Below are 57,671 nucleotides of genomic sequence, written 5' to 3' on the forward strand. Positions count from 1 at the left end.
TTGGAGCTCATTCAATTTTATCTCCAACTCTCGTTTAAGAAGATGAAGCGTATGATCTGTTGATCTTCTCAATACTTCTGAAACGCCCAGGAATACAGGTTTATGATCAATAATTACACAACCTAGAGGAGATAATGAGTTTTCACACTGAGTAAATGCATATAATGCATCTATAGTTCTGTCCGGCGAAATATTGTTAGGTAAATGTATCAAGATCTCTACTTGAGCTGCAGTATTATCTTCAATCTTTTTGATCTTGATCTTACCTTTTTCATTCGCCTTCAGAATAGAATCGATCAAACTTCCGGTATTGGTTCCGTAGGGAACTTCATTTATTACCAGAGTATTCTTATCTAACTGATTGATACGTGCACGAATTCTTACGCGTCCTCCACGTTTCCCATCATTATAATTGGAAATATCTACTATACCTCCCGTTGGGAAGTCTGGAAATAATTTGAAGGTTTTACCACGAAGATGTTTGATCGAGGCATCAATAAGTTCATTAAAATTATGTGGTAAAAATCTCGTACTTAAACCTACGGCAATACCTTCTGCACCCTGGGCAAGCAACATTGGAAATTTTACCGGAAGGTTTACCGGTTCTTGCTTCCTACCATCGTATGACAACTGCCATTCAGTTAATTTCGGGCTGAAAAGTACTTCCAGAGCGAATTTTGATAGTCTCGCTTCAATATACCTTGGGGCGGCAGCTCGGTCTCCAGTTAAAATGTTACCCCAGTTTCCCTGAGTGTCAATTAGAATATCCTTTTGTCCTATTTGTACCATGGCATCTCCAATACTGGCATCACCGTGGGGATGATATTGCATGGTGTGACCAACAATGTTCGCTACTTTATTGTAACGGCCATCGTCAAGGTCCTTCATTGAATGCATTATTCGACGTTGAACCGGCTTAAAGCCATCTTCTATTGCCGGTACAGCTCGTTCCAGGATTACATATGATGCATAATCCAGAAACCAGTCTTTGTACATTCCGGTTACCTTTATTAATTCTTCCTTACTTTCAAATTGCTCTTGCTGAGCTCCATCAAGGTTTTCTTCCATTAGGCAGTCACTTTGGGGGTGTTTTCAAGAATTTTATTAAGTGAATCCACTAAGCCCCTTTTCTTTTTTCGGTTTAAAAATGTGGTATTAAAAGTATATTTCCGGTATCCTTTTTTTCTTCTTGAGTTAATATAGATCGTAAGGGCAGAATAGATGCCAACATCGTAAAATTTGAACTTCCCTAATTTTCTCTTCGGAAATTCAGCCTTCTTCACGCGATATTCCATAAATTTTGAAAGAAATACTCCATTATTTTTAAAGTTCAAAGTTTCTCCATCGCTGTCAAAATCGAACGCCTGTCCAATCCGGTGAACGTATAAACCTAAAAGCAAGGTGGCGATATTGGGCAGAAAATGACTGAAGGTTATTTCCTGTTCAGAATCTGAAGCCATGATCTCTATATTTACGAATAGATTCGTAACGAATACCGCAACAAGAACGATATAGATCGATGGGATTATCTTGACCTCACTTTTATTGGTAAATCTCATACGCCAAGTTCATTGACCAGGTCAAGTTCAAATTTGAGATTATCAATAATAAATTCCTGTCTGTCTGGTGTGTTCTTGCCCATATAGAAGCTAAGCATTTCCTCTATAGATTTGTCTTTATCCAGCATTACAGGATCCAAACGAATATCTTCTCCTATAAAATGCACAAATTCATCCGGCGAGATCTCACCTAATCCCTTAAATCGGGTAATTTCAGGTTTACCTTTCAATTTCTCCATTGCCTGCTTTCGCTCCATCTCACTATAACAGTAAATAGTCTCCTTTTTATTTCTTACTCGAAATAACGGGGTCTGTAAAATATAGAGATGATTTTCCTTAATTAGTTCCGGGAAAAACTGAAGGAAAAATGTGATAAGCAGCAACCTGATGTGCATTCCATCAACATCGGCATCTGTAGCAATAACAATATTATTATAACGCAGATCTTCCAGAGAATCTTCGATATTTAATGCTGCTTGCAGCAGATTGAATTCCTCATTTTCGTATACGATCTTTTTTGTTAGTCCGTAGCTATTCAAAGGTTTACCCTTCAAACTAAACACTGCCTGGGTAACTACATCCCTGCTCTTTGTGATAGAACCGGATGCTGAATCTCCCTCTGTTATAAACAATGTTGTTTCAAGACATCGTTGATGTTTACTGTCGCCAAGATGTACGCGGCAATCCCTTAATTTCTTATTATGCAGACTGGCTTTTTTAGCTCTGTCTTTCGCTAACTTCCTGATTCCGGAAAGATCCTTACGCTCGCGTTCTGCCTGAAGAATTTTTCGTTGAAGATTTTCAGCCGTTTCCGGGTTTTTATGGAGATAATTATCAAGATTTCTTTTAATAAAATCATTGATATAAGTTCTTACCGTGGGAAGTTCTCCTCCCATGTCTGTAGAACCTAATTTTGTTTTCGTCTGACTCTCAAACACCGGTTCCATCACTTTTATACTGATGGCAGTTACGATAGATTTACGAATATCGCTGGCTTCATAATTCTTGCCATAAAATTCACGAACGGTTTTAACGATCGCTTCCCTGTATGCGGCAAGGTGTGTTCCTCCCTGTGAAGTATTCTGCCCATTTACGAAACTGTGGTACTCCTCGCTATATTGCGTTCTACTATGAGTGATCGCTGCTTCTATATCATCTCCACGCAGGTGTACAATTGGATACAGCATATCTTCTTCACTAATACTGTCCCCCAGGAGATCTTTTAACCCATTTTCAGAATAAAATTTCTCACCATTAAAAACTATGGTTAAACCTGGATTCAGGTAAACATAGTTCTTCAACATTTTCTCTATATACTCATTTCTGAATTTATAATTCTTGAATATCAGCTCATCTGGAATGAAGGTGATCTTAGTTCCTCGCCTTCTTGAAGTTTCCTCAAGATGCTCTTCATCCTGAAGTTCTCCCTTTGCAAACTCGGCAGCATGGCTTTTGCCATCACGCGAAGATTCTACTCTAAAATAGGAAGACAAAGCATTTACTGCTTTCGTACCTACACCATTTAGACCTACAGACTTTTTGAAAGCTCTGCTATCATATTTACCACCGGTATTCATTTTGGACACTACATCCACAACCTTACCTAAAGGAATCCCTCTACCAAAATCACGAACGATTACCCGTTGATTTTGCACAGAAATTTCGATGGTCTTTCCAGCACCCATCACGAATTCATCGATGCTGTTATCGATAACCTCTTTTAATAAAATATAAATACCATCGTCCTGGCTGGATCCATCTCCAAGTTTCCCGATGTACATACCAGGTCGCATACGAATATGCTCCTTCCAGTCTAAAGACCGAATATTATCTTCGGTATATTTAGTATTGTCGCTCATATAGATTCATGGAGTTTCGGTCTAAATATAAGGTAATAGCCGAAAAACTGAAACAGTTCCAGAGGAAAGTAATTAACAAAGATTTTAGATACGATGTTAATTAAAAGAATGAACTTAAAATGAAGTGTTATTGGTTATATTTTCAAATCTTGAAACTAGACGTTGAATCTAAAATGCATTACATCGCCATCCTTAACGATATAATCTTTGCCTTCTACACGCATTTTACCAGCTTCCTTTACTTTTGCTTCACTTCCAAAACTTACATATTCGTCATAGGCTATAACCTCAGCACGAATAAAACCTTTTTCGAAGTCGGTGTGAATCACACCTGCAGCCTGTGGGGCTGAAGATCCAACAGGAATGGTCCATGCTCTAACTTCTTTAACTCCTGCTGTGAAGTAAGTTTGAAGATTAAGCAATTTATAAGCTCCTCTAATTAGTTTTGCTGAACCAGGCTCTTCAAGCCCAATATCCTGAAGAAACATCTGTCTTTCCTCGAAATCATCAAGTTCAGTTATATCAGCTTCAGTTCCAACCGCAAGAACGAGAACTTCCGCATTTTCTTCTGCTACAGCTGTTCTAACTTTCTCTACATGTTCGTTACCATCAACAGCAGCACCTTCATCTACATTACAAACATACATTACCGGCTTATCTGTGATAAACTGTAAAGGCGCGATAAATTCCTTACGTTCGTCTTCAGTAAGATCGATCGCTCGAACAGATTTCCCAGCTTCAAGACCAGACTTCACTTTAAGTAAAGCAGCTTCCTCTTTCTGAGCTTCTTTATTACCTGTTCTGGCTGCCCTTTTAACTTTTTCAAGTTTCTTATCTGCAGTTTCCAGATCTTTCAATTGCAGCTCCATGTCTATCGTTTCTTTATCTCTAATTGGATCTATAGAACCATCTACATGTACAATATTATCATCCTCAAAACATCTAAGAACGTGAAGTATAGCATCGGTTTCACGAATATTTCCAAGAAACTGGTTTCCAAGTCCTTCCCCTTTACTGGCTCCTTTTACTAAACCAGCAATATCAACGATCTCCACCGTTGCAGGAATCACTTTTTCAGGATCTACAAGTTCTTCGAGCTTCAGCAGTCTCTGGTCTGGAACGTTTACAACTCCTACGTTAGGTTCTATCGTACAAAACGGAAAGTTTGCGCTTTGTGCTTTAGCGTTACTAAGACAATTAAAAAGTGTCGATTTCCCTACGTTTGGCAGTCCTACAATTCCGGCTTTCATATACTATAATTTAGATGCTTTGTTTTTGCGGCTGCAAAGATAGGTATTAGATTCGAGAATAACATACATCCTTTTAGCAGCTTGACGGAATAAAAAAAGCCCTGTGAATATATATTACAGGGCTTTTAACAAACCTTGAAACAATTTAATTACTCCACAATATACATTTCGTTGGAAGCTCTTATATATTCCTGCGGATTAAATGTGCTTTCAAAACTATTTCTAACCAGGTCTAGTTTCAATCTTAGATTTTTCATCTCATCCTTCAGGAATGGGTCATTTTCATATTTAGCGATCAATTTTTCATATTTTTCCAGATTCTCCAGTATTCTGAAGGTCAGCATCCCAAAACGAATCTTAAGATTCTGTACCGTTAACATCTGGTCGTGATACTCCTGTTTCCAGTTTTCCGGATTGGACTTTCGCTCTTCTACGATTTTATTTTCAGCGATTTTGGAAATATCCAGAATATACTGTGTTCGCTTTTTAGCATCAGTTTCGTTGGTGAATTTTTCAGTAAAACCATTGCGGGAGATTCCGAGGATCTCTACCATGTTGTCTTCAATAGCTTCCTGTTGCAATTCTTTAAGTTCATTAAGGTTCTTATTAATTCCTTCCCATTCGGTTTCGATCAGGTCTTTATCATGTGTAAATTGTGAAATACTAGTGGTGAGTTTGAGCATTTTGATGCTTTTTTCCCTCAACTCTTTATCTCTCCTATTTAATGAACCAACAAACTGACTGATTCCATCGATCAGGCTTCCGGCGAACATTCCCGTAAACGGTGTTCCTTTTGCCAGATCACCTGTCACCTGCAACATATGATTAAGCGCTTCCAGCTTAGCATCGTCTTCTTTCTCTTCTTCAATGTAAGTTTTGAATCTGCCAAACCATTGCTGGTATCCATCATAGTTCATTGGATTACTCACTTTGTCAAGTGTGGAGTAGAATTCACGGGAACTATTAAAAAGGCTTAGAGGTTTTATTTCACGCTCCATAGAAGCAAGGTTAAGAACAGCTGAGCTATAATTGTACTTGTAGACACTTACCGTATTTTTGTCGATCTCTTCCTGGCGCTGCTCTAAAAACTTAACTCGCTCCAGTAGTTTCTCTACTTTTTCTGAAGCCGAATTTGAAGTACGAATGCTTTCATCCAGATTGGTGATCTTGGAATCGATCTCTTTAATTCTGAATTCCAGATTCTGACTTAGTAATGAACGTTCCCGGTTGAGTTCTTTTAATACCTGCTCGGTAACTGAAGCACTCTGATCTTCACTATATAGTTGTGCTGAAGCTGAAAAACTTCCGAAGATAATAAAGAGAGCAGCAAAAAATACTTTATGCATAATTGATTGGTTTTGAAATCCTTTGATAACGAAGAATTGATGGTCATATTTCATGCCACACGAAAAATTGATTGATTAAAGACTAGCTTCAAGTTAAATGTGTGGATAACTGATACAATAAGTATCTGCGGTTTGACAATTTTCAGGACGAAATTATAGAAAACATTTAATACTCAATTTCATTGAAAGATTAACAATCGTTCAGTTCAATAATTAACTGATTCACATCTTTATAAGCTTTTAAATGGTTATATTGTATAAGTTTAAGTAAACTTTAATAATATGACTATGAATGCAAAACTTTTAAACCCTATTTCAGGAAAAAGTAGCCTGCTATTTTTTCTTAGTTTTATTCTATGTTCATTACAGATATATGCTTTTCAGCCTTCGGCTAAAGCGTTTAATGAATATAAAGGTGAAGTGGTGAATGAGAGAACCGGAAGACCTATTTCTTCAGCATACCTTTCCCTGAATAATAGTAACATTTCAACCATCACGAATGCTGATGGTGTGTTTTCCCTCAAAGTTCCAGAGGATATGACTGAAGCTACCGTGACCATATCTGTTCTTGGATTTCAAAGTAAAACCCTTCCCCTGGATTATTTTAAACCAGAAGACACCCGTATAGAACTTTCAGAAACTATGGAAGAACTTACGGAAGTTAGCTTATATAAAGCAACTAATCCACGCCTGCTGGTTCAGGACATGCTGGACAAAAAGGATGAAAATTATCTTTCAGATCAAAGTATCATGACTTCCTTTTACCGGGAAACAATCAAGAAAGGATGGAGTAATGTTAGCTTATCTGAAGCAGTTGTAAAGATCCACAAAACATCTTACAAGGATAGCAAAAAAGATCTTGTATCTCTATATAAGGCTAGAAAAAGCACAGATTATGATAAACTGGACACCCTGGCGTTAAAGTTACGCGGTGGCCCTTTTAATACATTATACCTGGATATGATGAAATATACAGAGTATGTGCTTAGACCACGTATGATGGATAGCTACGATTTTAGCTTTGGTGAGCCTGCCAAGATCAATGATCGTTATACTTATGTTGTAAATTTTAGAGAACGTGATGAGTCAGATCCATGGTATTACGGGAAACTTTTTATCGATGCTGAAACTTCAACTCTGGTTAAAGCTGATTATAACCTGAACGTAGATAATAGAAATGCTGCTCAGGAGATGTTTGTAAAGAAAAAACCAAATGGAGCGAAAGTTTATCCTACAGCGTTGAATTACCAGGTTGATTACGCTCAGAATAATGGGAAATGGCACTTTGCCTATGGAAAAGCGCAGATGGATTATGTAGTTAACTGGAAACGTAAGATCTTCAATTCTAAATACAAGATCAATAGCGAAATGGTTGTGACCGACTGGCAGCCATATTCTGAAGAAGAATTTAAAATGAACCAGGAATTAATAAGACCTAATATCGTGATGGTAGACGATGTTTCTGGATTCTATGACTCACAATTCTGGGGTAATAACAATATTATCGAACCCGAAAAGTCTATTCAGAATGCAATTGATAAGATCAAACGTAAAATGGATTAAACTTAAAATCAAAAAATCAGAAACCCGCCAGTCGGCGGGTTTTTTTATACTTGAAATCGAAATGGTTATCCTATTTCAATAGTTTGCTCAAAACTATCTTCAGAAGTTTCAATTATAAAGGTGTATTTACCAGAATCTACTTCCGAGAAATCAAACGCCTTCCTAAGTTCAGTTTCTCTCGTTTGGAAATTACCAACCTTAACACCATTCTTATCGAAGACTTCAACACTAAGTTTCGATTCGCTTAGATTGGGCATATAAACCACTACCTGATCATCCACTATTTTAAAACATGGTTTGAATGCGAATTTGTAATTAGCATGATCAATTTTAATTTGGTCCTTTACTTTCGTAATTACAGTGGTAGACTTGCAATACTTTTTATCCAGAACCAGTAAATATTCCCCGTGGTCTAGCGAATCGAAATTAAACTTCTTCGAAAATCTGGCGTCCTCATCCAGCTGATCTCTGAATATAACCTCAGCATTTTGGTTTAAAAGACTAAGCTCAGATCCATATTCAGTTTTCTGTATATCTACGATCAGATCATATTGATTCTCTACTTTTAGGTTCACACCATCTGTGGCAGAACTGCTGAATGATACCAGTAACATGATTGCTACTACGAAATTGTTAATTGTGTTTTTCATAATCTAAGGTTTTAAGTTATACTTGGATTAACTGATGTAAACTTACCCTAGATCTACCTACTAAAGTAGCGTTAGATGATCCAGTTTATGTACTCAATTACCTAGATACAATCCATTTCAAACGTTATCGGTTAATCCAGCACATATAATTGCTAATTTTGTAATACAAGCAATTACTATTCAGGTGTAATTTTAGATGAAATCTCGATATTATGAATACAACATCAAAACCAAGGCTGGAAAGAATAGAACCTGGATTTGGGAGTTCATTTTCATATAGAACACATGATAAATTCCAGGTTGGTTCGAAAAAGACCTTTTGGCACTATCATCCGGAGGTCGAACTGGTTTACGTGAATGGCGGCTGCGGAAAGCGGCAGATAGGAAGTCATATATCTTATTACAGGAATGGTGATCTCATATTAATTGGATCGCTTCTTCCCCATTGTGCTTTTACCGATGGGCTCACTAATCATAATTGCGAAACGGTGATACAGTTTAGAAATGATTTTCTTGGCAATGAATTTCTTGACGCGCCTGAAATGTCACGAATTCAGAACCTGCTCGAGAGAGCAAAAAAAGGAATCGTTTTTCATGGTGACACCAAGCGTGGTATAGGAGCTATCATTGAGTCTTTACGAGAGCTCAATCCTTTTCAAAAATTGCTTGGGTTACTGGAAGTTTTGAATACACTTGAAAAAACTGGGGATTATACGATTTTAAATGCTGAAGGTTTTCTGCTGGAAACTAACTTACAGGATAATGACAGGATCAATATCATTTTTAATTTTGTAAAAGAGCACTTCCAGAGACCAATTAGTTTAAAGGAGATCAGCGATAAGGTTAGTATGACTAACCCAGCTTTCTGCAGGTATTTTAAAAGAATTACCGGAAAAACATTTACTCAGTTTGTAAATGAGTACAGACTTGCGCATTCAGCTAAACTATTACACGAAAGACAGATTAGCATAACCGATGTTTGCTTTGAAAGTGGTTTTAATAATTTTAGTCATTTCAATAAACAATTCAAGGCATTTACTGGGAGGTCACCATCAGTCTATAGAAGTGAATTAAAATTTAGCGTTACATAAAAAAACCCGCCAAATGGCGGGTTTGTATTTTATAACTTGATCTTTAGTCGTGATGCATAAAACTTTGTTTCTGAAGTAATTTTTCTTCAGATTCAACATGCTCATCATCTGGAACACAACAATCTACTGGACAAACTGCCGCACATTGAGGTTCTTCGTGAAAACCTTTACATTCGGTACATTTATCTGGTACTATATAGTAAATTTCGTCACTTATAGGTTCCTGAGCTTCGTTTGCGTTGGCCTCTTTCCCTCCGGGAAGTACCACATCACCTTCTAGATCGGTTCCATCTGCATATCTCCAGTCATCTGCACCTTCGTAAATTGCCGTGTTAGGACACTCTGGTTCACATGCACCGCAGTTTATACATTCATCGGTTATTACAATTGCCATAGCTCTGTTTTTATTGGTAAATTTAAGTACTGAGCGAAAAAAGACCTGAGCTTTTAGAGAAAATTATGGTTAATAGCTTCGGAAACTTTAATTTCGCTTCACAAATTTAAGATAGGCCACCCTCATAACCAAATATGAACATGACAATCGAAGAGCATACTTCAAACCTTGTTGCATTAGGAAAATTTTTAGGTCAGTTTCAGATCAATGGAGTTCAAAAACATCCGGATTTTTCAGAATTAGATGAGCTTACTAACGAAATGCATGAGAAGATCGATGCTTCCATTCATCGTAACGGATGGTTTACCCGGGAAAATGTTATATTCTCACTTCAGCAGTGGAGCGAAGCATTAAAATTCGAGAATATTCAAAAATGGATAGGTCGCTATGATCTTTCCAATTCTGGTGGAAAAAAAATTGGGATTGTTATGGCTGGAAATATTCCGCTGGTTGGTTTCCATGATTTTATTTCCACGATCATCTGTGATCACAACATACAGATAAAGCAATCCTCCAGTGATGAGCTGTTACTACCTCTTATCGCTCAATTTCTTATCGAGCAGAATTCAGAATATAAGAACAGGATAGAATTCACCAAAGGGAAATTAGAGAACTTTGATGCAGTGATCGCAACCGGGAGTGATAATACTGCCCGATATTTTGAATATTACTTTAAAGGAAAACCAAGCATTGTTCGCAAGAACAGGAATTCTATCGCTATCCTTACTGGAAAAGAGTCTAAAGAGGAGCTTGAGGCTTTAAGTGAAGACATCTTTCTTTATTATGGTTTGGGTTGCCGTAACGTATCTAAATTATATGTACCTGAAGGATATGATTTTGACCAGTTCTTCAAGGCGATGTATTCCTGGAATACTATTATCAACGAAAATAAATATGCCAATAATTATGATTACAACAAGGCAGTTTATTTAATGAGTGAATATAAAATCCTTGATAATGGTTTTTTAATGCTGAAAGAGGATGAAAGTTTTGGTTCTCCTATCGCAACAGTTTTTTATCAAACTTATAAGGATGAAGATAACCTGAAAGAAGTTCTTGATTCCAATTCCGAAAAGTTGCAGTGTGTAGTAAGGAAAGATCCAAAGCCCGATGAAGTTGCGTTTGGTAAAACACAACAACCAGAACTTTGGGATTACGCAGATAATATTGATACTATAGAATTCCTTAGTAAACTTTAATCTTATCATTTCGATAACAGCAAAGACCTTCTAAATTTGGCATCTTTGTAAATACACACTAACAATACACATCCATGAAAAAGCATAATTTCAGTGCAGGTCCGTGCATATTACCACAAGAAGTATTTCAGGAAGCTTCCCAGGCAATTCTGAATTTTAATAATTCAGGTCTCTCGATATTGGAGATCTCACACCGTAGTGCAGATTTCGTGTCGGTTATGGAGGAGGCTCAAAATCTAGCTCTTGAACTTCTGGGTTTACAGGATAAAGGTTATAAAGCACTTTTTCTTCAGGGAGGCGCGAGTATGCAATTCTTAATGACCGCTTATAATTTATTGGATAACAAAGCGGCCTATCTAAACACAGGTACATGGTCTTCTAAAGCGATCAAGGAAGCTCAACTATTTGGTGAGGTGATAGAAGTAGCATCCTCAAAAGACAAGAACTTTAATTATATTCCGAAGAATTATTCTATTCCAGTAGATGCAGACTATTTTCACTGCACCAGTAACAATACGATTTTTGGAACACAGATGAAGGAATTTCCAAAAACTGATGTTCCCAGCGTCTGTGACATGAGTAGTGATATATTTTCAAGACAACTAGATTTTGAAGATTTTGACCTTATATATGCCGGAGCCCAGAAAAATATGGGACCAGCCGGAACTGTTCTTGTTGTTATTAAAGAAAGTATTTTAGGCAAAGTTGACCGGAAGATCCCAAGTATGATGGATTATCAGGTACATATCTCCAAGGATAGTATGTTCAATACACCTCCTGTTTACGCAGTATATGTTTCCATGCTTACCATGCGATGGATTAAAAAGAACGGTGGTATCGCTGCTATGGAAAAAAGAAACGCAGAGAAAGCTGCTCTATTATACGACGAAATTGATCGTAATCCTTTGTTCGAAGGTTTCGCCGCGAAAGAAGACAGGTCACCAATGAACCCTACTTTCAACCTTAAAAATGAAGCTCATAAAGATCAATTCGATAAAATGTGGAAAGATGCTGGCGTAAATGGTCTTAGCGGACATAGAAGTGTTGGTGGATACAGAGCTTCCATGTACAATGCTCTATCGATAGAAAGTGTGCAGGTAGTAGTAGATCTCATGCAGAAATTAGAGAAAGAAATAAACTAATCCAGACATATATTAAAATGAAAGTATTAGCAAATGACGGTTTATCTCAAAGTGGTGTACAACTATTAAAGGATGCCGGCTTTGAAGTCATCATCAAAAAAGTTGCCCAGGATCAACTGGAAGATTACTTGAAAAGTAATGGCATTAGTGTCCTCCTTGTACGCAGTGCAACAGAGGTTCGCAAAAATATAATCGATAATTGTATACATCTCAAAGTTATTGGACGCGGTGGTGTTGGAATGGATAATATCGATGTGGAATACGCCAAAAGTAAGGGTATCTCTGTAATAAATACTCCGGAAGCTTCTTCGGCATCTGTAGCAGAGCTTGTTTTTGCTCATCTTTTTGGAGGTGCCAGAAAACTGCATGATTCCAATAGAAATATGCCTTTGGAAGGAGATTCAAGGTTTAAGGATCTAAAAAAGTCTTATGCTGGTGGATCTGAATTGCGTGGAAAAACCCTTGGAATTATAGGCCTGGGAAGAATTGGTCGTGAAGTAGCTAAAATTGCATTAGGAGTTGGAATGCGTGTGGTTGCCAGCGATAAGGCGGTGGGAGAAACTGAAATTACACTGGAGTTCTATAATGACCAGAAGGTTACTATTCCTATTAAGACTGAACCTGTAGATCAAATAATAGAGCATGCAGATTTTATAAGTTTACATGTTCCCGCACAGTCCAGTCCAGTTATTGGTAAAGCTGAATTTGATAAAATGAAAAAGGGTGTGGGGATCATCAACACCGCTCGTGGTGGGATTTTAGATGAAGAAGCGCTCCTGGTAGCGATCGAAGAAGAAAAAGTTTCTTTTGCTGCTCTGGATACTTTTGAAAACGAACCCTCCCCAGCTATAAAATTATTGATGAACGAAAGTATTTCCCTTAGTCCGCATATTGGTGCTGCAACTAGTGAAGCTCAGGAAAGAATTGGAGAAGAACTGGCACATCAAATTATCAAAATATTTAAAAAATAAAAGGCAATGGCAAATATTCTGGATCTTTTCAAAATTTCATCAGGTAAGGAACTCATCCAAAATACTCATGAGGAATTAAACCTGGATAAAGAGTTGGTTCTGGAAATATTCGCATGTCTATTGCCGTGGACTATTTCAAGAGTCGAACTATCTAAATCCAGATCAGCGCTGGCAAAATTCAGTGATTTGAAGTTTGAAGATTTATTGAAGGATAGTTCTATTATCTCTTCGGAAGATAAAAAGGTGATGAATTCATTCCTCGAAGATACATTCGAGATAGAGTCTAATAGTTCAGTAAAAATTACAACTATTGCTGAAAACTTTACAGTTTCAATCATTGCTGAAATTCAATCCAGAAATGGCAAATTGGAGCTTACTGAAATTAAAAGAACTTTATTAGGTGCTTCTGAAAAAGCTTCAGCAGAATTTATAAAAGTAATTATGAGTGGAGCAAATGACTCTGGCAATCTTATAAAACCTGCCGGGAGAATTGCACTGGAAGATAAAGACTCTTCCGAAGATAGCATCTTAGGAGGTTATACAGGAGGGAAATAAGGAACGCTTATTGCAGCTAATTAAAATCTTATGAAGAATCTAATTTACATTTGCCTACTAGCCTTATTTATATATAGTTGTGGCTCCGGGAGATCAAGAGATATAAAGAACAAGGATGCTACTAATGATACAGTTCGCATAGCCAATGATAGTCTCGAATATGAAATTATCATTATTGAGCCAGGTTTTAATTTATTTATAAACTCTGTTGCACGACCAAGAGGATATCACACGCAGTCTTATCTGGAGAATAAAAATCAGTTTTTGGTAACTGAATATAATACGAGGGTTATGCAGCCACAAACCTACGATCCTAATTTATATATCAATCAAATAAACTACGATCCGAATATAGATTATGGGTATGAGGTGAATTATTTGCTGTACAATTATTTTGTTTTTTTCAGCAGACATTACAATCAACGATTTAGTGTTCCTACACGAATTTGATTTTTTAAGCAAAATCGTATATTTGCCGTATGAAAAAATTGAAGGCTAGATGGGGAATTGATGATAACTGGCAGCTCTTCGTCATATTGCTGGTATTTGCCATCACGGGTTCTTCCTCTGCGAAAATTGCTGGTCCGCTCTGTGAATTTCTCGGAATCACTTCTGAAACTACACATTGGAGCATTTACTGGACACTTCGAATTTTATTGATCTTTCCAATCTACCAGGTTTTACTGGTTAGTTTTGGTTGGATCTTTGGTCAATTTCAATTTTTCTGGGCTTTCGAAAAGAAAATGTTGAGCAGACTGGGTTTTGCTAAAATGTTCAATTCTTAAATGGCTTTACTGAAGAACATACTCCTAACATTTACAGCAGTCCTTATACTGCTTCCTACCGGAGTGAGTTTTTCTCATACTTTCTCAGGTCATGGACATAAATTGTGTGATAATTATGCAGATCAGCATTATCATGAAAAGTCTTTAGATTGCGAACTTCATAAGTTTCAAGAGAATCCAATAATATCTCTGGACTTCCAGAGTTTTGAATTTGCTCAGGTTTTCTATACCTCTACTCTTACCTACGATTATTATCGATTATTAAATGATTATGAACCATTGTGCTATGAGCTACGTGGTCCACCTGCTTTATCTATTACAGGATAATTCAGTAATAATCATTTAAAATATTTCAATGCGTAACACAATGTTATTGACACTGCTATTGGCAGTGCAGTCTATTATTTATGGACAGAATTCCCTGAGCGGAAAAATCACCGATCTGGACACCCAGGAACCAGTTTTTAGTGCAAACATTTATTTCCCTGCTCTGGAAAGAGGGACGATGACAGATCTTGATGGTAATTTTAAAATATCAGATCTGCCTAGCGGTAATTTCAAAATGGTGATATCCTCTATAGGTTATGCCAGTTATACACAGGATGTGGTTCTACCTTCCCAGGATATTACCATTACCTTAAAACCTTCAGCCATAGAGATGGAAGAGGTTATAGTCTCTACTCCTTTTCACCAGTTACAAAGCGATAATGTAATGAAGGTGGAACGCGAAAGTGTTTCTGAACTTTCTAAAAATGGAGCTGTAAATCTTTCCGAAGGAATTACTCAAATAGCGGGAGTTGAAAATCTAACGACTGGATTGGGTATTGGAAAACCAGTAATTAGAGGATTGAGTTCTAATCGTGTGCTTGTTTATACCCAGGGAGTTCGTTTAGAGAATCAGCAATATGGCGATGAGCATGGCCTGGGAATTAGTTCAAAAGGAATTGCCAGCGTGGAAGTGATAAAAGGCCCTGCCTCTTTACTCTACGGAAGTGATGCGATTGGTGGAGTTTTATATCTGAACCCTGAAAGATACGCCCCTGAAAGTAGTACGACAGCAAGTTTAGAATCAGATTATTTCGCTAATACGCTGGGGTATCAAACAAGTTTGATGGCTTCTACCGCCGGTAATCGATTAAAGTTTATTGCACGGGGAAGTTATGCGGCTCATAGTGATTATGAAACAGGAGATGGAGAAAGAGTTACTAATACTCGTTTCAATGAGAAGGATATTAAAGCTGGAATTGGCTTTCAGAACAGTGTTTATAAAGGAGATCTACGATATAACTTTAATAATTCAGAAATTGGTATTCCTGAAGAATTAGGTGTTCAATCTACTAACAAAGACCCACTTCTACCCTACCAGAATATTGACAACCATATCCTGAGTCTTGATAACAAGTTCTATCTGAATAATTCCAGTATCGACCTGAAAGTTGGTTACCAGTTCAATGATCGCCAGGAATTTGAAGATCATCATCACGAAGATCATGAAGGTGAAGAGCACGAAGAACACGAGGGTGAAGAGCATGAAGAGGAAGAACATGAAGGGGAAGAGCATGAAGGGGAAGAGCATGAAGGTGATGAACCAGCTCTTGAGATGCATTTGGAAACCTTGAACTATAATTTAAAATATAATTTCCCTAAGTTCGATAACCTTGATGTTATTGCCGGAGTACAGGGAATGTGGCAGAGCAACGAAAATTTTGGTGAGGAAATCCTAATACCTGATGCGACAACTACTGACTTTGGGGTCTTCGCCACTGCGCATTACCATTTATCAAAAATCGATTTACAAGGAGGAATTAGATATGACAACAGGTCTATTGAAACAGAATCATATATCGCAGAGGATGGAGATATTCTGGATGAAGTAGATAGACAGTTCAATAGTTTTAATGGAGCTATAGGTGCGAAATTCGATATTACCGATAATCTTACCTCAAGATTAAATTTTGCGAGTGGATTTAGAGCGCCTAACTTATCTGAACTAACCTCTAATGGTTCTCACAATGGTGCTAACAGATACGAAATTGGGAATCCTGATCTTGATAATGAACAGAACTTCCAAATTGATCTTGCGGTTGAATGGAGAAATCAACATTTCGAAGCTTTTGTTAATGGTTTTTCCAATAATGTAAATGACTATATATTTATAAGTCCGTCGGGAGAAATTATAGATAATGAAAACGTATTTCGTTATCAACAGGATGATGCTAAATTGTATGGAGGTGAAATAGGTATCCATCTTCACCCCCACCCATTGGATTGGCTTCACCTGGAAAGTAGCTTTGAAACGGTAACCGGAAAACTGGACAATGATGATTACTTACCCTTAATTCCAGCAAACTCCCTTACGAATACGTTCAGGGTCGAGTTTGACAAAGGGAAGTTATTATCAGGTTCTTATAGTTTTATAACATTAAAAAATGTGTTTGATCAGGAAAATCCTGGCAGTTTCGAAACTCGAACTGGTGGGTACAGCCTGGTTAACCTGGGTGCCGGAACTGAAATTAGAACAAACAGCGCATTATTTGAATTGCGACTAAGTATGAATAATCTGTTTGATAAAGATTATTTCTCACACCTGTCCAGATTGAAGAATGATGGAATTTCTAATATTGGCAGAGACATAATGCTCTCAGCTAATATCCATATCTAACTAAAAAGGGCTACTGTTATTAGTAGCCCTTTTTAATTTTTATCTGGTAAATTCTAGTAGCTTTCTACTTCGATCACCTGTGGTTGCATCATAGGTTCCTTTTTCCAAACATAGGTATATAAATACATCAATGTAAATGTTGGAATTATGTCAGTCCCAGAAAGGATCTCTTCAATGAAAACAAGCACTGAGGCTAATTTACCTTTTCTACCTGGATACATATCTCTCATCTTTTTAGCAGCATATGGTGCCCAGAGTAAATCCAAAAACGGACCTACAAAGGGAATGGCAACAGTTGCCATCCCTACAAGGTCATATACCAGACCTTTTGCAAATAATTTATTTTTAAATAGCTTCATGTTTTTTGGTTTTGACTATCTAAAAGCAAATAAAGTGCCAAATTTATTTAAGGTCTGAGCTTATAAGTTTCAGGAATTCATTCCTGGTTTCTATTTCTTTGAACTGTCCACGGAAACCCGAGGTTGTTGTAGCACTATTCTGCTTCTGTACTCCACGCATCATCATACACATATGGACCGCTTCGATCACTACAGCTACTCCCTGAGGCTGCAGTGTATTGTTCAAACATTCCAGAATATCATGAGTTAGTCTTTCCTGTACTTGTAGTCTTCGAGCAAAAACATCCACAACCCGAGGAAGTTTACTTAATCCCACGATCTTTCCGTTAGGAATGTATGCTATATGGGCTTTACCGAAGAATGGCAGCATATGATGCTCGCAAAGAGAATATAGCTCAATATCCTTTACCACAACCATTTCGTCATAATCTTCAGAGAACATCGCTTTCTTCAGGATTTTTTCAGCATCCATTTCATATCCCTGTGTTAAGAATTGCATTGCTTTGGCGGCTCTTTCAGGAGTCTTTACAATTCCCTCGCGTTCCGGATTTTCCCCTACCCCCACTATTATGTCCTGGAAGCTCTGTTTCATTTTACCAGTAACCTCCTGGTTATATTCTTCAAAAAATTTATATGCCATGATCATTAGTTTGCTTCAGCTTATCTGAAAAGTATTTTTTTAGCTTTGTTATTTTCGGGTCGATTATAAATTGACAATATGGTTGTTGCCTGTGCTGATTGTAGAAGTCCTGATGTTCCTGTTCTGCAACGTAGAAAGCGGAAGCTTCAGTAACTTCGGTTACGATAGGATCGTCAAACGCATTCTCTTCTTCAATGATCTCTATTGTTTTTTTAGCAACCTTCTCCTGTTCTTCATCGTGAAAGAATATCGCACTTCTATATTGAGTTCCAACATCATTCTGTTGTCTATTAAGCGTAGTAGGATCATGAGTTGCAAAAAACACCATTAATAATTCGTTGTATGTAATCTTACCTGGATCGTACGTAATTTGTATTGCTTCAGCATGACCGGTGCGACCTGTAATGATCTCTCTATATGCGGGATTCTTAATCGCACCACCTGTAAAACCTGATACCACTTTTTCTACACCATCTAATCGCTGAAAAACAGCCTCTGTACACCAGAAACATCCTCCGGCAAGAGTCGCTTTCATCAAATTATCTTCTTTCATAACCTGCAATATAATTTTTGTTTATCAAATTTAATGTCTAATTAAACAAAAAACACCTCGTTTAACGGGAATTTAATGAAAAACTTTGCCGATAAAGATTAAGCATATACTTTTACATAAATAACAATATTGAACATTCATCAATAAATGTCGAAAAAATACTGGCTGCTTTTCATTATTATCATCAATTGCAGCATTTTATCCTCACAAAATTCAGAAAACAGAAAGAATTACAAAGCAACTCGTATACAGGAAGCTCCTAAAATCGATGGATTGGCTTCGGAAGATGTATGGAAAAAAGCTTCTATAGCTAAAAACTTTGTAATGGTAGAACCTGGAGATGGTACTCCTATTCCGGAATCTCACGCTACCGAAGTTAAGATTCTGTATGATGACCTTGCCATCTACATTGCTGCAACCATGATGGAAAGTGATCCTGATAAAACGATCAGGCAATTTACTCAGCGAGATAATCTTCAGCAATCTGAATATTTTTTGATGGACATCAATACTTACGATGACGGTGAAAACCAGACCCGGTTTATCGTAACTTCCGCCGGAACACAAGCAGATGCTCGCATCACTGGATCTCAGGAAGATTATGGTTACAATGTGGTATGGGAGTCGGCAGTTTCACAGGATGAAAATGGTTGGTATCTGGAGATGAAGATCCCCTATTCCGCATTGAGATTTCCGGAAACTGAAAAACAACGATGGGGCTTACAATTTTCTCGCGAGATCACGCATAGAAATGAGACCTATGTCTGGAACTATATAAATAAGTCGGTAGGACAAATGGCACAATATACAGGCTTGCTTACTGGTATTAATAATATTGATCCACCTGTTCGCCTGAGTTTATACCCTTATATACAATCCGCATTTGAGACTTTTGACGGTAATGATGATTTTAGTTTCAACGCCGGGATGGATCTTAAATATGGAATTAATGACTCTTTTACATTAGACCTGACCTTAGTGCCAGACTTTGGCCAAACTGCTTATGATGAAGTAGAATTGAATCTAGGGCCTTTTGAACAGATCTTTGGTGAGAACCGTGCTTTCTTTACTGAAGGAACCGAGCTATTTAACAAAGGGAGCTTATTTTATTCAAGAAGAGTTGGGAGTACTCCCATTGGTTTTAACGCTGCTCAAACCAACAGACTTGATAGCGAGGAAATTATTGAAAATCCCAGTAGAACAGATCTTATTAATGCGCTGAAGGTTTCCGGAAGGACAGACCGCGGTTTAGGTATTGGAGTTTTTAATGCAATTACCAGCGAAGCAAAAGCAGTTTATCGTGACACTGTAACTGGCAAAACAAGATCCAAGATCACTGAGCCTCTTGCAAATTATAATATTGTAGTTCTGGATCAAAGGTTTAATAAAAACTCTTCTATAACGCTGATTAATACGAATGTTACACGTGACGGTAACTTTAGAGATGGTAATGTAACTGGCTTTCTATTTGACGTATATAATAAAACCAACAGTTTTAATGTGGAGGGACAGGCGAAAATGAGTAATGTCAACCTTCCTGGCCAGAATCTTACTGGTTTTGCCTCCTATTTCGCAGCACGTCGTACGAAAGGAAATTTCAGGTATAGAGTTGCTCATGAGTTCGCGAACGAGACTTTCGACATTAACGACCTTGGCATCAACTTTACGAACAATTATAATAATATCTTCTGGGGAACTTCCTACCAGATCTTTGAACCACAGGGTAATTTTAATAATTTTCAAATTAGTCTATACGGCCAGCACCGTAGAAGATATAAACCAGATAAGACGATCAACACTGGGATGGGCGGAGATTTCTTTGCGATGACCCGCGAACGTTTTGCGTTTGGAGGATCTCTGGATTTCAACTCAAAGTTTAGAGATTATTTTGAAACCAGGGCTGTTGATACGTATGTAACCTACAAACCTTTTGCAAGTTCAAGATTTTTTATATCCTCAGATTACCGGAAGAAATTTGCAATTGACTCCAGGATCTATGTAGAAGAATATTTTGATACAGATTATGCTTATTATGGTTTAAACATTGAACCAAGATTCAGGTTTAGTGACCGGTTCAATATGGTCTATGAGTTTGATTACGGATTACAAAAAGAGCGACCTAGTTTCGTTAACAAAGTAAATGACAATATTATCTTCGGAATAAGGAATCAGAAAACCGTGGAAAATTCAATTAGAGCTAATTATAATTTTAATACAAAACAGGGATTGAGTTTGAGCGCAAGACAATTCTGGTCCACGGCTAGTTTTGGTGACAACTCATATCTTAATTTGATTGAAGATGGTGAACTCGAGGCTACAAATTATGACACCAGTAACTTTAGAGATCCAGACGCTAATTTCAACATCTGGAATCTGGATCTAAGCTACCGCTGGCAATTTGCTCCCGGTAGTGAAGCCGTACTACTGTATAGAAATTCGATCTTTAACGAAGATAAGTTGAGTGAACTCAATTATTCAGATAGCCTGGATAATTTATTTTCAAAGCCTGCAAGGCACAATTTAAGTCTTAGAGTCGTTTATTTTATAGATTACAATAACCTCCGAAACATATTCCGCAGTTAGCTTGGGGAATGCTTGCAATTTGGCTAATTTCGGAATGTCTATTTCGCATTCATGATAATCGCAAAGAACATACATAAATATTACGGGGATCTGCACGTATTGAAGTCGGTAGACCTGCATATCAAGAAGAAAGAAATCGTTTCGATCGTTGGAGCTTCAGGTGCGGGAAAAACGACTTTATTACAAATTCTGGGTACTCTGGACAAACCAGGAAAGGATAAAAATTCAGAACTGCTCATCAACGGAACTGATATCTACGGACTCAAGTCCAGAGAACTTTCTAAATTTCGAAATAAGCATATAGGATTTATTTTTCAGTTTCACCAGTTGCTTCCAGAGTTTACAGCATTGGAAAATATCTGTATTCCGGCGTTTATCCATAAAACTCCGAAAAAGGAAGCTGAAGCTCGCGCTATGGAATTACTTCAATTTCTTGGTCTAAAAAACAGGGCTTCTCATAAGCCTGGAGAACTTAGTGGTGGAGAACAACAGAGAATAGCGGTAGCCAGAAGTCTTATTAATAATCCTGCCGTGATCTTTGCAGATGAACCTTCAGGAAACCTGGATTCTGAATCGGCTGAGAACCTTCACCAATTATTTTTCAGACTCAGGGATGAATTTGATCAAACTTTTGTGATCGTTACGCATAATGAGGAACTGGCAAACATGGCCGACAGAAAACTTACGATGGTAGACGGAAAGATTGCTCCTGAAATAAAAACCAGTATTTGAAGAAAGCAGATTTAAAGGAATTTCTTGATTTCAAAACGGCTCAGTATAACACAACTGCATTTATTGCTGAAGATCCGGTTAGCATTCCGCATCTATTTCAGAAGAAGGAAGATATTGAAATTTCGGGTTTCCTGGCAGCGACTATCGCCTGGGGAAACCGCAAAAGCATTTTGAAAAATGCCAACCAGATGATGGCGTTAATGGATCATTCTCCGCATGATTTTATTTTGAATCATTCAGATAAAGACCTTGATAGATTTGAAGGTTTTGTTCATCGTACTTTTAATGCGAATGATCTTAAGTATTTTTTAAAAGCACTTAGGAATATTTATCTACATCACGGCGGACTTGAGGATATTTTTGTTAAATATCAGACTGAAACCCATCTTCAGAATGCAATTCATGAATTAAAAAAGATCTTTTTTGAACTAGCTCACCAGGTAAGAACAGAAAAACACGTGAGTGATCCACTCAAAAATTCAGCAGCAAAAAGGATTAATATGTATTTACGCTGGATGATCAGGAAAGATAACCATGGAGTGGATTTTGGAATATGGGAAACGATTTCTGCCGCTAAACTAAGCTGTCCTTTAGACGTTCATTCTGGTAACATTGCAAGGAAACTCGGAATTTTGCATAGGAAAGCGAACGATGCTAAGGCAGTAAAAGAGCTCGATTGGGAATTGAGAAAAATGGATCCTTTAGATCCCGTTAAATATGATTTTGCACTCTTTGGTTTGGGTGTTTACGAAAAAGATCAGTTTTAGTATTTTTAACATCAGTATTTTTATCTTTATTTGAACACTAAAAAAAGGTTGCTTATATGATAACTCCGGAAAAGCCCGTTAATGAACTTCAAAGACTTGAGTCTCTACGAGAACTTAATATTATGGATACTCTTCCGGAAGAGGCATATGATAATATTACCAGGCTGGCCAGTTATATTTGTAAAACTCCCATCGCGGTTGTAAATATGATCGATGCCGACCGCAATTTTTTTAAATCCAGTTATGGAACAGATCTGAAAGGCTCAGCACGAGATGTTTCATTCTGTGGTCATACAATTACAGATCCTGAAAATCTATTGGAAGTTCCCGATGCGACGAAAGATAATCGCTTTTTTGATAATCCCTTCGTTACTGCAGATACGCCTATTAATTACTACGCAGGTATCTCTCTACTGGATACTAAGGGTTACCCTATGGGGACGCTTTGTGTTTATGATTCCAAAGAACATCATTTGGATGAAGAACAAAAAATGGCATTAAAATCACTTGGAAAGCAGGTCGAACTTTTGCTAGAGACACGTAGAGCCAATAGTGTATTGGAAAAGATGAAAGAAGAGCTTGATGAAAGCTATAAAGTGTTGCAACAATTTGCGAGTACTGTATCCCATGATCTTAAGATGCCTCTTGCAAACATGATCATTACTGCAGATGTGCTAAAAGCCAAATATGCTGTAAAATTAGGCGAAGAAGGAGCAAAATATATATCATATCTAAAAGATTCCGGGCTTACTCTAAGTGAATACATTAATGGTTTGCTAGACCATTATTCCAATGAACACCAAGGTGACAGTAGTATAAAAGAATTCTTTTTGAACGATATGCTGGAAGACATCATAGATCTTCTCCAAATCGCAGACAACTGTGAGATCAATCTACCAGATAATAATTTATTAATAGATGGAAATGCCTCAGCTATCGGGCAGATTTTTATGAATTTAATTAATAATAGTCTTAAGTACAATGATCGCGAAAAAATAGTGATAGACATTGATTGTACTGAAAATGAGCACTTCTTCAATTTCAAAATCAGTGATAATGGGATAGGTATCGCCCAGGAACAGCAGTCTAAGATCTTTGATCTTTTTACTACGGTTGCGAAACAGGATCGAAGAGGTAAGAAAGGTCATGGAATTGGACTTTCCACAGTTAAAAAGTTGGTAAACAGTCTTGGAGGTACTATTACGCTTAATTCTGAAGAGAATAGAGGTACTGTATTCGAGTTCAGTGTATTAAGACATAATATCCCGGTTTAAGTTTTTATTCTGAAAAAGTTATTTAAATTTAAATAACTTTAAATCAAGAATATAAGGGGAAATGCAGAAAAATTCAGGCACTTTTAATGAGAAATTAAGGCGGGCCGCGTTAAAGGAATATAAAATTGTGAACACTGGACCAGATGAAGATTATGATAATCTTACTTTCCTGGCTACAGTTGCCTGCGAGGTATCCGTCGCTAAAATTAATATTGTCGATCGGGATCGTATCTGGAACAAATCTGTTCATGGCGCTGAAATAACTGAAATCGATCGAGAAAATTCTTTTTGTGATCTTACGATCAAAAGTAAAACTCCTATTCTCTGTCTCAAACGCTCTGAAGATCCCGAAATTTTTGAGTCAGCTACAGGAATGTATGCTACTGAGTATAGTTTTTACGCTGGTGTCCCATTATATAATCCCGATGGTCACGCCATAGCGGTATTCTGTATTTTTGATACTTTCGAAAAAGAGCTTAGTTCCATGCAGGAAAAAGCTTTGCTAGCCTTGTCAAAACAGGCTTTAAAGTTATTTGAATCCAGAAAGCAGAAACAGAAACTTTTTACTGTTCAGAACAAACTGGAAGAAAAATATAGGGAATTAGAAAAATTCGCGAGTCTTGTTTCTCACGATCTAAAGTCTCCCCTTGCAAATATCATTTCCCTAAGTGAATTACTTAAAGACGAGAATAAGGAGAAATTTGATGAAGAGACGAACCAATACCTGCAGTTTCTGGTCGAAGCCTCGTATTCTCTACGGAATTATATTGATGGTATTTTAAGTTTTTATCGCAGTGACCATGTCATTAAAAAAGAAGCTTCAAATATAAACTTAGGCAAGCTCTTAAAGCCTATCGTAGATCTTTATACGGTTTCCAACAATATTGAGATCAGCTATCCTGAAGATATTGAGTTGACTGCGGTGAACAAAGCAGCACTCACTCAGGTGTTTATGAACTTAATCAGTAATGCACTTAAATATAATGATAAGGATATAAGAAAAGTCAGGATCGAATTTACTGCGGAAGAAGAATTTTACTTCTTTGAAGTTATAGACAATGGAAAGGGAATTCCTGCGGAAAGATTTGATAAGATCTTTGAGTTATTTGCAACACTGGATACCGCCGACCGTGATGGTAACGTAGGAAGTGGAATTGGGCTCGCCACCGTAAAAAAACTGGTTGAATCCATGCATGGGAAAGTAAGTATTTCTTCTACTGAAGGTGAGGGAAGTAATTTTAAATTTAGCGTTCCCAGGCACTAAAACTTCTGAGTGTTTAGCTATATTTGAGAAACAGCCTCGTTTCTATGCAATTTGAACATCCGGAATTACTGTATGCATTGTTTTTGCTCATAATTCCTATTCTGGTTCATCTTTTCAAACTACGCAGATTTCAGAAAGAAGACTTCACCAACGTAAAATTTTTGAAACGTGTCGTGCAGCAAACACGCCAAAGCTCTCAACTCAAGAAATTTTTGGTTCTTTTCTCAAGATTGTCTCTGCTAGGTTTTCTAATACTTGCGTTTGCCAAACCCTATTTTCCCGCAAAATCTGAAACTTCAACTAAAGATTTGATCATTTACCTCGACAATTCTTACAGTTTGCAATTAAAGAAACAAGGTGACGAACTCCTGGAAATAGCCAGAAACGAACTTCTTGAAAATATCGATGCCACATTTGAATATAGCCTGATCACCAATGATGCTGTACATTCTCAAAAGTCTGGTGATGAATTAAGAGAGATACTTCAGCAAATTAAATATTCCTCCAGACAACTGGATCTAAAAAGTGTTCTGCTGAAATCCCTGCAGCTGCGTAAAATTGATTCTTCAAATCTGGTTCTTATTTCTGATTTCCAGGAAAGTTTTCTCGGTCAAACTGAATTAGATATTTCTGATTATAATATTTCAAGCATAAAACTAACCCCTGAAAGTACCCAGAATTTACAGATCGATTCTCTTTATTTACTAAATTCAAATGCAGGAATTCTTGAGTTCGAAGTTCTATTATCTGGAAGTTCACTAAAGGAGGGAATAATTATTTCCTTGTATGATGGTGATCAACTTTTGAGCAGGAAAACAATTGATGCCGACATTACCAATGCAAAAACCATTTTTTCAATACCATCACAAAGCATATCTAACGGAAGAGTTGTTATAGATGATGAGGGGCTGGAATATGATGATATCGTCTACTTCAGTATTTCTGAACAAACCCCAATCAATGTTCTGGCTATTTCTGAAGGTGATTCAAATTTTCTACAAAGATTATATACAAAACCTGAATTTAATCTAAAAATAAGCCAACCGAATGGAGTTGAATACAACGATATCCAGCAAGCCAGTTTGATCATTTTAAATGAAGTGAGTAGGTTAAGTGATGCAAACCTTAATAATATACGACAGCGTTCAATCAAAGGGTCCAGTGTTCTATTTATTCCAAATTCAAAAAACAGAAATGAGTTAATTCGGTTTTCAGAAAAATTTCAATTGGGATTTAAACCTGAATGGATCGAGGGCGATAAACTCATTACTACTATTAACTTTGACCATCCGCTGTTAGAAAATGTATTCCAGAAGAGGATTCAAAATTTCGAGTATCCCCGTGTTGCGGGATATTTCAGTAACATCTCCGGTAACAGCATCCTTGATTTCCAGAGTAATGATCCTTTTCTCCTATCCAAATCCAATATCTATATTTTTACGGCACCATTAAACGAGCAAATATCAAATTTTCAGAATTCGCCACTAATCGTACCTGTTTTATATCAGATAGGACTGCAGAGCCTCCCTCCTGCTCAACTTTATTATCAGACTTCAAAAGTTGAAGAAATATCTATACCGGCAAGAACCGAAGAGGATCATGTGCTTCATCTCACCCGGGATAAACTGGATTTTATACCGCAACAGCAGAGATTTGCAGACCGGGTTTCCATCAAAGTTGGTGCAGAAGAATTGAATGCCGGAAATTATAGGATTGAGAGCCGGGATAAGACATTCGCAAACTTGAGTTTCAACGCACCAAGAAACGAAAGTGAGCTCGAATACTTAGATCCAGAGATATTTTCATTCCAGAATCATGAATCTATAGCAGAATATTTTTCCGAAGTAAAAGCAGGAAACGAAAGCAGCTCGCTTTGGAAATGGTTTATTATTTTTGCGTTCATATTTCTGGCAATAGAAATGCTATTATTAAAACTTCTGAAATGAAATTACTTCTAAAAGCGGTTACAATTATTGATGAATCTTCGCCTCTAAACGGGCAAACGACCGACATTTATATCGAGAATGGAGTAATTACTGAAATTGAGAAGGATATACTAAAGGAGGATGTAAAACATGTAGAGATCGAAGGTTTGCATGTATCCAGAGGATGGTTTGATAGTAGTGTTTGCTTTGGAGAACCCGGTTATGAAGAAAGGGAAACCATAGAAAACGGACTTGAAGTTGCTGGAAGCTCAGGATTCACAGGCGTTGCTCTAAATCCTTATACCAATCCTGTACTTGACCATAGCGGTTCCATATCTGCGGTAAAATCTAAAAGTTCGGGACATCCAGTAAATCTTTATCCTATTGGTGCACTTACCATTAAAAGTGAAGGTGTAGATCTGGCTGAATTGCTGGATATGCAACAGGCCGGTGCAATTAGCTTTGGAGATTATAAATCACCCTTAAAAAATCCCAATCTTCTTAAAATCGCCTTGCAGTATGCACATGATTTTGACGCTTTAATCCAAAGTTATCCGCAGGAAAATCGAATTGCGACCAATGGTATGGTGAACGAGCATGTGAATAGTACTGCCCTGGGCCTTAAAGGAATCCCCAATCTAGCTGAAGAACTGCAAATCACTCGCGATCTTTACATTCTCGAATATACCGGTGGAAAACTACATATTCCCACAATTTCAACGGCAAAGTCGGTTACACTTATAAGAGAAGCGAAGAAGAAAGGCCTTGACGTATCCTGCAGCGTGGCGATTCATAATCTGCTTCTTACAGACAAAATGCTGGCAAGCTTCGATGCTAATGCAAAGGTTTTACCTCCATTACGCACCCAAATAGACAATGAGGCACTGATACAGGGATTAAAAGACGGCACTATAGATATGGTTACTACAGACCACAATCCAATAGATGTGGAAAATAAAAAAGTAGAATTTGATAATGCATTGTATGGAAGTATTGGTCTTGAATCGGCCTTTGGCGCCCTGCAAACAATATTTACTACTGAAGAAACCATTAAGTTTCTAACTTCGGGATTAGACCGTTTTAAGCTGGAAACAACGCCATTCGAAGAAGGTAGTCCTGCCAATCTTAGCCTATTCCTGCCAGATGTAAACTATACCTTTGCAAAGAACGATATTCTATCTACTTCTAAAAACAGCATCTTTCTGGATAGTCAATTAAAGGGAAAAGCTGTTGGAGTAGTGAACAATGCGGGATTAATTTTAAGATCATAATTATGAATACCGAAGGTAACGCAAAGAGCAGTGCCATTATCTCTTATATCACCATTGTAGGAACCATCATTGCCTATTTCATGAATATGGAAGAGAAGAGTGAATTTGCTAGTTTTCATATAAGGCAGGCATTTGGTATCAATATCACCTTTTACCTCATTGGAGCTTTAATGGGGTTGTTTGACCAGGTGTTTATCATAGGAGCCTTCTACCTTTTTTTCATAGTGCTTTGGGGCTACGGAATTATTACAGCAATACAGGGTCAAACCAAGGAAGTGCCTATTCTTGGTGCCTTATTTCAGAAATTTTTAAGTACAGTTAAGTAATGCAAGAAAATTTTGTTCTAGATCATATTATAAGAAAACCTAAAGTAAGCGTTGAAAATGCGCCTGCACTTATTCTTTTACATGGCTACGGAAGCGATGAAAACGATCTGTTTTCTTTCGCTGATGAAATGCCAGAAGAATTATTTATCATTTCAGCTAAAGCGCCTTATCCAATGCAACCATATGGTAATGCTTGGTATGCTATTCACTTTGATAATGAAAACGGAAAGTTTAGTGATGATATACAGGCTATTAAGTCAAGAGATACGATCACTACTTTTATTGATCAGGTGATCGAGAACTACCCTGTAGATGCGTCGAAGATCAATTTATTAGGTTTTAGCCAGGGAAGTATTCTAAGTTATGCTGTGGCATTAACCTATCCGGAAAAAGTCGATAATGTAATTGCTCTTAGCGGTTATATTAATAAAGAAATATTTGGGCAGGATTACCTTAAGAATGATCTTAGTCAGCTATCTTTTTACTGCTCACATGGATCTGCAGATCAGGTGATTCCGGTAGACTGGGCTCGCAGAACAAAACCATTCTTGGAAAATCTTGGCGTAGATTTTACTTATTCTGAATTTCCTGTCGGACATGGGGTTGCTCCTCAGAATTTCTTTGAACTAAAGGAATGGCTTAAGAAAAAACTCTAATATTTAGGATAAAGGAATGACTTCTCAGTATTGAAAACCGGAGTACCGTCCTCCTGAATAGTGTAGGTTAAGAAGACTTCACCCCAGTAAGATCCATCGGTAAAGTCGGCAATGATCCATTTGTGGTTAAGCACTTTTATCTTGTTGATCCTCATAGAACCTTCCATACCGGCATGTGGAACCAGAGGATTATCATTTGAAGCACTATTCTGCGAAATGATCGCATCCTCGATTCTCGTAATAAGGCCTTTGGTCTCTACTCCATTATTCTGAAAGTAAGTGATCGCATCTTCATTATCCTCCAGATTGAAGTAATCTTCTGAAGTTGCTACAGACAATTGATCCTGATTGAGTTCTACTTCAGATAGCTTATTCTCGAGCTGCTCGATCTTTTCCTGTTTTGAATCCAGAATTCTTTTATCATTTACATAGATGAATATGCAGAATAATAAAGCGAAAATGAATAGATACATTAGAATTTTGCTGCGCATGCTAAATTTCAATTTTTAAGTTATCATATGCAAGATGGACATTTTCAGGTAGCTCCTCCTCTACTTCTGCGTGAAATCCAAGCATATGACTAATATGTGTAAAATATGTTCTTTCCGGCTTCACCATTTTTACAAATTCAAGCGCTTCTTCCAGATTAAAATGTGAATGATGTGGTTCTCTTCTTAAAGCGCTTACTACCAGAACTTTTAAATTTTTCAGTTTCGCGATCTCTTCTTCGGTAATTGTCTTTATATCTGTGAGATAGGCAAAGTCACCCATTCTGTATCCAAAGACCTGTAATTTATTGTGCTTAAAATCTACAGGCAGAACATTCAAGCCCTCGAATTGAAACTCCTCATTACGCACTACGTTTTCAATAACTGCGGGAGCTCCAGGATATCGATCTTCCGAGGTAAAAATATAATCGAATTTTCTCCTTAGGGAATTCAAAACTCTTTCATGAGCAAAAATAGGAATGTCACCCTGCCGAAAGAAGTATGGTCTTATATCATCCAGACCGGCAGTATGGTCATTGTGTTCATGTGTATAAAAAATAGCATCCAGTTTTTTTACATTATTGGCGAGCATCTGCTGTCTGAAATCCGGCCCACAGTCAATCAATATATTCTTTCCTTTCCAGTTTACCAGTACAGAGACCCGAAGCCTTTTATCACGAGGATCATCGCTGTAGCAAACCGGGTGATCTACACCAATTATAGGTATGCCTTGTGATGTTCCAGTACCTAAGAATGTAACTTCCAAATGCTGTTATTTTTGACACAAAAGTAAATATATTTTTTTGTATGCCTACCGCTTTTAGTACTTTTGAAGTACGCAATTAACAATGCTTACCTAAACAATAAAATATGCCAATTACCATAATGGGCGATAAGGAATTTGAAAATGTTCCTTCTATTAATAGTAAGGCCCTGCGTATCAATCTTAACGAAAATATCTACGGAACTTTTTCTGAAATTGGTGCCGGGCAGGAAACAGTGCGAAACTTCTTTCGAGCTGGAGGTGCATCTGGAACCATCGCAAAGGCAATGAGTGCCTACGATAAGGATTTTAGTGACGCAATTTACGGAGTTGAAGATGACAGGCGATATGTTACTGAAGCAAGGCTGAAGAAAATGTTATCTCACGAAACCCATCTTATCGAAGAGCGTATTTCTCGTGAAAAGCATCCAAACAAATTATTCTTTACTTACGCCAATACTGTAGCTACCATAGATTTCGCGAAGAAATACAAAGGTCATGGTTGGGTAGGAATTAGATATCAGGTAGATCCTAAAGAAGAATATAATGAAATCCTATTACACGTAAGATTTCATGAAAATGATGCCCGCCACCAGCAAAACACTTTAGGAATACTAGGTGTCAACCTTATTTACGGCGCTTATTACAAGTACGACAATCCTAAAAAATTACTACGTTACCTATATGATCATATAGACAAGGATCAAATCGAGATCGACACGATCAATTTCTCAGGTCCTCGTTTCGAGAATGTTGATAACAGGCTAATGAGCTTACAGCTAGTTAAGAATGGAATGACCGATGCAGTAATGTTCGGTCCTGACGGTAACAATGTTCTTCCAGCAAAAATACTTTATAAAAAGAATATCCTGGCCCTGCGTGGTAGCTTTAGACCTGTTACTAAAGTAAATATGGATATGTATGAGAGATCAAAAGAATTGTTCTTTAACGAGAGTAAAGTTTCTGAAGAAAATACTGAGATCATCTTTGAGATCACGCTGTCCAACTTAAGGGCTGAAGGTGAAATAGACGAACGTGACTTTATGGACAGAGCTGAGCTCTTATGTTCTCTAGGTCAAACAGTTATGATTTCTAACTTCCAGGAATACTTTAAGGTAGTCGAATACTTCTCCAGATACTCCAAACAACGTATGGGTCTTACTATGGGTGTTCAGAATCTGGTTGATGTATTTGATGAAAAATACTATAGACATCTTAGCGGAGGTATTCTTGAGGCCTTCGGAAAATTATTCTTTAAAGATCTGAAGGTTTATTTATATCCACTGAAAGATGAAGAAACTGGTGAGCTTACTACCAGCGAAAATCTAAAAGTACACCCAAGAATGAAAGAATTATTTAAGTTCTTTAAATACAATGGACGTGTTGAGGATATCAAGAATTACAATCCAGAAACGCTGAATGTTTATTCCCGGGAAGTTCTGAAAATGATAAGCGAAGGAAAAAGTGGCTGGGAAGATATGCTGCCTGAAAAAACTACAAAAATGATCAAGGAGCAGAACCTGTTTCATTATAAGGAGCATAAAGAACAGGCGAAGTCAGAGGTCTAAACTTGATAATAATATAAAACATAAAAAAGCTGTTCTAACGAACAGCTATTTTTTATGCTTTGCTTTCCGAAGAAAAAACCCTTAGGCGATTCTGGTGATCTTCGCTCCAATCGCTTTTAATCTTTCTTCAATATTTTCGTAACCTCTGTCAATTTGCTCGATATTATGTATCGTTGAAGTTCCTTTTGCTGAAAGTGCAGCAATCAATAAGGAGATTCCAGCTCTAATATCTGGAGAGGTCATAGTAGTAGCTTTTAACTGAGATTGAAAGTCATGGCCAATTACTGTAGCTCTATGTGGATCACAAAGTATGATCTTGGCTCCCATGTCAATAAGTTTATCTACAAAGAACAACCTGCTTTCAAACATCTTCTGATGTATCAAAACACTCCCCCTTGCTTGAGTAGCAATTACAAGTATAATACTTAAAAGATCTGGTGTAAATCCTGGCCATGGAGCATCACTGATATTCATGATCGATCCATCAATAAAGCTTTGCACCTCATAACCTTCAGAATGTGCAGGTATAAAAATATCGTCACCTTTTCTTTCAACCGTAATCCCCAGTTTCCTGAAAGTAGTAGGGATGATACCCAACATATCCCAGTTTACATTCTTTATGGTGATCTCACTTTTGGTCATAGCGGCAAGGCCAATCCATGATCCAATTTCGATCATATCTGGAAGAATTGTATGATCACAACCTCCTAGCTTCTCTACACCGTCTATAATAAGCATGTTAGAACCAATTCCACTAATGTTGGCACCCATGCGGTTCATCATTAGGCACAACTGCTGTAAATACGGTTCGCAGGCTGCATTATAAATAGTCGTTTTTCCTTTAGCTAGTACTGCAGCCATCACTATATTAGCAGTTCCGGTTACTGAAGCTTCTTCCAGTAACATATAACTTCCAGTTAGACCCTCAGGAGCTTCAACTCCGTAAAAACGTTCTTCTTTGTTATATCTGAAATCTGCACCAAGTTTCATAAAACCTTCGAAGTGAGTATCTAGCCTGCGTCGACCAATTTTGTCACCACCCGGTTTCGGAATAAAGCCTTTCCCAAATCTTCCAAGCATAGGTCCAACGATCATGATAGAACCCCTAAGTCCTCCTCCATCGATCTTAAACTGTTCACTATTAAGATAATCCATGTCCAGATCATCACTCTGAAAGGAGTAACTTCCTTTACCCAGCTTTTCGATTTTAACGCCTAGATTTTTTAGTAAGTTGATAAGTTTGTTAACGTCCAGGATATCTGGAATGTTATTGATAACCACTTTCTCATCGGTTAGCAATACTGCACATAAAATTTGCAGCGCTTCGTTTTTTGCTCCCTGAGGTTGTATTTCCCCGCTCAAACGATGACCGCCTTCTATTTGAAATGTTCCCATTAAAGAAAATATTAGTGGCGTTTGCGACCAGGCTTGCGGCCGCCGGAATGCTTTTTGTTTTTTGAGTATTTCTTCTTGTTCGATCCGCTTCCACGAATAAGCTCTGAAGCCTGGGTTAGATCCTCATCTGCATTTTTTAGATTGATCTTTCCACCACTCAATTCTTTTAAATGATTAATGATGACTTCATCGTCTACAGAATCACGATTCCAGTTCAGGTAAGATTTTTTCATATGATTGGCGATAGTCATCACCAGGGCATCTTTAAAATCACCTTCTTCCTTATCCTTTGCCGCATCGATCATGCGCTTGATATTGTTTCCGTAGAACCTGTACTTAGGATTATTCTCAGGATAGTCAAGCATTTCAGGACGCTCTGTAAGCATTTCCCTCGTCGGCTTTGGAAAAGGAGACTCAACATCTAGCTTAAAATCACTTATTATAAATAACTGATCCCATAATTTATGCTGAAAATCTGGCACATCACGAAGATGCGGATTCATATTACCCATTACAGCAATAATTGAATTAGCAACTTTGTTACGTTCTTTATCATCTTCGATTTCTACAGCATGTTCGACCATTTTCTGCAAATGTCTGCCATATTCAGGAATGATCAGTTTACTCCTTTCAGAGTTATATTCTAAAGCGTTTGTCAAAATTGAGATTTAATTAGGTAATTTAATAGAAGTTTTCTCCTGCGTGCAAAATACTAAATATTCAGTAAGAATGACAAGAAAATAGCGCAATTGTGCGATCATTAAAGAGAAATAACCCTTTCAACTTTATCAGCGACCTCCTTATATTTAGCAATCACATGATCAGGATCTTTCATCCTAACGTTAATAGAAACACTGGTATACGTACCTTTTTTAGATTGTTTGGTATTGATCACAGCTCCCATGTTATCAAATATATCTTCAACCTGTGTTACCTTCTCCCCTTTTGTGGGAACAATAAATTTGTAAAGATATTCTGCAGGCCACATTGCCGTATCCTGAAGCTGTTTTTTAAGTTTTGCGTAAAATTCCTCCGGATTTGTCGAATCACTCATAGTTTTCTCCTTCTTTTATGACAAAGATACAAGGAAAGACAACATTTTTATAATCAAATTCATTTACCGAAATTTGCCGGGTGAAAACTATGAAAATTGTTATTACCGGTGGACCCGGTACTGGAAAGTCTTCCATCATACACGAACTGGAAGCCAAAGGAGAAAACTGTATCCATGAGATCTCCAGGCAGGTAACCCTTGAAGCAAAAAGAGATGGTATCGATCAGCTCTTCCTGGAGCAGCCCTTACTATTCAGTGAAAAATTACTTGAAGGGAGATTAAATCAGTTTAAGGAAGCTTCTAATTCCTCAGCGAATCGCATCTTTCTTGATCGTGGATTGCCCGATGTGGTTGCCTATATGGATTATTTTGACACTGTTTATCCTGAGATATTCAGTGCGACCTGTGAGGAGCATGCCTATGATAAAGTTTTTATCTTACCACCATGGAAGGAGATCTACAAAAGCGATAATGAGCGTTACGAAACCTATGAAGAAGCTGTACGAATTTCAGAACATTTGTATGACACTTACAGGCGCTTTGGCTATAGTCCTATTGAAATTCCTAAAGCAAGTGTGGCAGAAAGAACTAAATTTATACTGAACCAACTATAAATCTTTTGCAAACGGAAGCTTTAAAAATTCTAAAAAAATATTGGGGCTTCCAGAAATTCCGGCCTTCACAGCTGGAAGTGATCGAGGCTATCCTCGATGGTCAGGATACGCTGACCTTATTTCCTACCGGCGGTGGGAAGTCTATCTGCTTCCAGGTACCAGCGATGATAAAAGAAGGAATTTGCGTGGTGGTATCACCGCTAATTTCTTTAATGGAAGATCAGGTACAGGCTCTTCAAAAAAGGAATATCAAAGCGATGGCCATCACCGGCGGAATCAGCTATGCCGATCTGGATAGAAATCTTGACAATTGCATCTTCGGAAATTTCAAATTTCTATACCTCTCTCCGGAAAGGCTTCAGCAGGATATAGTCAAGGAACGACTGAAACAAATGAACGTAAACCTGATCGCTGTAGATGAAGCGCATTGTATTTCTCAATGGGGACATGATTTCAGGCCAGCTTACCGTAATATTTCAGAAGTTAGGGAAATTATACCTGAAGTACCTGTTGCAGCATTTACGGCTACGGCAACGAAAATGGTAGTGGAAGATATCTGCGAACAGCTTCAGTTAAAGAACAGGGCGGTATTTAAGAAATCATTTGAAAGAAGTAACCTGTATTACGAGGTTGTCAAAACTGAAGATAAATATTTCCGGTTAACGAGATTATTAGGAAATGATTCTGCCATTGTTTATGTAAGAAGCCGGAATGCCACAAGGGAGATCACCGACTTTCTAAATAAGAATGGGATTACGGCCGCTGCATATCACGGCGGAATGAAAAAGGAGGATAAAACTGCAAAGTTTAGATCCTGGATGAACAACGATACCAGTGTAATGGTTGCTACGACTGCATTCGGAATGGGTATAGACAAACCAGATGTTCGCACCGTTGTGCATATTGATCTACCTGAAAGTCTGGAAAGTTATTTCCAGGAAGCAGGAAGAGCCGGTAGAGATGGAAAGATTTCTAAAGCCGTTATACTGACGAATGCTGGCGACATTCCAGTACTAAAGAATCAATTTATAAATAATCTGGCTTCTGTTGATGATGTGAAATTTATTTATAGAAAATTGAACGCTTATTTCAGCATAGCATATGGAGAAGGTGAAAATCAGGTATATGATTTTAATTTTGCCAGCTTCTGCAATCAATATCATTTAATTTCAGGTAAGACTTATAACGCCTTACAATTATTAGATCGTTGCAGTGTCCTTAGACTGTCTCAACAGTTTCAGAAGAAAACTGAAATAATGATAAAATTGAGCGGGGATCAACTGGAAATTTATCTTGATGACAATCCAAAATATGCACACCTCTTAAGAACCCTATTAAGAAACTATGGTGGTGTATTTGATAACCTGGTGAACTTTAATATGTCATCTGTAGCCGAGAAAGCAGATCTTCAGGAAAATGAATGTTTGAGCCTTTTTGAAGACTTACAGCAACAGGACATCATAGAGTTTTCGATTGCCAAACATGACGCCTCCATTACCTTTCTGGTTCCCAGGGAAGACGAATCTACTATAAATCCTGTTTCTGGATTCATTACTAAATACAATAAAACAAAAAGAGAAAAGATATCGGCTGTGCTCGATTTCGTCCAGAATGACCAGGTTTGTAAACAGATACAGTTGCTTAAGTATTTTGGAGAAACTAAGCCTGAGAAATGTGGTCGTTGCTCTGTTTGCAATGCTGAAACTGATGTTTTAAGTCGAGATGAAATGAATGAAATATTTCTGGCGCTGCAAAAACTATTAAAATCAAGGGCATTGGACACTAAAGAAATATCTTCTCTATTAAACTATAAAGAATCCTCTATTCTGAAGGTAATTCGATTACTGGTGGAGCGAGGCATTCTAGAAAAAACGATAACTAACAAGTACAAAATAACAATAAATGACTGATCTCAGAATAGTATTTATGGGCACTCCGGAATTTGCAGTGAAAAGCCTTGAAGCAATTCTTGAAGCCGGCTATAATGTTGTAGGAGTGATTACTGCTCCAGATAGACCAGCTGGTAGAGGAAGAAAGTTAAGAGAAAGTGCCGTAAAGACTTTTGCGGTTTCTAAAGGACTTAATGTTCTTCAACCTACTAATCTAAAATCTGAAGAATTTCAACAAGAGTTGAAGCAAATCGATCCTAATGTGCAGGTAGTCGTAGCATTTAGAATGCTGCCTGAATCTGTATGGAACTACCCTGAGTTTGGCACTTTCAATTTACATGCGAGCTTACTGCCTCAGTATCGCGGAGCTGCTCCAATTAACTGGGCGATAATGAATGGTGAAAAAGAAACTGGAATATCCACTTTCTTTCTGGATGAAAAAATTGACACCGGCGCCATGATCATGCAGGAATCTGTTGTTATAGGTGAACATGAAAACCTGGAGACCATACACGATAGATTGATGAACAAAGGGTCAGGACTGGTTGTAGAGACACTAAAGGCAATCTCTGAAGGGACGACTAAGCCAGTTGCCCAGAAAGATTCCGGAACGCTTAGAGAAGCTCCAAAATTGAATCGCGAGAATACCAAGATCAATTGGGATAAACCTTTAAATGAAATATACAATCATATACGCGGACTCAATCCCTACCCTTCTGCCTGGTGTTATTTAGATAATGGTGATGCGCAGGAACAGACTGTAAAAATTTACGATGTGATTAGCCACAATGAAGAACATGATCACTTCTACGGAAATGTTCTTATAAAAGAAAAGCAATTGTTGGTTGCGGCAAAGGGTGGATTCATTGAAATTAAACAGATTCAATTACCGGGAAAACGTAAAATGGAAACTCATTCACTTTTGAATGGCTTCAAATTTTCAGAAAAAGCAAAAATGCGCTAAACCCTTATTAATGCTGATTTGGTTGGATTTTAATAAAAAACAATTATCTTTATTAACAAATCAACCGAGTTATCAACAAATATGGGCTTTTCCCTTGTCATTACTTGCGTGGACGGGAAATCCGTATAAATTTGTAAACCAGTTTAACAGAATGTTTAACCAACAATTAATTTAAAATTCAAATTATGAACAAAACAGATTTAATCGACGCAATGGCTGAGAATGCTGGAATTTCTAAGGCAGCAGCTAAAAAAGCATTGGAATCTTTTCTAGAAAACGTTGAAAAATCTCTTAAAAAAGGAGATAGAGTATCATTAGTAGGATTTGGATCTTGGTCTGTATCTAAAAGAGCTGCTCGTGAAGGAAGAAACCCACAAACCGGAAAAACTATCAAGATCGCTGCTAAAAACGTAGTGAAATTTAAAGCCGGAGCTGATTTACAAAAAGCTGTGAACTAATAATTTGCATTGTAAATATCATAAGCCTTCCCCAGGGAAGGCTTTTTTTTATCTAAAAATTTTAGATAAGTATTGCATTTTTAACAGAAAAAATATAGTTTAGTTCTAAAGACTGCTACTAATGATTGCGTTGAAACCAACCAAAGGCCATCTTCTCGTTGCAGAACCATCCATAATTGGAGATGTCTCTTTTAATCGCTCGGTGGTTCTACTTGCTGACCATTCCGAAAACGGATCGGTAGGATTCATCCTGAACAAGATTCTTGATTTCACACTTAAAGATCTTATCCCTGAAATTAAAGGGAACTTTGATGTCTATAATGGAGGTCCTGTAGAACAGGACAACCTGTATTTTATTCATAAGATCCCCGATCTTATACCTGATAGTATTGAGATCGCTCATGGAATATATTGGGGTGGTAATTTCGAAGCTGTGATGGAACTTATTTCTAAAGATCTAATTTCAGATAAGCAAATTAAATTCTTCCTGGGATATTCTGGATGGGATGCTCAGCAGCTGGATGACGAGTTAAATTCTCATTCGTGGGTGGTCACTGCAAATGAGGACAACAAGGACCTTCTTGAAAAGCCCTACTCCTCTTTCTGGAAGGATAAAATGCTGGAATTAGGTGGAGAATATATGTTATGGTCCAACTCACCAGAGAACCCTTCTTACAACTAATTAGCCTAACCTCGCTTTTACATTTAACTTACTAAGCAGGTTTTTAGCTACAACTGAGTCGTAGTGTTTTTTACGATATTTCGAAACTGGCTGAATACCAACCGCAATATTAGTAATAAAGAGCTCATCAGCTTTTTGTAATTCGAAAGGCGAAATTGAAGCTTCTTCTAATTCGTAATCTTCAGTTTTCTTGATGATCTCAAGTAGTTGTTTTCGAATAATTCCGTTTAAAACACCATCTGTAAGTGGAGGCGTTTTAATTTTGGAACCTGAAACTAGAAATAAATTACCATTCAGAGCTTCCACTACGCTCTTTTTCTCATTAAGAAGCAAACAGTTGTGGTAATCATTTTCTTTAGCAAAGATGCTTCCCAAAACATTTACCGCACGGTTATTCGATTTGATCGTTGATAAAAGTCCGCTACCCACATAATGATCTTTAAATAATTCGATCTCGTAATCTTCTGTATTTAAAAGATAGAACGAGTTCTCCATCTCTATTACCGTCATCACGTAAGCGATATCCCTGGTTGCAGGCGTGTAAAAACCACCTTCTTCGCGATAAACAGCAAATCGTACTCTTGCAGCTTTTTCTCTAAGATCATTTTCAGCAACGATGCTCAGAATTTCTTTCTCCAGGAATTCTGGTGAGAAACTGGATGGGATCTCCATTCTCATAATTCGCATAGAAGCCATCAACCTGAAATAATGATCTTCCCAGAACATTATTTTTCCATTAATAACTCTAATAGTTTCGAAAACTGAATCTCCGTAAGCAAACCCCCTGTTGAGAACTGAAAGATTAGCTTCTGAATCCTGAACTATATTGCCATTTAAATTGATCATAAAAAAACCCCGTTTAAAACGGGGCAAAGGTACTATTATCTTGAGACTTTTCTAGGCCGAACCTAATATCTGTTTTAGATCTGAAACCATATTTTCCCATAACATTTTTCCTTCATCGATCTCGTCCTCTTCAGCAAAATCTGTGATCATCAGGGAAACATCTTTAGTAATATCATCCACTTGTATTCTTAATTCAAAAAAATATGGAGAATCTTCATCTTCAACCCACTTGAACTTAATGCGTTCATCGCTTTTCTTACTCATTAGTTTGGCTTTCTCCTCACTACCTTCCCAAATAAAAGTAAAAAATTCCCCACGGGAATTTACGTTATCTGCATACCACTCACTTAAACCTGAGGGAGTTGAAATATATTGATACAATAGCGAAGGAGAAGCTTGAATTGGAAACTCCATTTCGTATTTCGTCTTTTCTTCCATTCTAATTTAGTTAGTTTCGGGCAATATAGATATTAATTAGAAGGATTGAAAGAAATCAAAATAAATATTTTAGAAAATAAAGTTTGTGACAATACAAATTGTTTTTATATTTGCACCCGCATTAAGGAAATCATGCGAAGCCAGAAATAGCAGGGCTTCTGAAAGGTTCCTCTAAATGCAAAATTGATAAGGCGAGGTAGCTCAGTTGGTTAGAGCGTCGGATTCATAACCCGGAGGTCCCGAGTTCAAATCTCGGTCTCGCTACAAGTAAAATCAAGGCTTTCGAGAAATCGAGAGCCTTTTGTTTTTTCATCTAGTACAGAATAAGTACAGAATCTCATTTTTTTTAATAAATAAATAAGAGCCATATAGAAAATCTCGGTTTGATATCAATTGAAACGGAATTTTATATTTATTCCGGAAATTAACTCTAGAAAGTAACCATTAATTTTCCATCGTTAATAAGATTCAAAATTTTAGTAATTAAGATCCAATCTTGAATTACTGCCCATTACTTCCCTGGAATAGCTCAGCAAGCCTGAAACCTGATAGCTATGAAATACTTCCTCTTCCCTATCGTAAAAAGTTATCATATATATCCCTTAGAGATGCAGCTGTAAAAAATTCCTAAAAGTAAAGCAGTGAAGAAATGCGAAACGTTAGATTCTTGAAATGAAGAAATCACAAAAAAAATCAGGGTGCAAACATAGCCTATAACAATAAATTACACCCATTAATTAGAGTGTAAGAGCTTTTTAAAGAAAGGTGAATTACAAGTAATTGGAGCTATTATTTTAAGGCTATTAGGATAATTGTCTAAAAGGAGTCATCATTTAAAGGAATGCTATAAAGCATAGTAACTCATTTACACCGCTCTATTTTTCTTAAAATTCTCCGCTTGTTCAAATATTTCTTCATAAACTTCATCCCGTTCCACCGGCGGATAACCGTGTTCATCGAGTAATAAAATTAGCCCCACTTTTAAGGCAGATTTAATGTCGTTCCTTTTGCTCCAGTCCGGGAATTTCGCCTGTTCATCCACTAAATCTTTTATAGCTTTTGAAAGCTCGATGAGCTTATGTTCGGGATATTGAAAATCATACTTTACACAGAGCTCTCTTAAAATATCATAGAAAGCTTTTTCTTCAAAATCAATTCCTAACTTTTCCCCGGCCGAAAACTCCTTTTGTACCTGCCAGATTAGGTCTGTGAGCTGCTCTGCCATCTCTTCGTAGACCTCTCCGCGTAATACATCTCCTTTTCTCTCATTGTATCGGGAGACGAGGCCTTCCATCTTTTTAGAAAAATCTACTCCTTTTACCTTGTTCACTTTTTTAATCTCTCCAATAGCCCTGGCCAGTAACTGCTGTAAAAGTTTAATTTTAGTATTGGGCAATTTGATCTTATCAATTTTTGCCAGATAATCCTCATCAAATATATCCTGCTGACTATTGGTTTGATCACCCATTTTAAAGATCTCCTCCACGCCTTCACTTGCCAAAGCATTTCTGATCATTTCCCTTACTTTGGCATTCATCTGGGCGGTATCCGGTGCATTTCCCCTGGTGAGCTTAAAGATTATAGACTTTACAGCTAAGTAAAAATGAGTATAATCCCGTTCTTGTTGGGTTAATTTCTCACTTCCAGCACAAATATCATAGGCGGCTTTCAGGCGTTTCATCAAATCCATAAAACGTGTTTCCAGCTCCTGGGTTTGCTGTATGTATTCAACGGCCTGGTTAAGATTGTTTAGCTGGCTTAAAGGATCTCCATGGAAATAATCGGTACTATCGAATTTGTGAAAAATCCTGGCCAGTAAATCAAGGTGGTCCCTAACTATCTTCAGGGACTTTTCAATATCTTCGAAATTCTGACGCTCACCCTTATTATATTTGGCAAGAGCTAAGTTCATTTGTTTCTTAATACCAATATAATCTACTACCAGTCCTTTGTTTTTACCCTGGAACTTCCGGTTTACCCGGGAAATCGTCTGGATAAGGTTATGTTGCTGGATGGGCTTATCGATATAGATACTATCCAGAAACGGCACATCAAAACCTGTGAGCCACATATCGACGACAATGGCAATTTTAAAATTCGATTTCTCATTTTTAAATTGACGGTCCAGCTCTTTCCGGTACTCTTTTGTTCCTAAAAGATCATACATTTCTTTTGGATCGTCTTTTCCCCTTGTCATGATCATCTTTATCCGCTGAATAGGCTTGAGTTGCTTCCTGTCTTTTTCAGTTAAATCGGCACCTTCTTCTGCCTTTCTAACCTTTGCCCATTCCGGTCTTAATTCGATGATGTTCTTATAAAGCTCGTAAGCTATTTCACGACTGCTACAAACAAAAATTGCTTTTCCTTTTACGGTAGCACCTTCCTCTAGCCTTTTTTCATAATGATTGACAAAATCTTCTGCTATGGCCTGTAAACGATCCGGATCACTCAAAATGGCATTAATGTTAGCCGACTGCTTTTTACTCTCTTCTACCTGGTACTCATTCGCACCTTCTTCCTCAGCTACCCGGTAATATTCCTCAATTTTCTTTAATTCCCTGTTTTCAAGGGCCACTTTCGCTGCCCTTCCTTCATATACAATACGTACTGTAATTTCATCTATTACAGATTCTGTCATTGTATATTCATCTACCACCTTCCCAAATACATCTAAAGTAGCATCGATTGGCGTCCCGGTAAAACCTACAAAAGTAGCGTTAGGCAAAGAATCGTGAAGGTATTTAGCAAAGCCAAAAGTTTTCTGCACCCCTTTTTCTGTGATTTTTATTTTCTGGTCAAGATTGGTCTGGCTCCGGTGAGCCTCATCAGATATACAAATAACATTGCTTCTATTCGTAAGTAACTCGGTATCTTCTGTAAACTTATGTATAGTGGTAAGGAACACACCACCACTTTCCCTTCCTCTAATCCGTTTGCGTAAGTCTGCACGGCTTTCTGCACTTACGATAGCATCATCCCCAATAAAGGCCTTGGCATTGGTAAATTGCCCTGTAAGCTGATCATCCAAATCGGTTCGATCTGTAATCAAAATAATAGTAGGACTTTCAAAATGATCACTTTTCATTAAAAGCCGGGTTAGGAAAAGCATGGTATAACTTTTTCCGGAACCGGTTGCCCCAAAATAGGTGCCTCCTTTTCCGTTTCCGTTGGGTTTTTGGACTTTCTGAATATTTTCAAATAGAGCCCTTGCCGCATAATACTGGGGATAGCGGCACACGATCTTTTCATCCTTTTTTGAGCTATCCGGTAAATAAATAAAGTTTTTAATGATGTCCCGCAGCCTGTATTGATGCAACATTCCCTGGATAAGGGTGAACATACTATCAATACCGTCAACCTCTTTTGCCAATCCTGCGATCCTGCGCCAGGCATAAAAGAATTCATAAGGCGCAAAAAATGAACCTGCTTTGGTATTTACACCATCACTAATTACACAAAATGCATTGTACTTAAAAAGTTCAGGTATGTCCCTTTGGTAACGCACTGTTAATTGAATATAGGCGTCATAAATGGTGGTATTTTCCTGAATCGCCGTTTTGAATTCGAAAACAACTACCGGAATTCCATTAATAAAAAGAATCCCGTCAGGAATACGTTTTTGGGTTCCGGTAATTTCCAGCTGATTAACGAACTTATAAGTATTTTGGTTGTCTTCTGAATAATCAATTAAATAGATCCAGATATCTTTTTGGGAACGGTCTTCCCGCTTTAGCGAAAAACCATCAGAAAGCATTCGCATAAACTCCTTGTTGCTTTCATAAAGATCTGATGCCGGCAGAGTTTTGAGTTTGAGAATGATGGATTCCACTTCATTTTTCGTGATACCGTTGTTCCGGTTCCTCGTCAACAAAAATTCCCGAAGATCACTTTCAATGAGCACTTCATCTTCCTTTCGCGATATAGTGCCTCCTTTTTGGTGCTTATAACCTTCCTGTTCCAGCTGGTTGGCAAAAACACTTTCCAGTTGTGTTTCGGTAAATTTCATTCCTGTCTGGCTTTTCTTCCCTTCTCAGTTAACCTATACTTCTGTTTACTGCTTTTGGGTTTGTCTGGTATTGTTAATTCTACCAAACCCTCTTCTAAAGCGGGGTTTAAGTAATTGATTCTAAAATTTTTTCTATCCGCAAGCCCTAATGATTTTTGCAATTCGGTTCTACTTTCTTCGCCCTTAAAAACAATAAGAAGATCCCGTACTTGGGGGGTTACTTGCGGGGTAACTTGGGGGGAGACTTGCTGGGTATCCCTATAAACTTCATCTGCGGCAGGAAAAATCATTCGAAGGAAATTATCAGAAAAACGGAAACATTCTTTGTTGTACGATTCCAGTATTCTGGGAATTCCCGAACCTAATTGCTCTACCAGGTCCAGATCTTTATAAATACGCATCAGCTCCTTGTTCCGGGGAATTGAAAAGCCTTCAAAAAACTCATTTTTACTTAAGCCATCAGGTAAAGAACCTGCGGAAGTTATTTCGATTCGATCATTAAAGATTTCAAATTTTGGTGCTATTTCACGGGTATAGTCATTATGTACAAAAGCATTTATAATTGCTTCCCTAAGTGCAATAGCATTCCAAAGACGATGTTCCTTTCGTTCTTTGTGAGTGATTTGTGTGATCGTCCTGTTTTCCAGACTTATTTTATCCAGTACACTCTTAGTAGCTTTCACAAGGGAACAATAACCGTATTCGTTGCTTTCCATTAAATCTACTCGCGTGTCACCCTTATATTTTGCGACCTTTACGGAAAGGTTATTTTCATCGGCCAGCAAATAAGCTGCGTAATTCAAATCACCATCGGTGGTTGTAAGCTCTAAATTCTTCCTGAACTGTTTATTAAGGGGTTTTTGTTTTTCCTGGTAATAAATATGAAGCTGCTCAAAGTTTAGATCCTGGCGATGGGCTTTTATTTTCCCTATGGAATTCCGGGTACGAGAGGCAAAAAGTTCTTCAATTTGTTTCTGCGACATGGGTTCTGCAGCAGAACCCAGGCGTATAAAACAGCCTTTTTCACTCATCCCGTATTTTTTGAGATGGTATGGTTTCTCAGAACCGCTGGCTACAATAATCTTTAAAATTTCTTTCCCATCCCTTTCTTCGCTTACAATATCAAACAGTCCGAGGGCTGAAGGACGAATATTATTCTTTAAGCGGTCTTTTATTTTTAACTGGTTGCTATCGGCATCCTGAACGCCAACTGTCCTACCTTCTTTATCTATGCCTATATAAATTATGCCACCTTCTCTGTAATTCAAAAAAGCCACAACTTCTTTCTCCAGTCCTTCGGAAAGTTCACGCTTATATTCTATACGATTGGTTTCGGACATTTTTTATTTTCTAAATGTTGTAACTTGAATATGGTCTTTTTTTTCTTTGATTTTAGATATTTTGCCTTCTTGTTTTAAATACTGAAAAAAACTGAGTAGAAGGGCAGTGTTTTTAAAGTATGGCATAGGACCTTTTTCATTTAATTGCTTATAATCTCCCCCTAAAGAACTTAAAAAGGATGTTATAAATTCTTTATCAAAGGGAGTAAGATTGTTCATGAAAAGCTCAATTTTCTCATTAGTCTTTAATGCAGATTTTATTAGAATTGAAGAAATATTTGAATCGGACAATTTTAGTTCTTTGTGTTTTAAGGCCATTTTTCCTATTAAAGAAAGTGCCTTCTGATCCGAAATAGCGTTATCGGCTTCGAATTTTTCTATTAATTTTATTTTATGAGAATCAGTTAACATAGAATTTCCCAGGATTTCCGCCAAATCTGATTCTGATAGAACTATTTCTGAATATATTTTAAAGAACTCTGAAATATTCAGGATAATAAAAATGAGATGTATGGGAGAAAAACTTGATCTTAGTTTGTTATAATTTTCTTGATTAAATGATAATTTTAGCTCATTTACTAATGCTTCTACTTTTTTAAACGATAAGCTTTCAAAGCTTAACTCTTTAAATGCTAGTGGTACTGTTTTTAGATAAGAAATATATAATTCATCGAGAATCTTATTATTTAACAAGAAATCACGTCTGAAACTTAAAAGTTCCTTATCTGTTGGAATAGAGTCTTTTACTAGGTTTTTAGTAATTTTTGGATTATTTAGGAAACCAGTAAGTGTTTCCGAAAATTTATTTTCATTTTCTTGATACTTAAAGATTACATTTTTCCATGTTGGTTCTATCTTTAAATTCTCAATTAAAAAATCACTCAACTCCTTAGAATCTTCTAATTCAGAAAGGGAAGGCAATAAAGTTTCAGTTTGATTTATTATACTTTCTTTACTTGTCTTTTTGATGTTTGAATTGTTTAGTAACTTTAGTAGATAGGCCTGTTTTTCTTTGAAGTTATCTTTGAGCTTTAAATAAACCGCATTTATGTACTCCTCTATATTCTTTTCTACATATTCAATTAATCTATCACAACCAGACAATTTAATGGCTGCATAATTACTGTGATTAAAATCCTCCTCTCTATATTCACCAAATTCCTTGATCATTATCCTAAACATAGGAGGATTGATTTCATAGTTATTCATAGAATATATGTATTCCCTTATTTCCTTACGGGATTCATCCCATTTTAAGGAGTTGAATTTGAGGTCAAACTCATCTATGATTTCAATCTGTCTCTTCGAATCACTAACTATTGATAAAAAATCCGATTTTGCATTTAGTACAGCTTCTAGTTGGGAGGTCGAAGCAATGTTTTCAATATCCTCAATTTCAGCATTGTTTAGAATAAGGGAGAGATAATTTGATTTTTCACCGTCCGTAAGCGAGCTATCTTCTTCGATAAATTTCCAAATACCTATCCAACTTTTGCATAAAGTTTTTATGAGTACCCCCGAATTTTTATCCTCTTTGATATAAGAGTAAATAAATTTGACAGAATCATTTGATTCGTTTGACAGCTGCTTAAAAAATAATTCCTTTTTCAAGGGAAATTTTTTACTCTTTAAAAACTGGTCTAGAAGACTATAATTTAAAACAAATCTCCTTTCAAATTCTGATTCACTTATTTTTTTAATAACATTCTCTACTTCATCCAGTTTATAATCAAATTTACTATCCATTTCATTCCTTACATTCATCAAAAACCAGTGATCTCTTTCAGTAATACTTCCCGGATAGAAATAGGAAATATAATTAAGATAATCTTCAGCTATATAGCCATTACGAATTAATAGAATGATCAACTGTTCCTGTTTGGAAGGTTGTGAAGACAAAGAAATTTTTTTGTTCTTTAAAAGATATTTTATCTTGGCATTTTTAATTCTTCTATTTTCTTCCTCATTCTGCTTTAACCTAACTCTAATATCTTTAACCCTCCCGGCATTTTTGTTTTCAATTTCAGTTTTTCTATCCGAGTAAGACTTATCCGGATCAAGACGTGATTCTACAGCAGAAAATTTAAAATTGAATTCTCTATTATATTGATTTTCTCTATAGCTTATAGATCCATTTTTTAAATTCTCAAAATTTTCATCTTCTAACATTTGTTCCACGGAGTAATTTTTATTCGCAATACGGAAATGTGAAAGGTTGTTAGCATTTTTCATATATTCCATAAGGTAAATGCGCCTCAATTCCTCCAAATTTTTAGGAAGAACCCTTTCTAAATTGTCTAACTCCATTTTTAATCTAGAATTCTCTTCTTCAATTTTCCGACTAGCATCATTTATCCAACTCAACTTATTCTCTACAAGGTTTTTATAAAGAATACCTTGATTTTTACCTAGCATAACAAAATCTTCGGGATAAATATTCTTATAAACGATTATTGCAAAAAGTTTATTCTGATATTTTTCACCTTGAAATTTTTGAAAGTAAATATGGAATTCGTTTACAATATTGTAAAGAAGCCGCATATCATCTACATAAAAAGCGACCTGATCTATCAATTCTGTGGATAAAGAATACTCAAATTTTTCTAATGCCCGGGTTAATTGTTCATTGGAATTAGAGTAGTTGATAACTGGTATAACGGGAATTATAAAGTCGAAAAATTTAGTCCGGTCTTTGTCCTTAAACATTTCATCGCGTATAGCATAAATAAAAGTTACGGTACGATTAATCGATTTTGAATTATTTATTAGAAGATTTATTTCTCGAAGTTTTGTGAAAATTTCTGTTTGCTCAAAACGGTCCAGATCCTCAATAATTACAACATTATATTCTGTTACTTCAAAAAAATATAAAATTTCATCCAGATGATTGTTGAGGATAGATTTGTCTATTTTATCAGCCACCTGGATTTCAAGATTCTGGAAATTTAATTTACTAATCGTGAGTTTTTGAGAAAATCCTACCACAGCACGTAGGAAGTAAAATGAAAGAACTAAACCTCCAATAGCCAACAAACCCTGTATAGTATATGCGAACCATATTTTTGGTTCTGGCAAATTAATTAGGGTTCTAAGGAAATGGAAATTAAAAAAAGTGTACAATACAGAGATAAGTCCGAATAATAACCAAGTTGTTTCCTGAACTTCCTGGGGATTCAAACTTCTTATTTTCTTGAACCTGGAATCGGGTATATTATCGTATTCTTCATGATAAAAGATTTGTTGAAGAATGCTTAATTCTACTAATCGAAGCTGATCATTTTTTGAAAGTATGTTACTATTTATATCTTCACTTCTTAAATGTGCATATTTATCAGTGTCATTCTTTTTCTCTTCTTTAAAGGTCGCCAATGAAATATTTAAAAATTTTAAGTTTTCATTTTTATTGGTTTCCTCAAAAGTTTTTAAAATGCTGCTTTTACCGGAACCATAGGTTCCAGATAGCGCAATATTTTTAATATCTTTTTCTTTCCGATTAGAAATAGCCCATTCCAAGGAATTGCAATAGAATTTATGATTGTCAGGATCACTAACAGGAGAAAGGGAGTTAAAAGGGATATTTTGTTTCTGATCCTTATTCTCCGGATTCTTTTGTAAATTTTTACTCATAGGCAAGAGATGTTTTTTCTTTTTCTACTCTTGCCATTTTGGAAAGAAGAAGAGCACGTAAAAGCCTTAGTTTTTCGTTTTGATTGGCTATTCCCCACATTACTTTATACAATGCTTTAACTTTGCTTCCATATAAACTAATAAGATTGATTTTTGGAAAAATTACATTTGTATACTCGAAATCTTTAGTCACCAATGCCTGAAAAGTAGCTCCTGTAGCTTCTGTTTTTAGTTTCTCAATTAAGTTTTTGCACAGTTGATGAACAAAATAGTTATTTATATTTTTACCCGTCATAGCATAGCAAGTTTGATTCATCGCCATTGGAACCCCTGCTATAGCTATTCCTCCAATTGTTGCTCCTCTAGCAGTTAAAAAAATTGTATTGATAGGGTATAACTTACTACTACATTTTTTCAGTCCAGAGTTGGAAATATGCTTAACAGTTTTTAAAACGAAATATTCGTTTAATAGATCACCAGGAGTATAAAATGGAATATCTCCCCTCCAATATTCAGGAACAGAAGTTTTAGGGGTTCCTCCTCCATCTATATTTACTATTTCCGTAAAAGACACACACTCCCATCCTTCTGGTATTTCCTTATCCAGTTCCTCATTATAAACCATTTTTCCACCGGAAGATTTATAAGGATTCCCCTCTTCATTCGGGAATTCAAAAGCAACAAACCAATTTTTATACAAAGCCTGCGCAGTTTCTTCCAGCTTTTGGTTTATTTCCTCATTTAATTTAATACGGTTTTTAACCACATTATATTCCCTTACAATTTCGCGCTGTTTTTCTATCGAAGGAATTGGGAGTTCAAAAGCTAAGAAATCTTCCCATTCCAGGCTTCCTCGTACACCACCAACAGCGTGAAAAGTAGCTTGCCTGTCAAATTCAGACCGGGAAAACCACATCATTAAATATTGTGGCAGTAAAACTTCGGTATCTTTAATTTCAAATACCGGATAAGCCTGAGAAATAATAGCTTCCTCTATATCTTCAAGCAATGCCACAGGCATTTTACCATCTCTCCTTACCTGCATAATACTACAGGCAAATTGATTTTTACGGATGATTTTATAGTTGCGCATATTTGTCCCAACCGTATTTGCCACAGAGGGAATAAATTCTTTTGATATGCTTAAGCCTAAAAGTGTTGGGACATTTAATTCCTTATTCCGCTCATCAACTAATTGTATGTAATCTCCAATAGGTTTATAGTTTGATTGCATACCCAAGCTCTTTAAAAACGTCCAACAATTCCTTTTTAGATTGTTCTTCCTGTTGTAATAGATCAGTTAGTTCGCTTTGTAAGCCTGCCATTTTTGAATCAAAATCAATATTTTCATCCCGGTTTACAAATTCAATGTATTTGCTGGGTACCAGGGAAAAATCCTTCTTTTCAATAGCTGCTTTGGTGGCACTGTAGCAATATTCCGGGATATCTTTATAATCTGTATTTTCCTGTTGCCAATCGTGATATGTTTTTGCAATATCCTGGATGTGCTTCGGGTTAAACTGGATGAATTTCTTTTCAAATGGCTCGCCGATCTGCCGTAAATCCATAAACAGCACTTCTTCCTGCCGATCCCGGTAATTGCGTTCCTCATCACCAATAGAACGTGAATGTGCGGTTTTATTCCTATTCAGGATCCAAACGGTTACACTTATGTTAGTGGTATAAAACATATTTTGTGGTAAAATCACTATAGCTTCCACCAGGTTGTTTTCCACCAACTTTCTCCTAATTTTATATTCTTCACCACTACCGGAAAGAGCTCCATTTGCCAGAATAAAACCGGCAACGCCATCATCTGATAGTTTGGAGACCATATTAAGAATCCAACCATAATTTGCGTTGCTTTTTGGAGGCACTTCATAACCCTGCCAGCGAGGATCATCAATTAATTCCTGCGGCCCACGCCAGTCCTTTTGATTAAAGGGCGGGTTAGCCATAATATAATCTGCTTTCAAATCTTTATGCTGATCATTGCTAAAGGTATCGGCCGCTTTTTCACCCAGATTAGCAGATATCCCCCGAATGGCAAGGTTCATTTTTGCCAGTTTGTAAGTAGTATTGGTGTACTCCTGTCCGTAAATTGAAATTTCCCGTTTGCTCCCGTGGTGGCTTTCAATAAACTTGATAGACTGCACGAACATTCCACCTGAACCACAAGCCGGGTCATAAATTATTCCTTTATAGGGTTCTATCATTTCGGCAATAAGATTTACAATACTCTTTGGTGTATAGAATTCTCCCTTTCCTTTTCCTTCCGCCAAAGCGAATTTGGACAAAAAGTATTCATATACACGCCCCACGATATCCTGGGATTTGTCTTTTTGAGTATCTATTTTATTAATGGTGTCCAAAAGAGACGATAATTTACTTTTGTCCAGTCCTAAGCGGGAAAAATAATTGTCCGGCAATGCACCCTTTAGAGATGGGTTGTTCTTTTCGATCTGGTTTAACGCGGTATCAATCTTTAGCGCAATATCGTCTTGCTTCGCATTTTTAATAAGATAGTTCCATCGAGAAGTCTCTGCTAAGAAAAAGACGTTCTTCATATTGTAGAAGTCTTTCATTTCAAGGTACTTTTCTTTGCCTTCGGCAACAAGTTCCTCACGGCGCACTTCAAATTTATCACTGGCAAATTTCAGGAAGATAAGCCCGAGCACCACATGTTTGTATTCTGAAGGTTCGATGGAGCCACGTAATTTATTCGCAGCATCCCACAGGCTTTCTTCAATAGATTTTTCTTTGGTAGTTTTCTTTTTTGCCATTATTAAGATTCGGGTATGTAGTAAATAATTATGCTTCCGAGGTAGGGTAGAGTAGCTGGAGCAATTTAGTAAAAATCTTTCTAATGTTAAAGGATTCTAAAGATGAGAAAATGAGTATTTGAATTGCCAAATATTGTTTGTTCGACATACGATTGATAGGTTAAAGTAGTAAGGACATCGACTTGTACACTTAACTGTTTTCTTTCCTGGTTCCCAAAAATTAAATTTTTTATCAATACATTATTTGCGATCACAAGTCTTATATACGCAATTTAATGGTTATTTTCCACTCCGATTTAGCGGGATAAAGCAAATTAATTGTAGTCAAATAACTCTGTAACTGAAACCTCTAAAACTATTGCCAGGGCTATTAATGTTTCAAAAGTAGGATTAGCCTCCCCCCTCTCTATTTCACCTATAGTTTTTTTAGATAAAAGGCCCCTTCGATCACTCAGCTCTTGCTGTGAAATATTTCTATTTGGATATTCAAGACTAACAATTCTTTCTCTTAATGACCTTATATGCTTGCCAAATCTTATTTTATGTTCACTGAATTTTAAGGTATTCTCAATCATACTATAAAATTCTAGGTTAAAAACAAAGATTATGGTAACCTATAAGGTACCATAAAATAATTTTTATTATATTTGGTTCATTATAATATATTTGCGAAACTTCTTTAAGTAAAATATTAGAAGCATTCGCTTTGAATCTCGAATCGAAAACTGGTAATTTTTAGTACACGAGATGATAGGTGAAGTGCTCACGACCCGGGCGTGGGCTCACTTATTGTGTACAAGGTATACCAGTACCGCGATTCGATAAGTTGAGCTTTCACGCCTTTTTTGTATTTAGGTATTTTCTGCTCAATTATTTTTAAAGCATTTGTTTCTTCACTTAAAAAATCGTCGCTACGAATTAACCCTACATTTTAAACAAAGGTCAAAGCGGCCGGCATTCCTGTGGAGTGTTTTTATCAAGCTTGTTTACGGGAACAGGAAAACCTTATAAATAATCCCGTGGGTTGTTATTACCTCATATAGGTAATGGCAGTTGGGTGGGAAGTCTGCTATTCTTAATAGAAAAGTAGACGGGCAAACTCGGCTTAAGGTCAGATGGCCTTTAGTTATTATACGGCAACCTTTTTTTGCGCCAATTTTACAGATTGTTTTAGCCAATAAAAAAATGCATATGGAAAAAAGAAAAGTGAACACTCGTTTTGACGGGTAAAAGCAAAAAAGCCTTCCCTTGAGATTGCAGTCGTACAGGGAAGGCCTAAGCTTTAATAAAACAAATGTTTCATTTAACTAATGTAAAATTATGAAAAATTTTTACAAGCGGGGCATGCTTATCATCATGTTCCTCTTAGCCATGGCCTTATTGGTCATGTTGGCGATGGGTCAAGCCAAAGCGGCAACACCCTCAACTCCTATTTATTTTTACCAACAGGAAATTACTGGCAAAGTCTCAGAGCCCAAAGGGGAACCATTAGAAGGCGTAACTGTTTTTATTAAAAATAAACGAGTTGGTGAGGTTACCGCAGCAGACGGATCTTATGCTATCCAGGCTAGCCAAGGGGACACCCTGATATTCTCATTTATAGGTTTTAAATCAAAGGAGATTGCAGTTGGTAATCAATCTACCATAAATGTTGTCCTAAAGGAAGATATTGCCTCCTTAAACGAAGTGCTTATCAATGCCGGATACTATACCGTAAAAAGACGTGAACGAACCGGTAACATCTCCCGTGTCACGGCTGAGGAAATAGAAAAACAGCCAGTGATAAGTCCATTACAAGCATTACAAGGAAGAATGGCGGGTGTACAGATCACCTCTGGAGGAACCAATCCGGGAGCGGCTTCCACCATACAGATTAGGGGAGTTAATAGTCTAAGGAGTGAAGGTAATTATCCTTTATATATTATTGATGGGGTACCAATTAGTTCTATTCCCGTAGAAAGTAATTCTCTTCTAGGAAATTCGGGTCTTGACCCTTTAAATAACCTAAACCCTGCAAATATTGAAAGTATTGAGGTTCTTAAAGATGCCGATGCCACAGCTATTTACGGTTCTCGTGGAGCCAACGGGGTGGTTCTTATCACTACAAAAACTGGCTTAAAGTCTAGTAAAGGACTTGAGATGAGGGCCTATACCGGCATATCTTATGTACCTGGAAAAATGGATTTGCTTGAAACACCGCGATATCTTGAATTAAGAAAAGCAGCTTATGATAATGACGGTATTGAACCTAATGCCAGCAATGCCTATGATCTTTTGGTATGGGATCAGCAACGTTATACGGACTGGCAGGAATATGCATTTGGTAAAAATGCAGAGGTAACTAATGCTAACCTAGCCTTTACTGGAGGAAAAGACCTAACCTCATTTAGAGTAGGCGGCTCTTGGTTTAGCCAGGGCACCGTATATCCCGGTGATTATAATTATCGCAAGCTTACCGGTAATTTAAGTCTAAACCACTCCTCCCAGAACAGAAAATTAAATTTACAGGTTTCCCTGAATTATGGCCTTGATAAGAACCAACTTACCGGAGATCTCAATGTTGGTGCCTTAAATTTTCTACCTCCTAATGCACCGGCCTTATTGAATGATGATGACTCCCTGAACTGGACCGAATGGGCTGAGGCCGGTATAAAGAATCCTCTGGAAGGCTTTTTTAATAGTAATGACATCCAGACAAATAATTTTATCACGAATGCAGGTATTTCTTATGAAATTGCAAAAGGCTTAACTCTGAAATCGAGTCTTGGATACACACGGTATGACAGTGACGAATTCTGGAAGTTGCCCGCACGGTCATATAACCCGGCGGGTAATCCCATAAACCGATCAGTACATCTAAACTCCGTTAGGAAATCATGGATTGTAGAACCTCAGTTGGTTTACAATGTCCGTTTTGGAAAGTTAAATATGGATCTACTACTGGGCGGTACCATTCAGGAAAATACCAGCTCACGTCAAAGTCTGCAAGGTATAGGTTATGCTTCTGAGGCTCTTATTGGCAATCTGGCGGCCGCAGAGAGTATATTGAATGCACAAAACTCCACGGTTGAGTATAGATATGCTGCGCTATTCTCACGATTGGGATTGAATTGGGATAAAAAATATTATCTCAACCTAACCGGCCGAAGGGACGGATCCAGCAGGTTCGGACCTAATAAACGCTTTGCCAATTTCGGAGCTATTGGGACAGCCTGGATCTTCTCTGAAGAAAGTTTTATGAAAGATCATCTCAACTTTCTCTCCTTAGGTAAACTTCGCGCAAGTTACGGCAGCACGGGGAATGACCAAATTGGTGATTATGGATACCTCGACGCTTATGGAGCTACCAGAGGACCAGGAGGTCTTTTTCCTACCGGATTGGCCAATCCCGATTATTCCTGGGAGATTAATAAAAAATTGGAAGTGGGACTGGAGTTGGCTTTTTGGAATAACCGGGTCAGTTTAGAAGGAAGCTGGTATCAAAACCGTTCCTCCAATCAGCTGGTAGGATATACGCTTCCTGCAATCACTGGTTTCGGATCTGTCCAGGCCAATTTACCTGCAACAGTCGAGAACCGGGGAACTGAGATAGAATTTAGTAGTATTAATATTGATAATTTGAATTTCAAATGGCAGACTTCTTTGAATATAAGTTTTCCAAAAAATGAACTCGTGCGTTATCCAGGTATTGAGGAGTCTTCATACGCCAATACTTACCGCGTTGGTGAGCCTTTAAATATTTCGCTGAATTATAACTATACAGGGATAGATCCGGAAAGTGGTTATTATTCTTTCCAAGATGTGAATGGTGATAGCAGACTGGATTACCAGGACAGAATCATTGTAGAAGATCGAACCAGCGAATTCTTTGGCGGTTTAAACAATAGCCTTAGCTACCAAAATTTTCATTTACAGTTTTTATGGCAATTCGTCAGGCAAAATGGAAAACTGATATATTATAACGCAGGAAGGCCGGTAAATATCCTCTCAGGATATAATACCGATGACTTTCAACAGCCAACTCAGTCTTATCAGGGAGCCCTGGCTTATTCAAATGCTATTAACAGCTCACTCTTTACGAGTGACGGTTCTTTTCTCCGTTTAAAAACCCTCTCTCTGAGCTATGATCTTCCAAAGCAATTTCTTCAGCGTATAGGCATAAACAAATTTCAGTTGTTTTTTAACGGGCAAAACCTCTGGACAATCACGTCTTATAAGGGTATGGATCCTGAAAATTCTTATGACGGTAATTTTATAGGTAACCTGCGAAGCCTTACCGCAGGAGCTCAAGTAAACTTTTAAAACTATATAGTAATGAATATAAAAACATTAATAAACCGAACTCTTTTTTTATTGTTTTTGGCCAGTAATTACTCTTGTGAGAAACTGGTAGAGATCGATTCTCCTACCGATAAATTGGTAAGAGAAGAGGTGTTCAATAACGATCAAACAGCAATTAGCGCCATGGACGGTATCTATAATGAACTTTTCCAGGCTGATTTCTCAAGTGGTTCAAGATCGAGTGTTACCGTACTGGCAGGTTTATCGTCGGATAATGTTCAGTATCTCAATTCAGGAAATATCAATATGATGCAGTTCCAGGAGCATGAAATCGATCCAAGCAATCCGGGTAACTTACAACTATGGACCAGTGCTTATAATATCATCTATTTATGTAATTCTTTGATCGAAGGTTTAGAAAATTCTTCTTCCATTGATGCAGAGCTGCAGCAGCAGCTTGAAGGAGAAGCAAGGTTCGTTCGGGCTTTCAGTTATTTTCAATTGGTAAATCTCTATGGAGATGTACCGTTGATACTGAACACCGACTATCGGGAAAACGCATTAAAACCGAGAGTAGAAGTCGATGAAATCTACAATTTAATAGAAGAAGACCTACTGATTTCATCAGAAACTCTGAGTTCTTCATACAGAAATGGCGAAAGAACCAGCGTGAATAAGTTTGGGGCAAATGCTCTTCTGGCCAGGGTATATCTCTATCAGGAAGATTGGCAGAAAGCTGAAGATTATAGCAGCCAGGTAATTAATGAAACTGCTACTTACGAAATACTAGATAACCTGGATGATGTTTTTCTGGCAAATAGCCGGGAGGCCATATGGCAAATTTCTCCAATCGGGGGTGGCGGAATAGCCTCTAATACGAATGATGGTAGTATGTTTATTATCGATCCTTTCTTTTCTTTTTTTGCCACATTAAAATTAGATGCATCCATAATTCCTGAATTTAATGAAAGTGATATTCGCCGTCAGAATTGGGTTGGATACAATTCATCAAAAGATGCTTTCTTCAGTCATAAATATAAGATTGATGCCTGTTCAGAATTTCCCATTAAGGAATATTCTATGGTTTTACGTTTAGCTG

At 37.2% G+C, this 57,671-nt stretch carries 50 protein-coding genes and 1 tRNA gene (2 of these 51 cut by a window edge); 28 read left to right on the forward strand and 23 right to left on the reverse strand.

Going from position 1 to position 57,671, the window contains the following annotated elements; all coding sequences use genetic code 11:
* From T8I65_RS08670 to T8I65_RS08690, 5 genes are all read right to left on the reverse strand, one after another.
* On the reverse strand, positions 1–1,068 hold the beginning of the coding sequence (locus tag T8I65_RS08670; RefSeq protein ID WP_322300317.1) for a DNA gyrase/topoisomerase IV subunit A. 1,581 nt of this gene lie to the left of the window's left edge; only the first 1,068 of its 2,649 coding nucleotides appear in the window; its start codon is at positions 1,066–1,068; its stop codon lies beyond the left edge, outside the window.
* Entirely contained in the window at positions 1,068–1,559 is a 492-nt protein-coding gene (locus T8I65_RS08675; protein WP_322300318.1) for a hypothetical protein, read from the reverse strand. Before T8I65_RS08675 ends, T8I65_RS08670 begins: the two co-directional genes overlap by 1 nt.
* Positions 1,556–3,418, reverse strand: coding sequence for a DNA topoisomerase IV subunit B (locus T8I65_RS08680; RefSeq protein ID WP_322300319.1), 1,863 nt, complete (start codon positions 3,416–3,418; stop codon positions 1,556–1,558). The genes T8I65_RS08675 and T8I65_RS08680 overlap by 4 nt, the downstream gene beginning before the upstream one ends.
* Before the next feature lie 155 nt (positions 3,419–3,573).
* Entirely contained in the window at positions 3,574–4,668 is a 1,095-nt protein-coding gene (gene ychF / locus T8I65_RS08685) for a redox-regulated ATPase YchF (protein ID WP_322300320.1), read from the reverse strand.
* A 149-nt stretch (positions 4,669–4,817) separates the two neighbouring features.
* Entirely contained in the window at positions 4,818–6,014 is a 1,197-nt protein-coding gene (locus T8I65_RS08690) for a hypothetical protein (RefSeq protein ID WP_322300321.1), read from the reverse strand.
* A gap of 288 nt (positions 6,015–6,302) precedes the next feature.
* On the opposite strand from T8I65_RS08690, the gene T8I65_RS08695 reads away from it, so the two are divergent.
* Complete coding sequence (locus tag T8I65_RS08695) at positions 6,303–7,577, forward strand: carboxypeptidase-like regulatory domain-containing protein (protein ID WP_322300322.1); 1,275 nt, start codon at positions 6,303–6,305, stop codon at positions 7,575–7,577.
* Positions 7,578–7,642: 65 nt separating this feature from the next.
* Here T8I65_RS08695 and T8I65_RS08700 read toward each other — a convergent pair whose 3' ends face one another.
* Positions 7,643–8,227 (reverse strand): hypothetical protein, encoded by a 585-nt coding sequence (locus T8I65_RS08700; protein ID WP_322300323.1) that lies wholly within the window; start codon positions 8,225–8,227, stop codon positions 7,643–7,645.
* Between the two features lie 212 nt (positions 8,228–8,439).
* Here T8I65_RS08700 and T8I65_RS08705 point away from each other — a divergent pair, with 212 nt between their 5' ends.
* Positions 8,440–9,318 carry an AraC family transcriptional regulator gene (locus T8I65_RS08705; protein WP_322300324.1) on the forward strand — a complete coding sequence of 293 codons (879 nt, stop codon included), beginning with the start codon at positions 8,440–8,442 and terminating at the stop codon, positions 9,316–9,318.
* 43 nt (positions 9,319–9,361) lie between these two features.
* Here T8I65_RS08705 and T8I65_RS08710 read toward each other — a convergent pair whose 3' ends face one another.
* The gene (locus T8I65_RS08710; RefSeq protein WP_298247220.1) at positions 9,362–9,712 is read right to left on the reverse strand and encodes a 4Fe-4S dicluster domain-containing protein; all 351 of its coding nucleotides are present in this window, start codon (positions 9,710–9,712) and stop codon (positions 9,362–9,364) included.
* A 134-nt stretch (positions 9,713–9,846) separates the two neighbouring features.
* Here T8I65_RS08710 and T8I65_RS08715 point away from each other — a divergent pair, with 134 nt between their 5' ends.
* From T8I65_RS08715 to T8I65_RS08750, 8 genes are all read left to right on the forward strand, one after another.
* A complete protein-coding gene (locus T8I65_RS08715; RefSeq protein ID WP_322300325.1) occupies positions 9,847–10,911 on the forward strand; it encodes an acyl-CoA reductase in 1,065 nt (354 codons plus the stop codon).
* A gap of 74 nt (positions 10,912–10,985) precedes the next feature.
* Entirely contained in the window at positions 10,986–12,053 is a 1,068-nt protein-coding gene (serC, locus tag T8I65_RS08720; protein WP_322300326.1) for a 3-phosphoserine/phosphohydroxythreonine transaminase, read from the forward strand.
* A 17-nt stretch (positions 12,054–12,070) separates the two neighbouring features.
* Complete coding sequence (locus T8I65_RS08725) at positions 12,071–13,024, forward strand: D-2-hydroxyacid dehydrogenase (RefSeq protein WP_322300327.1); 954 nt, start codon at positions 12,071–12,073, stop codon at positions 13,022–13,024.
* 6 nt (positions 13,025–13,030) lie between these two features.
* Positions 13,031–13,579: a hypothetical protein gene (locus tag T8I65_RS08730; protein WP_322300328.1), complete on the forward strand. Its 549-nt coding sequence runs from the start codon at positions 13,031–13,033 to the stop codon at positions 13,577–13,579.
* Between the two features lie 30 nt (positions 13,580–13,609).
* On the forward strand, positions 13,610–14,029 hold the full coding sequence (locus T8I65_RS08735; RefSeq protein ID WP_322300329.1) for a DUF6146 family protein: 420 nt from the start codon (positions 13,610–13,612) through the stop codon (positions 14,027–14,029).
* 29 nt (positions 14,030–14,058) lie between these two features.
* Positions 14,059–14,364: a DUF6787 family protein gene (locus T8I65_RS08740; RefSeq protein WP_322300330.1), complete on the forward strand. Its 306-nt coding sequence runs from the start codon at positions 14,059–14,061 to the stop codon at positions 14,362–14,364.
* Positions 14,365–14,691, forward strand: a complete 327-nt coding sequence (locus T8I65_RS08745) for a hypothetical protein (RefSeq protein WP_322300331.1) — start codon at positions 14,365–14,367, stop codon at positions 14,689–14,691. It abuts the gene before it with no gap.
* A gap of 28 nt (positions 14,692–14,719) precedes the next feature.
* Positions 14,720–17,026, forward strand: a complete 2,307-nt coding sequence (locus T8I65_RS08750) for a TonB-dependent receptor (protein ID WP_322300332.1) — start codon at positions 14,720–14,722, stop codon at positions 17,024–17,026.
* 53 nt (positions 17,027–17,079) lie between these two features.
* Here the strand turns inward: T8I65_RS08750 and T8I65_RS08755 are convergent, their stop codons facing one another.
* The 3 genes from T8I65_RS08755 to msrA are packed head-to-tail and all read right to left on the reverse strand — an operon-like array spanning position 17,080 to position 18,578.
* Positions 17,080–17,385 carry a hypothetical protein gene (locus tag T8I65_RS08755; protein ID WP_322300333.1) on the reverse strand — a complete coding sequence of 102 codons (306 nt, stop codon included), beginning with the start codon at positions 17,383–17,385 and terminating at the stop codon, positions 17,080–17,082.
* Positions 17,386–17,428: 43 nt separating this feature from the next.
* A complete protein-coding gene (gene folE, locus T8I65_RS08760; protein WP_298247227.1) occupies positions 17,429–18,025 on the reverse strand; it encodes a GTP cyclohydrolase I FolE in 597 nt (198 codons plus the stop codon).
* Positions 18,015–18,578, reverse strand: a complete 564-nt coding sequence (msrA, locus tag T8I65_RS08765) for a peptide-methionine (S)-S-oxide reductase MsrA (RefSeq protein WP_322300334.1) — start codon at positions 18,576–18,578, stop codon at positions 18,015–18,017. Before msrA ends, folE begins: the two co-directional genes overlap by 11 nt.
* A 147-nt stretch (positions 18,579–18,725) precedes the next feature.
* Here msrA and T8I65_RS08770 point away from each other — a divergent pair, with 147 nt between their 5' ends.
* From T8I65_RS08770 to T8I65_RS08810, 9 genes are all read left to right on the forward strand, one after another.
* The gene (locus tag T8I65_RS08770; protein ID WP_322300335.1) at positions 18,726–21,161 is read left to right on the forward strand and encodes a DUF5916 domain-containing protein; all 2,436 of its coding nucleotides are present in this window, start codon (positions 18,726–18,728) and stop codon (positions 21,159–21,161) included.
* A 51-nt stretch (positions 21,162–21,212) separates the two neighbouring features.
* Positions 21,213–21,893: an ABC transporter ATP-binding protein gene (locus T8I65_RS08775; protein WP_322300336.1), complete on the forward strand. Its 681-nt coding sequence runs from the start codon at positions 21,213–21,215 to the stop codon at positions 21,891–21,893.
* A complete protein-coding gene (locus T8I65_RS08780) occupies positions 21,890–22,660 on the forward strand; it encodes a TIGR02757 family protein (protein ID WP_322300337.1) in 771 nt (256 codons plus the stop codon). Before T8I65_RS08775 ends, T8I65_RS08780 begins: the two co-directional genes overlap by 4 nt.
* Before the next feature lie 56 nt (positions 22,661–22,716).
* Positions 22,717–23,934 carry a GAF domain-containing sensor histidine kinase gene (locus tag T8I65_RS08785; RefSeq protein WP_322300338.1) on the forward strand — a complete coding sequence of 406 codons (1,218 nt, stop codon included), beginning with the start codon at positions 22,717–22,719 and terminating at the stop codon, positions 23,932–23,934.
* Between the two features lie 61 nt (positions 23,935–23,995).
* Complete coding sequence (locus tag T8I65_RS08790; RefSeq protein ID WP_322300339.1) at positions 23,996–25,198, forward strand: HAMP domain-containing sensor histidine kinase; 1,203 nt, start codon at positions 23,996–23,998, stop codon at positions 25,196–25,198.
* Positions 25,199–25,242: 44 nt separating this feature from the next.
* The gene (locus tag T8I65_RS08795) at positions 25,243–27,144 is read left to right on the forward strand and encodes a BatA domain-containing protein (RefSeq protein ID WP_322300340.1); all 1,902 of its coding nucleotides are present in this window, start codon (positions 25,243–25,245) and stop codon (positions 27,142–27,144) included.
* Complete coding sequence (locus T8I65_RS08800) at positions 27,141–28,394, forward strand: dihydroorotase (RefSeq protein WP_322300341.1); 1,254 nt, start codon at positions 27,141–27,143, stop codon at positions 28,392–28,394. Before T8I65_RS08795 ends, T8I65_RS08800 begins: the two co-directional genes overlap by 4 nt.
* Before the next feature lie 2 nt (positions 28,395–28,396).
* A complete protein-coding gene (locus T8I65_RS08805) occupies positions 28,397–28,720 on the forward strand; it encodes a hypothetical protein (RefSeq protein ID WP_322300342.1) in 324 nt (107 codons plus the stop codon).
* Positions 28,720–29,376 carry an alpha/beta hydrolase gene (locus T8I65_RS08810; protein ID WP_322300343.1) on the forward strand — a complete coding sequence of 219 codons (657 nt, stop codon included), beginning with the start codon at positions 28,720–28,722 and terminating at the stop codon, positions 29,374–29,376. Before T8I65_RS08805 ends, T8I65_RS08810 begins: the two co-directional genes overlap by 1 nt.
* Here the strand turns inward: T8I65_RS08810 and T8I65_RS08815 are convergent.
* Together T8I65_RS08815 and T8I65_RS08820 are read right to left on the reverse strand one after the other, a co-directional pair.
* Positions 29,373–29,867 carry a hypothetical protein gene (locus T8I65_RS08815; RefSeq protein WP_322300344.1) on the reverse strand — a complete coding sequence of 165 codons (495 nt, stop codon included), beginning with the start codon at positions 29,865–29,867 and terminating at the stop codon, positions 29,373–29,375. The genes T8I65_RS08810 and T8I65_RS08815 overlap by 4 nt on opposite strands.
* A 1-nt stretch (position 29,868) precedes the next feature.
* Positions 29,869–30,630, reverse strand: a complete 762-nt coding sequence (locus T8I65_RS08820) for an MBL fold metallo-hydrolase (protein WP_322300345.1) — start codon at positions 30,628–30,630, stop codon at positions 29,869–29,871.
* A gap of 104 nt (positions 30,631–30,734) precedes the next feature.
* Between T8I65_RS08820 and T8I65_RS08825 the strand changes: the two genes are divergently transcribed.
* Positions 30,735–32,195: a TonB-dependent receptor gene (locus T8I65_RS08825; RefSeq protein ID WP_322300346.1), complete on the forward strand. Its 1,461-nt coding sequence runs from the start codon at positions 30,735–30,737 to the stop codon at positions 32,193–32,195.
* Positions 32,196–32,276: 81 nt separating this feature from the next.
* Here T8I65_RS08825 and murA read toward each other — a convergent pair whose 3' ends face one another.
* From murA to T8I65_RS08840, 3 genes are all read right to left on the reverse strand, one after another.
* Complete coding sequence (murA, locus tag T8I65_RS08830; RefSeq protein WP_322300347.1) at positions 32,277–33,590, reverse strand: UDP-N-acetylglucosamine 1-carboxyvinyltransferase; 1,314 nt, start codon at positions 33,588–33,590, stop codon at positions 32,277–32,279.
* An 11-nt stretch (positions 33,591–33,601) separates the two neighbouring features.
* A complete protein-coding gene (locus T8I65_RS08835) occupies positions 33,602–34,249 on the reverse strand; it encodes a DUF4290 domain-containing protein (protein ID WP_322300348.1) in 648 nt (215 codons plus the stop codon).
* Between the two features lie 101 nt (positions 34,250–34,350).
* Complete coding sequence (locus tag T8I65_RS08840) at positions 34,351–34,644, reverse strand: DUF493 family protein (protein WP_322300349.1); 294 nt, start codon at positions 34,642–34,644, stop codon at positions 34,351–34,353.
* Positions 34,645–34,724: 80 nt separating this feature from the next.
* Here T8I65_RS08840 and T8I65_RS08845 point away from each other — a divergent pair, with 80 nt between their 5' ends.
* The 5 genes from T8I65_RS08845 to T8I65_RS08865 all read left to right on the forward strand — a co-directional run bounded on the left by T8I65_RS08845 (position 34,725) and on the right by T8I65_RS08865 (position 39,251).
* The gene (locus tag T8I65_RS08845; protein WP_322300350.1) at positions 34,725–35,258 is read left to right on the forward strand and encodes an ATP-binding protein; all 534 of its coding nucleotides are present in this window, start codon (positions 34,725–34,727) and stop codon (positions 35,256–35,258) included.
* A 5-nt stretch (positions 35,259–35,263) separates the two neighbouring features.
* Positions 35,264–37,168 carry a RecQ family ATP-dependent DNA helicase gene (locus T8I65_RS08850; RefSeq protein WP_322300351.1) on the forward strand — a complete coding sequence of 635 codons (1,905 nt, stop codon included), beginning with the start codon at positions 35,264–35,266 and terminating at the stop codon, positions 37,166–37,168.
* Positions 37,161–38,111, forward strand: coding sequence for a methionyl-tRNA formyltransferase (fmt, locus tag T8I65_RS08855; RefSeq protein WP_322300352.1), 951 nt, complete (start codon positions 37,161–37,163; stop codon positions 38,109–38,111). The genes T8I65_RS08850 and fmt overlap by 8 nt, the downstream gene beginning before the upstream one ends.
* A 185-nt stretch (positions 38,112–38,296) precedes the next feature.
* On the forward strand, positions 38,297–38,569 hold the full coding sequence (locus T8I65_RS08860; RefSeq protein WP_006990442.1) for an HU family DNA-binding protein: 273 nt from the start codon (positions 38,297–38,299) through the stop codon (positions 38,567–38,569).
* Positions 38,570–38,690: 121 nt separating this feature from the next.
* On the forward strand, positions 38,691–39,251 hold the full coding sequence (locus T8I65_RS08865) for a YqgE/AlgH family protein (RefSeq protein ID WP_141877868.1): 561 nt from the start codon (positions 38,691–38,693) through the stop codon (positions 39,249–39,251).
* Here the strand turns inward: T8I65_RS08865 and T8I65_RS08870 are convergent, their stop codons facing one another.
* A complete protein-coding gene (locus T8I65_RS08870) occupies positions 39,252–40,097 on the reverse strand; it encodes an aminotransferase class IV (protein WP_322300353.1) in 846 nt (281 codons plus the stop codon).
* Between the two features lie 51 nt (positions 40,098–40,148).
* The gene (locus T8I65_RS08875) at positions 40,149–40,535 is read right to left on the reverse strand and encodes an START-like domain-containing protein (RefSeq protein ID WP_141877870.1); all 387 of its coding nucleotides are present in this window, start codon (positions 40,533–40,535) and stop codon (positions 40,149–40,151) included.
* Positions 40,536–40,725: 190 nt separating this feature from the next.
* Between T8I65_RS08875 and T8I65_RS08880 the strand changes: the two genes are divergently transcribed.
* Positions 40,726–40,799 (forward strand) — tRNA-Met (locus tag T8I65_RS08880).
* Between the two features lie 601 nt (positions 40,800–41,400).
* Here T8I65_RS08880 and T8I65_RS08885 read toward each other — a convergent pair.
* The 6 genes from T8I65_RS08885 to T8I65_RS08910 all read right to left on the reverse strand — a co-directional run bounded on the left by T8I65_RS08885 (position 41,401) and on the right by T8I65_RS08910 (position 52,866).
* Positions 41,401–44,541, reverse strand: a complete 3,141-nt coding sequence (locus T8I65_RS08885; protein ID WP_322300354.1) for a type I restriction endonuclease subunit R — start codon at positions 44,539–44,541, stop codon at positions 41,401–41,403.
* On the reverse strand, positions 44,538–45,881 hold the full coding sequence (locus T8I65_RS08890) for a Fic family protein (protein ID WP_322300355.1): 1,344 nt from the start codon (positions 45,879–45,881) through the stop codon (positions 44,538–44,540). The genes T8I65_RS08885 and T8I65_RS08890 overlap by 4 nt, the downstream gene beginning before the upstream one ends.
* Positions 45,882–45,884: 3 nt before the next feature.
* Positions 45,885–49,508 (reverse strand): hypothetical protein, encoded by a 3,624-nt coding sequence (locus T8I65_RS08895; RefSeq protein ID WP_322300356.1) that lies wholly within the window; start codon positions 49,506–49,508, stop codon positions 45,885–45,887.
* Entirely contained in the window at positions 49,501–50,742 is a 1,242-nt protein-coding gene (locus tag T8I65_RS08900; RefSeq protein ID WP_322300357.1) for a restriction endonuclease subunit S, read from the reverse strand. The genes T8I65_RS08895 and T8I65_RS08900 overlap by 8 nt, the downstream gene beginning before the upstream one ends.
* Positions 50,726–52,291, reverse strand: a complete 1,566-nt coding sequence (locus tag T8I65_RS08905; protein WP_322300358.1) for a class I SAM-dependent DNA methyltransferase — start codon at positions 52,289–52,291, stop codon at positions 50,726–50,728. The genes T8I65_RS08900 and T8I65_RS08905 overlap by 17 nt, the downstream gene beginning before the upstream one ends.
* 314 nt (positions 52,292–52,605) lie before the next feature.
* Complete coding sequence (locus T8I65_RS08910; protein ID WP_089663738.1) at positions 52,606–52,866, reverse strand: helix-turn-helix domain-containing protein; 261 nt, start codon at positions 52,864–52,866, stop codon at positions 52,606–52,608.
* 745 nt (positions 52,867–53,611) lie between these two features.
* Between T8I65_RS08910 and T8I65_RS08915 the strand changes: the two genes are divergently transcribed.
* Both T8I65_RS08915 and T8I65_RS08920 read left to right on the forward strand, forming a co-directional pair.
* Positions 53,612–56,593 carry a SusC/RagA family TonB-linked outer membrane protein gene (locus tag T8I65_RS08915; RefSeq protein WP_322300359.1) on the forward strand — a complete coding sequence of 994 codons (2,982 nt, stop codon included), beginning with the start codon at positions 53,612–53,614 and terminating at the stop codon, positions 56,591–56,593.
* A gap of 12 nt (positions 56,594–56,605) precedes the next feature.
* Positions 56,606–57,671: the 5' portion of a RagB/SusD family nutrient uptake outer membrane protein gene (locus T8I65_RS08920; protein WP_322300360.1), read on the forward strand. 338 nt of this gene lie beyond the right edge of the window; the window shows 1,066 of its 1,404 coding nt (coding positions 1–1,066); its start codon is at positions 56,606–56,608; its stop codon lies off the right edge, out of view.

This window comes from Christiangramia sp. OXR-203, from assembly GCF_034372165.1.
Taxonomy (GTDB): domain Bacteria; phylum Bacteroidota; class Bacteroidia; order Flavobacteriales; family Flavobacteriaceae; genus Christiangramia.

Excerpts from the sequence above, each read along its gene's own strand:
- T8I65_RS08775 (WP_322300336.1), top strand. The coding sequence starts at position 21,213 with ATGATAATCGCAAAGAACATACATAAATATTACGGGGATCTGCACGTA.
- T8I65_RS08890 (WP_322300355.1), bottom strand. The coding sequence starts at position 45,881 with ATGTCCGAAACCAATCGTATAGAATATAAGCGTGAACTTTCCGAAGGA.
- T8I65_RS08680 (WP_322300319.1), bottom strand. The coding sequence starts at position 3,418 with ATGAGCGACAATACTAAATATACCGAAGATAATATTCGGTCTTTAGAC.
- T8I65_RS08900 (WP_322300357.1), bottom strand. The coding sequence starts at position 50,742 with ATGCAATCAAACTATAAACCTATTGGAGATTACATACAATTAGTTGAT.
- fmt (WP_322300352.1), top strand. The coding sequence starts at position 37,161 with ATGACTGATCTCAGAATAGTATTTATGGGCACTCCGGAATTTGCAGTG.
- T8I65_RS08725 (WP_322300327.1), top strand. The coding sequence starts at position 12,071 with ATGAAAGTATTAGCAAATGACGGTTTATCTCAAAGTGGTGTACAACTA.
- T8I65_RS08705 (WP_322300324.1), top strand. The coding sequence starts at position 8,440 with ATGAATACAACATCAAAACCAAGGCTGGAAAGAATAGAACCTGGATTT.
- T8I65_RS08910 (WP_089663738.1), bottom strand. The coding sequence starts at position 52,866 with ATGATTGAGAATACCTTAAAATTCAGTGAACATAAAATAAGATTTGGC.
- T8I65_RS08875 (WP_141877870.1), bottom strand. The coding sequence starts at position 40,535 with ATGGAAGAAAAGACGAAATACGAAATGGAGTTTCCAATTCAAGCTTCT.
- T8I65_RS08690 (WP_322300321.1), bottom strand. The coding sequence starts at position 6,014 with ATGCATAAAGTATTTTTTGCTGCTCTCTTTATTATCTTCGGAAGTTTT.
- T8I65_RS08745 (WP_322300331.1), top strand. The coding sequence starts at position 14,365 with ATGGCTTTACTGAAGAACATACTCCTAACATTTACAGCAGTCCTTATA.
- T8I65_RS08735 (WP_322300329.1), top strand. The coding sequence starts at position 13,610 with ATGAAGAATCTAATTTACATTTGCCTACTAGCCTTATTTATATATAGT.
- T8I65_RS08785 (WP_322300338.1), top strand. The coding sequence starts at position 22,717 with ATGATAACTCCGGAAAAGCCCGTTAATGAACTTCAAAGACTTGAGTCT.
- folE (WP_298247227.1), bottom strand. The coding sequence starts at position 18,025 with ATGGCATATAAATTTTTTGAAGAATATAACCAGGAGGTTACTGGTAAA.
- T8I65_RS08700 (WP_322300323.1), bottom strand. The coding sequence starts at position 8,227 with ATGAAAAACACAATTAACAATTTCGTAGTAGCAATCATGTTACTGGTA.
- T8I65_RS08770 (WP_322300335.1), top strand. The coding sequence starts at position 18,726 with ATGTCGAAAAAATACTGGCTGCTTTTCATTATTATCATCAATTGCAGC.
- ychF (WP_322300320.1), bottom strand. The coding sequence starts at position 4,668 with ATGAAAGCCGGAATTGTAGGACTGCCAAACGTAGGGAAATCGACACTT.
- T8I65_RS08825 (WP_322300346.1), top strand. The coding sequence starts at position 30,735 with ATGCCAATTACCATAATGGGCGATAAGGAATTTGAAAATGTTCCTTCT.
- T8I65_RS08730 (WP_322300328.1), top strand. The coding sequence starts at position 13,031 with ATGGCAAATATTCTGGATCTTTTCAAAATTTCATCAGGTAAGGAACTC.
- T8I65_RS08815 (WP_322300344.1), bottom strand. The coding sequence starts at position 29,867 with ATGCGCAGCAAAATTCTAATGTATCTATTCATTTTCGCTTTATTATTC.
- T8I65_RS08870 (WP_322300353.1), bottom strand. The coding sequence starts at position 40,097 with ATGATCAATTTAAATGGCAATATAGTTCAGGATTCAGAAGCTAATCTT.
- T8I65_RS08860 (WP_006990442.1), top strand. The coding sequence starts at position 38,297 with ATGAACAAAACAGATTTAATCGACGCAATGGCTGAGAATGCTGGAATT.
- serC (WP_322300326.1), top strand. The coding sequence starts at position 10,986 with ATGAAAAAGCATAATTTCAGTGCAGGTCCGTGCATATTACCACAAGAA.
- T8I65_RS08800 (WP_322300341.1), top strand. The coding sequence starts at position 27,141 with ATGAAATTACTTCTAAAAGCGGTTACAATTATTGATGAATCTTCGCCT.
- T8I65_RS08710 (WP_298247220.1), bottom strand. The coding sequence starts at position 9,712 with ATGGCAATTGTAATAACCGATGAATGTATAAACTGCGGTGCATGTGAA.
- T8I65_RS08795 (WP_322300340.1), top strand. The coding sequence starts at position 25,243 with ATGCAATTTGAACATCCGGAATTACTGTATGCATTGTTTTTGCTCATA.
- T8I65_RS08915 (WP_322300359.1), top strand. The coding sequence starts at position 53,612 with ATGAAAAATTTTTACAAGCGGGGCATGCTTATCATCATGTTCCTCTTA.
- T8I65_RS08675 (WP_322300318.1), bottom strand. The coding sequence starts at position 1,559 with ATGAGATTTACCAATAAAAGTGAGGTCAAGATAATCCCATCGATCTAT.
- T8I65_RS08755 (WP_322300333.1), bottom strand. The coding sequence starts at position 17,385 with ATGAAGCTATTTAAAAATAAATTATTTGCAAAAGGTCTGGTATATGAC.
- T8I65_RS08840 (WP_322300349.1), bottom strand. The coding sequence starts at position 34,644 with ATGAGTGATTCGACAAATCCGGAGGAATTTTACGCAAAACTTAAAAAA.
- msrA (WP_322300334.1), bottom strand. The coding sequence starts at position 18,578 with ATGAAAGAAGATAATTTGATGAAAGCGACTCTTGCCGGAGGATGTTTC.
- T8I65_RS08695 (WP_322300322.1), top strand. The coding sequence starts at position 6,303 with ATGAATGCAAAACTTTTAAACCCTATTTCAGGAAAAAGTAGCCTGCTA.
- T8I65_RS08805 (WP_322300342.1), top strand. The coding sequence starts at position 28,397 with ATGAATACCGAAGGTAACGCAAAGAGCAGTGCCATTATCTCTTATATC.
- T8I65_RS08790 (WP_322300339.1), top strand. The coding sequence starts at position 23,996 with ATGCAGAAAAATTCAGGCACTTTTAATGAGAAATTAAGGCGGGCCGCG.
- murA (WP_322300347.1), bottom strand. The coding sequence starts at position 33,590 with ATGGGAACATTTCAAATAGAAGGCGGTCATCGTTTGAGCGGGGAAATA.
- T8I65_RS08895 (WP_322300356.1), bottom strand. The coding sequence starts at position 49,508 with ATGAGTAAAAATTTACAAAAGAATCCGGAGAATAAGGATCAGAAACAA.
- T8I65_RS08715 (WP_322300325.1), top strand. The coding sequence starts at position 9,847 with ATGAACATGACAATCGAAGAGCATACTTCAAACCTTGTTGCATTAGGA.
- T8I65_RS08750 (WP_322300332.1), top strand. The coding sequence starts at position 14,720 with ATGCGTAACACAATGTTATTGACACTGCTATTGGCAGTGCAGTCTATT.
- T8I65_RS08810 (WP_322300343.1), top strand. The coding sequence starts at position 28,720 with ATGCAAGAAAATTTTGTTCTAGATCATATTATAAGAAAACCTAAAGTA.
- T8I65_RS08865 (WP_141877868.1), top strand. The coding sequence starts at position 38,691 with ATGATTGCGTTGAAACCAACCAAAGGCCATCTTCTCGTTGCAGAACCA.
- T8I65_RS08885 (WP_322300354.1), bottom strand. The coding sequence starts at position 44,541 with ATGAAATTTACCGAAACACAACTGGAAAGTGTTTTTGCCAACCAGCTG.
- T8I65_RS08905 (WP_322300358.1), bottom strand. The coding sequence starts at position 52,291 with ATGGCAAAAAAGAAAACTACCAAAGAAAAATCTATTGAAGAAAGCCTG.
- T8I65_RS08740 (WP_322300330.1), top strand. The coding sequence starts at position 14,059 with ATGAAAAAATTGAAGGCTAGATGGGGAATTGATGATAACTGGCAGCTC.